This window comes from Rhodococcus sp. Q, from assembly GCF_005503035.1.
Classification (GTDB): domain Bacteria; phylum Actinomycetota; class Actinomycetes; order Mycobacteriales; family Mycobacteriaceae; genus Rhodococcus_G.
This window is the reverse complement of record NZ_SCOY01000007.1, coordinates 1-55,630: the sequence shown is the minus strand read 5'-3', so window position 1 is coordinate 55,630 and position 55,630 is coordinate 1. Positions and strand designations below refer to the sequence as shown.

General features: G+C 67.6%; 64 protein-coding genes and 2 tRNA genes. 26 read left to right on the top strand and 40 right to left on the bottom strand.

Annotated elements, in window-relative coordinates:
* Positions 1-56: 56 nt before the first annotated feature.
* Both FFS72_RS26775 and FFS72_RS09915 read right to left on the bottom strand, forming a co-directional pair.
* On the bottom strand, positions 57-977 hold the full coding sequence (locus FFS72_RS26775; RefSeq protein WP_249353224.1) for a hypothetical protein: 921 nt from the start codon (positions 975-977) through the stop codon (positions 57-59).
* A 270-nt stretch (positions 978-1,247) separates the two neighbouring features.
* Positions 1,248-1,595 (bottom strand): hypothetical protein, encoded by a 348-nt coding sequence (locus tag FFS72_RS09915; RefSeq protein ID WP_137873784.1) that lies wholly within the window; start codon positions 1,593-1,595, stop codon positions 1,248-1,250.
* Positions 1,596-1,804: 209 nt separating this feature from the next.
* Between FFS72_RS09915 and FFS72_RS26405 the strand changes: the two genes are divergently transcribed.
* Positions 1,805-1,981 carry a hypothetical protein gene (locus tag FFS72_RS26405; RefSeq protein ID WP_171018621.1) on the top strand — a complete coding sequence of 59 codons (177 nt, stop codon included), beginning with the start codon at positions 1,805-1,807 and terminating at the stop codon, positions 1,979-1,981.
* 6 nt (positions 1,982-1,987) lie between these two features.
* Positions 1,988-3,478, top strand: a complete 1,491-nt coding sequence (locus tag FFS72_RS09910; RefSeq protein ID WP_137873783.1) for a hypothetical protein — start codon at positions 1,988-1,990, stop codon at positions 3,476-3,478.
* A gap of 68 nt (positions 3,479-3,546) precedes the next feature.
* Here FFS72_RS09910 and FFS72_RS09905 read toward each other — a convergent pair whose 3' ends face one another.
* Positions 3,547-4,038, bottom strand: coding sequence for a DUF7832 domain-containing protein (locus FFS72_RS09905; RefSeq protein WP_137873782.1), 492 nt, complete (start codon positions 4,036-4,038; stop codon positions 3,547-3,549).
* A 957-nt stretch (positions 4,039-4,995) separates the two neighbouring features.
* Between FFS72_RS09905 and FFS72_RS09900 the strand changes: the two genes are divergently transcribed.
* Positions 4,996-5,424 carry a hypothetical protein gene (locus FFS72_RS09900; protein WP_137873781.1) on the top strand — a complete coding sequence of 143 codons (429 nt, stop codon included), beginning with the start codon at positions 4,996-4,998 and terminating at the stop codon, positions 5,422-5,424.
* Positions 5,425-5,550: 126 nt separating this feature from the next.
* Here the strand turns inward: FFS72_RS09900 and FFS72_RS09895 are convergent, their stop codons facing one another.
* From FFS72_RS09895 to FFS72_RS26770, 9 genes are all read right to left on the bottom strand, one after another.
* Entirely contained in the window at positions 5,551-6,234 is a 684-nt protein-coding gene (locus FFS72_RS09895) for a hypothetical protein (RefSeq protein WP_137873780.1), read from the bottom strand.
* 284 nt (positions 6,235-6,518) lie between these two features.
* Complete coding sequence (locus tag FFS72_RS09890; RefSeq protein ID WP_137873779.1) at positions 6,519-6,968, bottom strand: hypothetical protein; 450 nt, start codon at positions 6,966-6,968, stop codon at positions 6,519-6,521.
* Positions 6,969-7,100: 132 nt separating this feature from the next.
* Positions 7,101-8,171, bottom strand: a complete 1,071-nt coding sequence (locus tag FFS72_RS09885) for a hypothetical protein (protein WP_137873778.1) — start codon at positions 8,169-8,171, stop codon at positions 7,101-7,103.
* A gap of 203 nt (positions 8,172-8,374) precedes the next feature.
* Positions 8,375-8,653, bottom strand: coding sequence for a hypothetical protein (locus FFS72_RS09880; protein ID WP_137873777.1), 279 nt, complete (start codon positions 8,651-8,653; stop codon positions 8,375-8,377).
* A 140-nt stretch (positions 8,654-8,793) separates the two neighbouring features.
* Entirely contained in the window at positions 8,794-8,955 is a 162-nt protein-coding gene (locus tag FFS72_RS26400; protein WP_171018620.1) for a hypothetical protein, read from the bottom strand.
* A 123-nt stretch (positions 8,956-9,078) separates the two neighbouring features.
* Complete coding sequence (locus FFS72_RS09875) at positions 9,079-9,504, bottom strand: hypothetical protein (RefSeq protein ID WP_137873776.1); 426 nt, start codon at positions 9,502-9,504, stop codon at positions 9,079-9,081.
* 79 nt (positions 9,505-9,583) lie between these two features.
* A complete protein-coding gene (locus FFS72_RS09870; protein ID WP_137873775.1) occupies positions 9,584-9,961 on the bottom strand; it encodes a DUF4234 domain-containing protein in 378 nt (125 codons plus the stop codon).
* Positions 9,962-10,129: 168 nt separating this feature from the next.
* Positions 10,130-10,684 (bottom strand): MmpS family transport accessory protein, encoded by a 555-nt coding sequence (locus FFS72_RS09865; RefSeq protein ID WP_137873774.1) that lies wholly within the window; start codon positions 10,682-10,684, stop codon positions 10,130-10,132.
* 195 nt (positions 10,685-10,879) lie between these two features.
* On the bottom strand, positions 10,880-11,332 hold the full coding sequence (locus FFS72_RS26770; RefSeq protein WP_137873773.1) for an Rv1352/Rv1906c domain-containing protein: 453 nt from the start codon (positions 11,330-11,332) through the stop codon (positions 10,880-10,882).
* Between the two features lie 263 nt (positions 11,333-11,595).
* Between FFS72_RS26770 and FFS72_RS09855 the strand changes: the two genes are divergently transcribed.
* Positions 11,596-12,732: a sensor histidine kinase gene (locus FFS72_RS09855; protein WP_137873914.1), complete on the top strand. Its 1,137-nt coding sequence runs from the start codon at positions 11,596-11,598 to the stop codon at positions 12,730-12,732.
* Positions 12,733-12,803: 71 nt separating this feature from the next.
* Positions 12,804-13,466: a response regulator gene (locus FFS72_RS09850; protein ID WP_137873772.1), complete on the top strand. Its 663-nt coding sequence runs from the start codon at positions 12,804-12,806 to the stop codon at positions 13,464-13,466.
* A gap of 290 nt (positions 13,467-13,756) precedes the next feature.
* Here FFS72_RS09850 and FFS72_RS27105 read toward each other — a convergent pair whose 3' ends face one another.
* Positions 13,757-13,876 (bottom strand): DUF2510 domain-containing protein, encoded by a 120-nt coding sequence (locus tag FFS72_RS27105; protein WP_137873771.1) that lies wholly within the window; start codon positions 13,874-13,876, stop codon positions 13,757-13,759.
* Between the two features lie 205 nt (positions 13,877-14,081).
* Between FFS72_RS27105 and FFS72_RS09840 the strand changes: the two genes are divergently transcribed.
* Together FFS72_RS09840 and FFS72_RS09835 are read left to right on the top strand one after the other, a co-directional pair.
* Positions 14,082-14,744 (top strand): hypothetical protein, encoded by a 663-nt coding sequence (locus tag FFS72_RS09840; protein ID WP_137873770.1) that lies wholly within the window; start codon positions 14,082-14,084, stop codon positions 14,742-14,744.
* 350 nt (positions 14,745-15,094) lie between these two features.
* Positions 15,095-15,781 (top strand): hypothetical protein, encoded by a 687-nt coding sequence (locus tag FFS72_RS09835; RefSeq protein WP_249353223.1) that lies wholly within the window; start codon positions 15,095-15,097, stop codon positions 15,779-15,781.
* A 108-nt stretch (positions 15,782-15,889) separates the two neighbouring features.
* Here the strand turns inward: FFS72_RS09835 and FFS72_RS09830 are convergent, their stop codons facing one another.
* From FFS72_RS09830 to FFS72_RS09815, 4 genes are all read right to left on the bottom strand, one after another.
* Positions 15,890-16,699 (bottom strand): hypothetical protein, encoded by an 810-nt coding sequence (locus FFS72_RS09830; protein ID WP_137873769.1) that lies wholly within the window; start codon positions 16,697-16,699, stop codon positions 15,890-15,892.
* A gap of 1,049 nt (positions 16,700-17,748) precedes the next feature.
* A complete protein-coding gene (locus FFS72_RS09825; protein WP_137873768.1) occupies positions 17,749-18,303 on the bottom strand; it encodes an Rv1352/Rv1906c domain-containing protein in 555 nt (184 codons plus the stop codon).
* A 483-nt stretch (positions 18,304-18,786) separates the two neighbouring features.
* A complete protein-coding gene (locus FFS72_RS09820; RefSeq protein WP_137873767.1) occupies positions 18,787-18,951 on the bottom strand; it encodes a DUF945 domain-containing protein in 165 nt (54 codons plus the stop codon).
* 222 nt (positions 18,952-19,173) lie between these two features.
* Positions 19,174-19,458 carry a DUF932 domain-containing protein gene (locus FFS72_RS09815; protein ID WP_171018619.1) on the bottom strand — a complete coding sequence of 95 codons (285 nt, stop codon included), beginning with the start codon at positions 19,456-19,458 and terminating at the stop codon, positions 19,174-19,176.
* Between FFS72_RS09815 and FFS72_RS09810 the strand changes: the two genes are divergently transcribed.
* Both FFS72_RS09810 and FFS72_RS26395 read left to right on the top strand, forming a co-directional pair.
* Positions 19,453-20,028: a hypothetical protein gene (locus FFS72_RS09810; RefSeq protein WP_171018618.1), complete on the top strand. Its 576-nt coding sequence runs from the start codon at positions 19,453-19,455 to the stop codon at positions 20,026-20,028. The genes FFS72_RS09815 and FFS72_RS09810 overlap by 6 nt on opposite strands.
* Entirely contained in the window at positions 20,025-20,168 is a 144-nt protein-coding gene (locus tag FFS72_RS26395; protein ID WP_171018617.1) for a hypothetical protein, read from the top strand. The genes FFS72_RS09810 and FFS72_RS26395 overlap by 4 nt, the downstream gene beginning before the upstream one ends.
* Before the next feature lie 66 nt (positions 20,169-20,234).
* On the opposite strand, the gene FFS72_RS09805 is transcribed toward FFS72_RS26395, so the two are convergent.
* On the bottom strand, positions 20,235-20,861 hold the full coding sequence (locus FFS72_RS09805; RefSeq protein WP_137873764.1) for a hypothetical protein: 627 nt from the start codon (positions 20,859-20,861) through the stop codon (positions 20,235-20,237).
* Between the two features lie 135 nt (positions 20,862-20,996).
* The gene (locus FFS72_RS09800) at positions 20,997-21,809 is read right to left on the bottom strand and encodes a GIY-YIG nuclease family protein (protein WP_137873763.1); all 813 of its coding nucleotides are present in this window, start codon (positions 21,807-21,809) and stop codon (positions 20,997-20,999) included.
* 185 nt (positions 21,810-21,994) lie between these two features.
* Between FFS72_RS09800 and FFS72_RS09795 the strand changes: the two genes are divergently transcribed.
* Entirely contained in the window at positions 21,995-22,333 is a 339-nt protein-coding gene (locus FFS72_RS09795; protein ID WP_137873762.1) for a hypothetical protein, read from the top strand.
* Between the two features lie 165 nt (positions 22,334-22,498).
* Here the strand turns inward: FFS72_RS09795 and FFS72_RS09790 are convergent, their stop codons facing one another.
* Positions 22,499-23,068, bottom strand: a complete 570-nt coding sequence (locus FFS72_RS09790) for an Rv1352/Rv1906c domain-containing protein (RefSeq protein ID WP_137873761.1) — start codon at positions 23,066-23,068, stop codon at positions 22,499-22,501.
* Between the two features lie 231 nt (positions 23,069-23,299).
* Here FFS72_RS09790 and FFS72_RS09785 point away from each other — a divergent pair, with 231 nt between their 5' ends.
* The 4 genes from FFS72_RS09785 (at position 23,300) to FFS72_RS09770 (ending at position 26,007) form a co-directional block, all read left to right on the top strand.
* Complete coding sequence (locus tag FFS72_RS09785; RefSeq protein ID WP_137873760.1) at positions 23,300-23,803, top strand: hypothetical protein; 504 nt, start codon at positions 23,300-23,302, stop codon at positions 23,801-23,803.
* Between the two features lie 91 nt (positions 23,804-23,894).
* Positions 23,895-24,786 (top strand): IS5 family transposase gene (locus tag FFS72_RS09780; RefSeq protein ID WP_212744340.1). Its coding sequence is split into 2 segments (ribosomal slippage): positions 23,895-24,284 and positions 24,286-24,786, totalling 891 coding nucleotides; the frame shifts between segments, so codons are not numbered across the junction.
* A 444-nt stretch (positions 24,787-25,230) separates the two neighbouring features.
* Positions 25,231-25,512 carry a hypothetical protein gene (locus FFS72_RS09775; protein WP_137873758.1) on the top strand — a complete coding sequence of 94 codons (282 nt, stop codon included), beginning with the start codon at positions 25,231-25,233 and terminating at the stop codon, positions 25,510-25,512.
* 291 nt (positions 25,513-25,803) lie between these two features.
* Positions 25,804-26,007, top strand: coding sequence for a hypothetical protein (locus FFS72_RS09770; RefSeq protein ID WP_137873757.1), 204 nt, complete (start codon positions 25,804-25,806; stop codon positions 26,005-26,007).
* Positions 26,008-26,158: 151 nt separating this feature from the next.
* Here FFS72_RS09770 and FFS72_RS09765 read toward each other — a convergent pair.
* The 10 genes from FFS72_RS09765 to FFS72_RS09720 all read right to left on the bottom strand — a co-directional run bounded on the left by FFS72_RS09765 (position 26,159) and on the right by FFS72_RS09720 (position 35,973).
* Positions 26,159-26,232: transfer RNA gene (locus FFS72_RS09765), tRNA-Leu, on the bottom strand.
* A gap of 39 nt (positions 26,233-26,271) precedes the next feature.
* On the bottom strand, positions 26,272-27,213 hold the full coding sequence (locus FFS72_RS09760) for a Ppx/GppA phosphatase family protein (RefSeq protein WP_137873756.1): 942 nt from the start codon (positions 27,211-27,213) through the stop codon (positions 26,272-26,274).
* Entirely contained in the window at positions 27,210-27,746 is a 537-nt protein-coding gene (locus tag FFS72_RS09755) for a DUF501 domain-containing protein (protein WP_137873755.1), read from the bottom strand. Before FFS72_RS09755 ends, FFS72_RS09760 begins: the two co-directional genes overlap by 4 nt.
* Complete coding sequence (locus tag FFS72_RS09750) at positions 27,743-28,204, bottom strand: FtsB family cell division protein (protein WP_249353222.1); 462 nt, start codon at positions 28,202-28,204, stop codon at positions 27,743-27,745. The genes FFS72_RS09755 and FFS72_RS09750 overlap by 4 nt, the downstream gene beginning before the upstream one ends.
* Positions 28,205-28,460: 256 nt before the next feature.
* The gene (gene eno / locus FFS72_RS09745) at positions 28,461-29,741 is read right to left on the bottom strand and encodes a phosphopyruvate hydratase (protein WP_137873753.1); all 1,281 of its coding nucleotides are present in this window, start codon (positions 29,739-29,741) and stop codon (positions 28,461-28,463) included.
* Positions 29,742-29,892: 151 nt separating this feature from the next.
* Positions 29,893-30,621: a lytic murein transglycosylase gene (locus FFS72_RS09740; RefSeq protein WP_137873752.1), complete on the bottom strand. Its 729-nt coding sequence runs from the start codon at positions 30,619-30,621 to the stop codon at positions 29,893-29,895.
* A gap of 42 nt (positions 30,622-30,663) precedes the next feature.
* Positions 30,664-31,335, bottom strand: coding sequence for a nucleoside triphosphate pyrophosphohydrolase (locus FFS72_RS09735; protein WP_502704096.1), 672 nt, complete (start codon positions 31,333-31,335; stop codon positions 30,664-30,666).
* Positions 31,332-34,967: a transcription-repair coupling factor gene (gene mfd / locus FFS72_RS09730; RefSeq protein ID WP_502704095.1), complete on the bottom strand. Its 3,636-nt coding sequence runs from the start codon at positions 34,965-34,967 to the stop codon at positions 31,332-31,334. Before mfd ends, FFS72_RS09735 begins: the two co-directional genes overlap by 4 nt.
* Before the next feature lie 141 nt (positions 34,968-35,108).
* Entirely contained in the window at positions 35,109-35,333 is a 225-nt protein-coding gene (locus FFS72_RS09725; protein ID WP_212744339.1) for a hypothetical protein, read from the bottom strand.
* 49 nt (positions 35,334-35,382) lie between these two features.
* The gene (locus tag FFS72_RS09720; protein ID WP_050063413.1) at positions 35,383-35,973 is read right to left on the bottom strand and encodes a TetR/AcrR family transcriptional regulator; all 591 of its coding nucleotides are present in this window, start codon (positions 35,971-35,973) and stop codon (positions 35,383-35,385) included.
* 213 nt (positions 35,974-36,186) lie between these two features.
* Between FFS72_RS09720 and FFS72_RS09715 the strand changes: the two genes are divergently transcribed.
* The 6 genes from FFS72_RS09715 (at position 36,187) to FFS72_RS09690 (ending at position 40,863) form a co-directional block, all read left to right on the top strand.
* Positions 36,187-36,257: transfer RNA gene (locus FFS72_RS09715), tRNA-Gln, on the top strand.
* 37 nt (positions 36,258-36,294) lie between these two features.
* Positions 36,295-37,770 (top strand): bifunctional UDP-N-acetylglucosamine diphosphorylase/glucosamine-1-phosphate N-acetyltransferase GlmU, encoded by a 1,476-nt coding sequence (gene glmU, locus FFS72_RS09710; RefSeq protein ID WP_137873750.1) that lies wholly within the window; start codon positions 36,295-36,297, stop codon positions 37,768-37,770.
* Complete coding sequence (locus tag FFS72_RS09705) at positions 37,767-38,747, top strand: ribose-phosphate diphosphokinase (protein WP_137873749.1); 981 nt, start codon at positions 37,767-37,769, stop codon at positions 38,745-38,747. The genes glmU and FFS72_RS09705 overlap by 4 nt, the downstream gene beginning before the upstream one ends.
* A gap of 71 nt (positions 38,748-38,818) precedes the next feature.
* Positions 38,819-39,445, top strand: a complete 627-nt coding sequence (locus FFS72_RS09700) for a DUF2461 domain-containing protein (protein WP_137873748.1) — start codon at positions 38,819-38,821, stop codon at positions 39,443-39,445.
* Between the two features lie 150 nt (positions 39,446-39,595).
* Positions 39,596-40,276 (top strand): hypothetical protein, encoded by a 681-nt coding sequence (locus FFS72_RS09695; RefSeq protein WP_137873747.1) that lies wholly within the window; start codon positions 39,596-39,598, stop codon positions 40,274-40,276.
* A 98-nt stretch (positions 40,277-40,374) separates the two neighbouring features.
* Positions 40,375-40,863 (top strand): GNAT family N-acetyltransferase, encoded by a 489-nt coding sequence (locus FFS72_RS09690; RefSeq protein WP_050063411.1) that lies wholly within the window; start codon positions 40,375-40,377, stop codon positions 40,861-40,863.
* A gap of 9 nt (positions 40,864-40,872) precedes the next feature.
* Here the strand turns inward: FFS72_RS09690 and FFS72_RS09685 are convergent, their stop codons facing one another.
* Genes FFS72_RS09685 through FFS72_RS26390 form a run of 3 tightly spaced genes read right to left on the bottom strand, consistent with a single transcriptional unit; the run spans position 40,873 to position 41,888 of the window.
* A complete protein-coding gene (locus FFS72_RS09685; RefSeq protein ID WP_050062905.1) occupies positions 40,873-41,103 on the bottom strand; it encodes a WhiB family transcriptional regulator in 231 nt (76 codons plus the stop codon).
* Positions 41,104-41,129: 26 nt separating this feature from the next.
* Positions 41,130-41,666, bottom strand: coding sequence for an HNH endonuclease (locus tag FFS72_RS09680; protein ID WP_137873746.1), 537 nt, complete (start codon positions 41,664-41,666; stop codon positions 41,130-41,132).
* 57 nt (positions 41,667-41,723) lie between these two features.
* A complete protein-coding gene (locus tag FFS72_RS26390; RefSeq protein WP_171018615.1) occupies positions 41,724-41,888 on the bottom strand; it encodes a hypothetical protein in 165 nt (54 codons plus the stop codon).
* A 436-nt stretch (positions 41,889-42,324) separates the two neighbouring features.
* Here FFS72_RS26390 and FFS72_RS26955 point away from each other — a divergent pair, with 436 nt between their 5' ends.
* Positions 42,325-42,459, top strand: a complete 135-nt coding sequence (locus FFS72_RS26955; RefSeq protein WP_283235411.1) for a hypothetical protein — start codon at positions 42,325-42,327, stop codon at positions 42,457-42,459.
* Positions 42,460-42,566: 107 nt separating this feature from the next.
* Here FFS72_RS26955 and FFS72_RS09675 read toward each other — a convergent pair whose 3' ends face one another.
* The 5 genes from FFS72_RS09675 to egtA are packed head-to-tail and all read right to left on the bottom strand — an operon-like array spanning position 42,567 to position 47,457.
* Positions 42,567-43,121, bottom strand: coding sequence for a dihydrofolate reductase family protein (locus FFS72_RS09675; protein WP_137873745.1), 555 nt, complete (start codon positions 43,119-43,121; stop codon positions 42,567-42,569).
* 22 nt (positions 43,122-43,143) lie between these two features.
* A complete protein-coding gene (gene egtD, locus FFS72_RS09670) occupies positions 43,144-44,124 on the bottom strand; it encodes an L-histidine N(alpha)-methyltransferase (RefSeq protein WP_137873744.1) in 981 nt (326 codons plus the stop codon).
* Complete coding sequence (egtC, locus tag FFS72_RS09665) at positions 44,121-44,891, bottom strand: ergothioneine biosynthesis protein EgtC (RefSeq protein ID WP_137873743.1); 771 nt, start codon at positions 44,889-44,891, stop codon at positions 44,121-44,123. The genes egtD and egtC overlap by 4 nt, the downstream gene beginning before the upstream one ends.
* Complete coding sequence (egtB, locus tag FFS72_RS09660; protein ID WP_137873742.1) at positions 44,884-46,194, bottom strand: ergothioneine biosynthesis protein EgtB; 1,311 nt, start codon at positions 46,192-46,194, stop codon at positions 44,884-44,886. The genes egtC and egtB overlap by 8 nt, the downstream gene beginning before the upstream one ends.
* A 36-nt stretch (positions 46,195-46,230) precedes the next feature.
* Positions 46,231-47,457, bottom strand: coding sequence for an ergothioneine biosynthesis glutamate--cysteine ligase EgtA (gene egtA, locus FFS72_RS09655; protein WP_502704097.1), 1,227 nt, complete (start codon positions 47,455-47,457; stop codon positions 46,231-46,233).
* Between the two features lie 149 nt (positions 47,458-47,606).
* Between egtA and FFS72_RS09650 the strand changes: the two genes are divergently transcribed.
* A complete protein-coding gene (locus FFS72_RS09650; protein WP_137873740.1) occupies positions 47,607-48,776 on the top strand; it encodes an aminotransferase class V-fold PLP-dependent enzyme in 1,170 nt (389 codons plus the stop codon).
* 96 nt (positions 48,777-48,872) lie between these two features.
* On the opposite strand, the gene FFS72_RS09645 is transcribed toward FFS72_RS09650, so the two are convergent.
* A complete protein-coding gene (locus tag FFS72_RS09645) occupies positions 48,873-50,711 on the bottom strand; it encodes an NAD(P)/FAD-dependent oxidoreductase (protein ID WP_137873739.1) in 1,839 nt (612 codons plus the stop codon).
* 162 nt (positions 50,712-50,873) lie between these two features.
* On the opposite strand from FFS72_RS09645, the gene FFS72_RS09640 reads away from it, so the two are divergent.
* The 3 genes from FFS72_RS09640 (at position 50,874) to pth (ending at position 53,655) form a co-directional block, all read left to right on the top strand.
* Positions 50,874-52,151: a helix-turn-helix domain-containing protein gene (locus FFS72_RS09640; RefSeq protein ID WP_249353221.1), complete on the top strand. Its 1,278-nt coding sequence runs from the start codon at positions 50,874-50,876 to the stop codon at positions 52,149-52,151.
* A 210-nt stretch (positions 52,152-52,361) separates the two neighbouring features.
* Entirely contained in the window at positions 52,362-52,982 is a 621-nt protein-coding gene (locus FFS72_RS09635; protein ID WP_137873738.1) for a 50S ribosomal protein L25/general stress protein Ctc, read from the top strand.
* A 94-nt stretch (positions 52,983-53,076) separates the two neighbouring features.
* Positions 53,077-53,655, top strand: a complete 579-nt coding sequence (gene pth / locus FFS72_RS09630) for an aminoacyl-tRNA hydrolase (RefSeq protein WP_137873737.1) — start codon at positions 53,077-53,079, stop codon at positions 53,653-53,655.
* 27 nt (positions 53,656-53,682) lie between these two features.
* Here the strand turns inward: pth and FFS72_RS09625 are convergent, their stop codons facing one another.
* Positions 53,683-55,281 (bottom strand): class I adenylate-forming enzyme family protein, encoded by a 1,599-nt coding sequence (locus FFS72_RS09625; protein WP_502704094.1) that lies wholly within the window; start codon positions 55,279-55,281, stop codon positions 53,683-53,685.
* Between the two features lie 146 nt (positions 55,282-55,427).
* On the opposite strand from FFS72_RS09625, the gene FFS72_RS09620 reads away from it, so the two are divergent.
* Positions 55,428-55,630, top strand: a 203-nt coding sequence (locus FFS72_RS09620) for a helix-turn-helix domain-containing protein (RefSeq protein WP_137873735.1), incomplete at its 3' end; no start/stop codon positions are given.

Below are 55,630 nucleotides of genomic sequence, written 5' to 3'. Positions count from 1 at the left end.
TGGTTCCTCGCTGGATTCCGCTGCGCGCGATGACTGCCCGCCACTCGCCAGGGGTGTTACGGTCCGTACATCCACTCCCCCTGTACGCACATGATGGCCTTGCCGTCTGGGGTCCTCGACACGTTGTCACCGTCATTGCAGGGGTCGCCTACGTTGTTGACGCCGACGATCGGCGCGGTCTGCACCCACACGTTTCCACCGCCCGCGCCCATGAACACGCACACGATGTTGTCGCCGGTGTTGACGTCGACGCCGATCGAACTCGGTGACGAGCAGGGTTGCCCGACGGCGGTGACTCCGCCGGAGGCCGGGGCTGGTTGCTCGACCGGCGCTTCGGCAGTGTCCTCCACGACTGAGGTCGGTTCGGGTTCGACCGGGGTTGTGGGCGGGATGTAGGTGGGCGGAGGCGCATCGGCGACGTTCCATGTCGCGGTCACCGAGTTGTTCGGGGCGTACCGGACTCGGTTGATCACGGCGCCATCGGTGACCGGGAATACCACCCATCCGCGCACGCAATCGCCGACGTTCACCGGTTCGGATCCGATCGGGTACTCGGGAAGTGGGAACTGGTTGTAGGTGACGTCTGAGGTCGGGTATCGGCCGTCCGTGGTGTCGACGGCAGACCAGGGCGACCAGTTGACGGTCACCTGTTTTGGCGCCGTATCCACGCACGTGCGGACCTCGGCAGCGGTCCAGTGCCCGCCGCCGGGCGGGGCCGGTGCGTCGGGCGCTGCTGCCGGATCGAAGCTGAGGACAGCGACTCGCAACGCGAACCCGTCGGTGTTGATCGGCGCCTCCGCTCCGAGTGGCAGTAGCTCCGGGCGCGCTGTCGTGGTGGACGCCGTCGCGGTGCTCGTCGGGGTTTCCGTCTGTTCGGCGGTGGTGGAGTCGTTGCTGTTCCCGCAGGCGGCAATGCTCACGGTGAGCGCAGCTGCCGCCGCGGCAGCCCCGACCCGGCCAGCTACTGTCCAGTTCATTCTGGGATCGTCGCACGTCTGAGCCCTCGGTGCTCTGCCGATCGCTGCGAGTCGGTGCTGTCCCGACGCCTCGTTCACCCTGTTCCGGGGGTCGCCGCGGGCAGTCGGAGGGCCGACGGAGGCGGTCACCTAACCCGGGGTCAGGACCTTGCCTTGGGCCGGAGTGGCACCCGTCTTGGCACGGGGCGATGGACTCGATGACCGCGCGGCTGTCGTCGCCGACACCGACGATGGTGACCTCCGGATGCCTTTCGGCACGAGGACCCACCGTCATGCGCCTGGTCTGGGTGAGCGGATGCACTCGGCGTCCAGCGCGGCGCTGAGCAGCGCCGCGCACATGACCTCGAGCTCGTCGTGGTCGGCGCGCTCCTGGACGGCTGTCGCGAGATCCTCGGCGGCGCAGCGGACCGCGAAGAGACGGTCGGCCTGATTCTGTCTGTCCTCGATGGACAGGACGATGGCGTCGGCGGGGATCGCGGACTGGTTGCGCAGCGCGTTCCGCTGCTCGTAGGCGCGTTGGCGGCACGAGGGTTTGCAGTAGCGGCGTCGCCGTCCCGTCCCCTCGTGGGTGATGTCGCGGCCGCACCAGGCGCAGGGGGTCGGCTTCCGGATCGTCATGCGTCGCACCGTAGTAGGGGGCGTTCGGTGGACCCGGCCCCGCACTCCCCAACCTCGGGCCGGCTTCGCAGCGGGCACCGACCCAGAACAGCGGTGAATAGTATCGCGCGACTTGACAATTGCACGCTCCGGCCCAGGTCGGAGCGACCGCGGTCGCACGCGATCAATCACGCCCACGCGACCGCTCGACGAGAGACTGGAGATCTGCCATGGATGTACGCAGCTGGGATGTCCGCACACCGAACGGTCAGCTGGTTGTGACGGTCGCGGACCTCGCGGCCACCCGCGCGGTGACCTCCGCCGAGGCCCGCGACTGGATCCTCGAGAACGTCGACAGGCGCCGGCTGCCGGCCGAGCTCGTCGCCGACGCCCACCGCGCGCACTGACCGCCGGTGTGCAGGTCGAAGGCGGAAGGCGGGCAACGATGCTTCGGGTCCGCCGCCGACGCCTACCAGCAGACACTGGACCGGTACGAGGCTGCGGCCCGCGGGGACCTCGCCGATCTCGCCCATGCTGCGAGCAAGCTCGCCGACGCCGAGGTGACGTTCGCCTCGACCGCCCGCGGCGCCGAGAACCTCGCGGCATTGGCCGCGGCGAGCGACGCCCGGGGTGACCACCGGGCCGCCGACCGGTACCACCGGGCCCTGACCCGGGGTCTGGCCCGGCGCGCGGCGAACGACGCCGCGTACCGGCGTGCGATCGGTGCGCCGCCAACGGATCCGGCTCAGTGGGCCGCGGCGCGGGGTGACCGCTGCCGCGTGTGTGGGCAATTCACTGCGGCCACACACCGATGCCCGACGCTGTTGACCACGCCGGCCCCGGCGCCGTCGACTCCCGACATCGCTGCCGCGCACCACTCTGGCGTCATGGCGGGAAAGTTCCTCGACATCGAGTTGACCGGTGGCGCGGCGGCCGCGTTCGAGGACCGCTACGGGTCGCACGCCGACCCGGACGTCGCACTGGCTGACGCCGTGAATGATCTGATCGCTCCGTTCCACGTTGAGGTCCTCAGCGGCGGACTGGAGCCGTGGGCGCAGGCCGCGAAGGTGAGCGTGGTCGACCAGCTGCTCGAGCACACGCGGGATGTACCCGATGCTGACCTGCTGATGCCGGCGTTGTGCGCAGTACTGGATGACCCGCGGGCGGTGTTCTACGAGACCAAGCGGGGGCAGCTGGCGGTGTGCGATCCGGCTGACCCGGCGTGGCCGCACCCGGTCAACGCGGAGATCGACGCGGACGACGAGCCGCTGACGCGGGGGCAGGCCCGGGAGGTGGCGCGCCGGGAGGCGTTGTCGGCGACCGTCGCTGAGTGGGCGTACGGGTTCAGCGCCGACCCGCAGTCGTCGGCCTGGCATTTTCAGACGGCGGCGCAGGAGCTGATCGGCAATCCCACCCACACCACGCTGAGCGAGGTGAAGGAGCCGCTGCATCGACTGCGGCTGGCGCGGGCTCGGGCCGTCACCAACGCCCAGTACGCGCTCACGCAGAAGTTCTTCGCGGACGCCGGCATCACCGAGGTGTCGGTGCATCGGGGCATGGGGTGGGGTGAGGACGTCGTCGATGGCGGGGACTCGTCGCGGACTCCCCCGAGCTGGTACGACCCGACCAGTTCGGATCCGGACGATCCGGCGGCGACGTACCGGCGGGAGATCCCGATGAATCCGGTGTCGTCGTTCACCTTGGATTATCGGGTCGCGGAGCTGTTTTCGCGGTCCGGTGGGGAGGCTGAGGTGTCGGCGGTGATCTCGGGGACCGTCCCGGTCAGCCGCATCCTGTCAACACCTCGGACCGGGATCGGATGTTTGGCTGAGTCGGAGGTCGTTGTCCTCGCGGGCCCCGGCCAGTGGCAGATCACGAACCAGCCCGGCGCCTACGACGAGTGAGGTTGCCCCGCCGGTGCCGCGGAGATCGCGAACGCGATCAGGTCGTGACTGGCATCGGCGCAGTCATCTCAGGCGCGGTGCCGCAGGACGGCCGGGCGGCCCTCGTCGTCCCACTGGGTGAAGCGGGCGTCGACCAGCGGGCCGACGAGGTCGTACGTCTCCCACGTGTCGGGGACGCGGTAGACGTCTTCGGGTTCGCCGTCGCCGGGGCTCACCGCGTCGATGTAGTCCTCGAAGTACAGCCCACCGTCGTCCTCGGTCGACTGGTCGCCACCCGCGTAGTACGCGGTCGCGAACGCGGCAGCGACTTCGTCGAGGTCCTCGTCGACGAGTTTCCCGTCGCACACGGCGAGCACGAAGGCGGCGGGCGTCGTCGTGCGCTCGCGCAGCGCGGCGAGCTCGTGCGCCGCGTCCTCGGCGAGCTCTTGCGAGACGTGCCCACCGAGCACCGCCCACGCGAGAAACACGCCGATGTGGGTCGCGGCCGCCGCCGGGCCGGCGTCGGGCGGGTAGCCCTCGCCCTCGGAGTGCCAGGACGCATCGTCGTACTTCGTCGTCACGGCCGCGACGCTACCCCTCCCATCGACCGACCTGCTCCGAGTCGAGCACGAGCCGGCCGTCTCATCGCGCGGAAGTTCAGCGAAGCCAGCCGACGGCGCAGACGGATACTGTCGGCTATGCAGTTGCGCTGGCCGCGATCGGACTCGCCGTACCTGATGGGGACGATCCTCGGGTCAGGGCCTGACAGGTGCGGAACTGCTGGGCGGCAACAGGTCAGGATCCAGTCCCCTGCGTCGGCTCTCCTCGTGGGATGGTCGCATGTCGATGTCACCCGGCAGTGGGCATGCTCGCATCCGGGTTGCCGCGCTGATGTCCACGCCGCCATAGGTTTTCGCCATGAAACAGACTCCGATGCGTACCGGCCGAGAGTGGGCGGCGATCGTCACCCGCGAAGTCCCCCACCGCCAGTTGGCGATGCTGCTGCGCACCTCCGACCCGGACGTGCGCACTGCGGTCCTCGCCGAGTTCCGGCGCTGCGAACCGGGCCGGGTGCGTGGAGTTTCGGCCGGACCGGTGCCCGAAGTGCCGGGGCCGACGGATCGACATGCGTCGCGGCGCCGCGTGCCTCGGGTGCGGGGGAACCGGCGCGGCTCGCTGGCAGCGGCTTGCGGCGGGCCACGTGAGCGCGCCGACCTTGGAGGCCGGGGCCGGGGATCATCCGGGGCGGGTCGGGCGCTGAGACGTCGCCGCGGATCGTGGCCGCCAGATCAGGCGGTCGCGCCCCGGCCGGGCCGCTCGGACAGCTCCTGTCGTGCTGGTGGTGCGTACGACGAGAACGCCGCCGCACTACTGCAGGGAGTAACGGGCGAGTCCCCGCCGCCGGTATAGGCGGTATGAAGCGATGGCAGCTGGCAATCACGGTGGCAGCGGCATTGACGCTGTTCGGGTGCAGTTCTGATCCAAACGCATCTACTGAGCAAACATCTTCGGTGCAGCTCTCCAGTGTCTCAACGACGATGGAGACCACACCCACGGCAGCTCAGGACACCCCCGCTCCGGCGACGACGGTTCAGGATCCAATCGCGACGGAAGCGGTCGTCGCCCAGGAAGCGGTCATCGTCGACTGCCAACCCGGGATGGGGCCCGTCACCACCTACTGGTCAGACGGCACAGTCACCGGCTACTCCGACTACTGCCAGTCCGTCCAAGATCAGGCGGTCGCGGCCGAGGCAGCAGCGAACACCCCTGTCTGCGACGGAAACGTCTGCACGTATCCCAACGGAGTGCAGATGGCCGACCCCAGCACCCACGAGGTCGTCGTTCCATACACCTGCGGCTACGACGTGCTGTGCGACGAGAACGGCAACGTCATACCAGGACCAGAATCCGGTGTGATGCTCGGAAACGGCTGGATGTGCGCAGGAAACGGCTGCACCCGCCCCTAAGACGGGCCGTGCGTCCCGGACAGCCACTCCCCCAGCGCATCGCTCTGCGGTCCCCGGTGTGAGGACACCAGGATCGATCGGGTGTCGGCCCACCACCGCCCGACTGGCCGATGGTGGGCCGGTGCGCTACCGCCCGACGCGGGCAGCGACCTCCGCGTGCACCGCCGACCGCACCTCAGCCTCGAGGTCGCTGAGCACCGATTCGATGACGTCGGCGATCACCGATTCCCGGGCGCCGATCTCCAACTCGACGAGTCCCCGCACCTGGGCGGGGTGAGTGGCGATCCACCGCACCAACTCGGTGTCCAGTCCCGAGTCATCGGTGAGGCTGCCGAGAACCCGATCGCTCAGCCACGGCTCCACCGACGCCGTGGACTCCACCCCGAGGCCGGGCAGATACGACAACGCGCATACGGCACCGAACCCGTCGAAGGGCTCGTCTCCCCAGGACATGCCGCCGTAGAGCGCGACCTGGATTCCGCCGATGCAGAGATCGGCGCGCGCATTGCAGTGGCCGACCGCGTACGTCTCGGCGGTCTCGTACAGGTGACTGCGCGCCGCGGCGACGGCCTCCTCGCTGCCAGCGATTTGGGTGATGGCGGCGGGAACCCCGTCGTGGAACTCGTCGTCGTCGACCCCGAAGTCGTCGACACCGAAGTAGTGGTCGAGCGTGATCGCCTCGGCGATCTGCTGGGGGGTCGCCGCGTCGATGATTGCCTTGTAGGCGTCGAGCATTCCGATGACGACATCGGTAGCGGTCGGTGCCGGTGCGGGGACCTTGTGGATGGCGGTGATCAGGTCGGCTCCCATGTCGGGTTCCTTTCGTCGTGGTGAGCGATGACCCCATGACGGTCTTATACGACGAGAATGGCTGCGGCATAGTCGAACACCGACGTCGGCCGGGCGGACAGTCGGAGGCGAGCCCGCGCGGTGAGGAACAGGCGGCGGATAGGTGCCGGTGGGTCGAGCGGGACGTTCGCGGGTCGACGACTCCCGGGTCGGCGCGCACGGATTCCGGGTGCTCCGGCCGTCGGACGGTTCAGCGCGCACCGCGAAACCCACCCCCAGCCGGTGGAGCTGGGGGTGGGTTCAGGTCAGTTGTTCGCCGCGACGCCGGGTTCGAGGACGGTGACGCTGGCCTTCGCCGACACGAGGTCGATGCTCACCTTCTCCACATTGGAGCGCGGGACGGTCCAGTAGTTGTCGTCGTTGCCGCCCAGTTCGGCGATCTTCAACTTCGGTCCGTTGGATAGCACCACGAACAACGTGCTGGGGTCGATGTTCCTCGATACCTTGACCCGTACCAGGGCACCGATACACAATGCCGCGACCGGCGCGATCGGCCTGTCCAGCAGGTGCTGCGGCGCGGGCAGCAATGCACCGGGCTGCGCGTTCACTCCCGGACCAACGCCGTCGACGGGCTTGAGCAGGTAGTTGACCCGGTTCTTCTTCACCACCTCGAAGATCCGGTCCCGGCGATCCTTGCTCGCGAACATCGGGTTGATGATGACCTTGTCGCCTGCCTTGAACTCGTTCTGCGGCATGCCTTGTCCTCGCTTCTGCTGATCCGGTCTGCTTGCTGGATCCAGCTTCGTGAGGGCCTCTCGACGGTGCGGCACCTGTGTTGCGGACCATCGCCCGGGGTGTCAGGCGCTCGAGGGCGTCACGCTCCGCGGCTACCGGTGGAGGGCGCTGCGGACGGTGCGGATCGCGGCCCGGATCCGACCCGGCCGGACCGGCGCGACGGGCACCGGCGCCGGTTGTGGTGCGGGGTCGGTGGAGGTGGCGGCGGGGATCTGTTTGCGCAGGGCAAGCTGTCGGGCAGCACGGTCCTCGCCGAGCAGTGAGCGAAGCTCCGATCGCAGCTGGTCGACCGGCTTCCGCGCGCCGAGCAGCTCGAAGAACGTGTCGGTGGACAGGATGCGCAACACGCCATGGCGGGTCCAGTAGACCCCGACCCGACGAATCTCGTGGACGTCGTCGAAGTCGAGGAGCACGTATCCGGCGAGCTGGTAGACGTCGCGGCGGGCGATCGTCGTTGCTTCGTGGGTCGACTTGAAGTCGAGGAGCAGGTCATCGACGAGGAGATCCGCGTCGGCGCCCCCGATGAGATCGGAGCCGGCGAACGTCGGGCCCGGCAGCGCCTGCATGAACTGTGACCGCACGGGCGCGAGTCCTGTGCCGGACAGGTGGACCTGGTCACGGATTTGGTCGACGACGAACCATGAGATCTGCTCGACGGCGCGGTCGAGCGTGACGATCCGCCGTTCGTCGTCGAGGAGCACCGTCTTCTCGATGAGGAGTGGGTTGCGATACAGCTGGTCGAGTTGGGCGGCGACGGCGCAGAGTCGGATGAGCTCCACCTCAGCGGATTCGGAGTGGATGGCGTCGGCCGCGGCGCCGGGGGGTGGGCCTTGGGCGAGGAGTTTGGTGATCGCGGCGGCGAGGTCCGAAAGGAGCGTCTCGCATCCGCCGGGTCGCGCCATTCGCGCGAGGCCCCGGTAGCCGCGCTGCGCGCATTCCGGTACTGGAGCGGTGTGCGAGAACGCGAGACGCAGCCGAAAGTCGATGCTGGTTCCGATGAGCGGCCAGTCCGGTCGCTTCCCGTCATGGCTCGCGGCAGCGGCGATTTTCCTGCGGTGTATGCCGTCCTTGAGTGCGGTCACCGCCGCGCTGTTCGGGAGCTCCACGGCCGCGAACCGCATGAACGGTGAGGTCGGGGACTTGATCTGGCTGGTGAGCGACATCGGCGAAGAGTATGCCGATTGTCGTGGCACCGCGCGCGCACGGCCACGACCACCGCAGCACCGTTCGACGACGGGGAGACCCCGGTGCCACGACCCTGTCCCAGCGACAGACGTGGTGGATGAGCTTCGCGGGCACGGCCACCCGAAGGTGGCCGGGCCACTTCACGTTCCGCTGACGTCGCCGAGTCCGTCCTCGTTCGAGGTCAGAGCAGCTTGACCAGTTCGTCGAACTGCTCGTCGGTGATCTCGCCGTTGACGAACGCGCTCGAGAGGATGTTTCCGAGACTGTCGGGGACTTCGCCGCCGTCTGGGTCGGCCATCACTTGCTCGTAGGTGTTCCTCGGTCCACGAGGCCTCCCCTGCCGGGATGGCGGACCGCCGCGCTTGTCCATCCGTTGGACCGCGTCGACTGCCGTAGCGAGGTCGATCTCGCCCTGGGATAGGCGATTGAGGATCTTCTCCAGTTCAGCTGCTGCGCTCACTTCGTTCCCTTTCCGGAGCCATGGATGTACAGGACCTCACTGGTCGAGGACGACACCGAAGTCGTCGAACAGTGATCCATACGTCCCCGGCAGCGGGGATCGCCTTCTCGAACATTCGCCGAGTCGCGCAATGAAGCACGTCATGGCCTCGAATCGGGGAGCAGGTGGAGCAACCCCTCACGCTCGAGGTCGCGAAGGAAGTGTTCGGTGGGCTTGTGGGTGCTGAGCCATTCACGGATGCCGGCTTCCTTCTCTGCCCGCGTGGCGCGGGTCAGCCTCAGCCTGGTCAGCAGCGAGAACACCAACTGAGGCTTCGGCCGAGGTTGACCTGGCGGCGTGAAGATTGAGTCATCCCACAGTCGTTCACCGAATGCCGACATCAGAGCCCAATCGAGCGACGGTGGGTTTCGAGAAGCCCCGGCGCGTCACCGCAGCTGCACCATGCAGAAGTTACTGGGGGTGTCGAGGATCCCGTCGATCGATCCGCTCATCGTGTCCCAGTAGTGCTGGTTCTGGTACAGGACCTGACCGTTCGACGCGTTGTAGACCGTGCAGGAGATCGCCGTGTCCGATGCCGCTCGAGGCTCGAGGCCCACCCAATGGCCCTGCCGGGCGACGAAGCTGTGTTGGGCGACGCCGCCACACACCGTGCCGGTCGAGCGTGCACCGTTGTCCTCCCACCAGGAGAACCCCATGCAACTCGAGGGGCCGCCCCAGCCGACGATGGACACGATGGTGTCGCCGGGCCGGTAGGTGCCGGCGGCGTTGGCGGTACCGATACCGACAGTGCTGGTGAGCGCGGCGATACCGGCCGTCGCGGCGGCGATCGGAGCGAGTCTGCGGAGCTTCATGGTCGGGTCCTGTCGTGATGGGATCGGGGCATCAGCGGTGGGTGGTCGGGTGAAAGGACGTTCCGTGCCGGGTGAGCGGTCACGCGATCTTGTTCAGCTCGTTCTGGTAGTAGAAGCTGCCGAGGCCGAACACGAAGCACAGGAGCATCCCGATCACGGGGCTGCAGGTGCCCTCGACTCCGGCTCGCATCTGTGCCTCCCGGATGCGATTACCGGTGCGGTAGAAGCTGATCAGGAACGGGATTCCCATCCAGCCCAGGAAGATCATGACGAGAAGCGGGCCCGCCACGGGGGCGTTCGGGTCGCGGGACTGGTCGGCCATCTCGCGGTGGATCTTGTAGTACCAGACGAAGAAGTAGATGCCGAGGGTGATCAGCGGGAGGCCGATCCACACCGCCCACGGGTTGCGCCGCTTGATGGGTGAGATGTTCTGCGTTGCAGTCGGTGTGGTGGTCATGTTCGTCCTTTGGTCGGTTCGCTGGTCTCGAGGTGGGCTGGGCGGGTAACTGGTCGACGTTCCGTGGACCTCGGTGGCGCCCCGCGCTGTTGGCTGCGCGGGGCCCGGGCCGTCAAGCACCGGTCTATGGGGCGTCGACGCTGTCGGCAGGTCGACGAGGGTGCCGGATCACGGCCCGGCCGTGCAACTGACAAGCGCGTACTGCCCGGTCGCGGTCTGCTCATCCTCGACCTCCCCGTCGATGGACACCCGGCAGGTCACCGACGTGCCATCGGTTTGAGCGGTCACCCCTGCGATCACGAACGTCGAGGTGTTCTTCACGGTTTTCGTCCACGGCGCCGACGGTGAGGACTCCTGCTGGATCGCGCTGTTCTCATCGAAGTACGTCACGCTGTTGAGCGTGCCGCTGTCCGAGATCACCTCGTAGACCACCGTCTTGCCCTTGCCTGACGGCTCGGCGGCCTTGAGCGGCGGCAGTGCCGGCGCCGGTGCGCCCTGGTCGGGGGCCTCTGCGGGCGGGTTCTGCTCGCCGACCTCCGCGGCTCCGGCTCCGGAGCTGGCGGTGGCCTTCTCCTCGTTGTCGACGGTGGAGACCATTGCCACGGTGCAGCCGCCGAAGAGCAGCACCGGGATGCCGACGACGATCCACGGCCAGATCTTGCGCTTCTTCGGCGCGGGCGGCAGATTCTGCCCGTGCGGGTACGGCTGGTTCGGGTCCGTCACTTCGATTCCTCCTCGGGAATGTCGCCTTGCTGGTGTGATGCGCAGGTGGCGTCCGATCGCGACCCCGGGGCGGTCCGAAAATGGATCCGCCCGTGCGTGATCGGTTCACCCAGCGGAGCGATGACGAAACCCCCTCTTCCCCGCATTTCGGGGGACGGGACGGCTTCGTTACCGCATCTGATCAGGGTGGGCAGGTCAGACGCCGGATGAACCGGCCATCACGAGCGGGAGGACAGCGCTGCCGACCATCGCGCTGCCGACAACGGCGGCACCGATGACGGGGCCGGTCAGGTCAGGAAGCGGGGCTACGGGCACGTCGCCGATGCGGGTCCAGGTGCCGCAGTACTCGGACTCGAACGCGTAGTCCGAGGGCAGGACGGTGACGATGACCCGCTCGGCGTGCGTGTAGTCCGAGGCGATGATGTCCTCGAAGCCGCCGGTGGTGCCGGACAGGCGCTTCCAGTAGCAGCCCATGTAGTCGTCGACCTGGCCGGATGCCGCGTACTGGCCGGGGGCGAGCTCGGCGCCGACGAGGTAGGTGCCTTCCCCGGGGGCGGCGGTCTGGGCGGCGTTGGCGGTGCCGGCGCCCGCGAGGACGAGGCCGGCGGCGGCGATGGAGCCGGCGATCGCGGTGGCGGTCTTGTGCATTGGGTCTCCTGGCGAGTCGGTGTGCTCGTGACTGTTCGAGCAGTGCTCATAGCTCACTCGATCCGGCGGGTTCGGCGCCTCGTCTGATCGGGCGGAGTGGGTCGTACTTTCGGTCGGACCTCATCGCGCATCTCCACCTTTCGGGTCCTGCCGACCTGCCGGGGTCGTTGCGTAGCCTCCATGCGGTGACCGCGATTTCCGAGACCATTCGTCGCCGCGCCTGGACAACGGGCGCGGTGGCGTTGAGCGTGTTCGGCACCCTGATGGCGCTCGGGCTTTCCGCGGATTCGGGGAATGTGCACGACGTCAACCTCGCCCTTGGGCTGCTGCTGAACCTCGGTGCGGCAGTCGCGCTGGTGTGGCGGCACGAACACCCCTGGATCGTCCTCGCGGCCGCACTGGCGGGGCCGCTGTTCTTCTCCACCGACGCCACCGCCGCGCTGATCGTGCTCTACGCGATCGCGAAGACCGAGCGCGGGGAGCGCCTGGCCGCCGCGACGATCGCCGTGTACCTGGCGTGCGCCGCGTCTCTGACGTACGACGCCCACCGCACCCGCGACAACTCGGTGCTCACCATGGCTGTGACGCGGCCGGAGAAGGGGGCACCGAAACCGGAATGGGAAATCGCCGTGTGGATTCCGTGGTTCGTCGCCGCGGTCCTGGTGGCGATCGTGGTGGGCGCGGCGATGCTCAAGCACACCCGGTCCGAGTTGGCGCAAGCCGAGCACAGCCGCGATCTCGCGACCGAGCAAAGTCACGTGATGCGCGACGAGGTGATCCGGACAGAGGAACGCACCCGCATCGCCCGGGACATGCACGACACCCTCGCCGCGAGCCTGAGCCGAATCTCGTTGTTCGCCGGCGCCCTCCAGGTCAACGGCGCCGACAACCCGGAGAAGATCGCCAACACTGCCTCGATGATCCGATCCACCGCCCACGACGCGCTCGACGATCTCAAGCACATCGTCGGGGTGCTCCGCGGATCCGCGGCCGCGAACGCCCGACCGAGCGGCCACCAGGGCATCGACAGCGTCGCCGAACTCGTTCAGTCCGCGCGGGCCGCGGGCCTGCACGCCACCCTGTACACCGACCTTCAACCCGGGGACGTCGGAACGGTGTCCGGTCACGTCACCTACCGGGTCGTGCAGGAATCGCTCACCAACGCACAGAAATACGCGAGCGACCAGACCATCCGCATCTCGATCAGCGGCGCCGCCGAGCACGGCATCCGCATCGACATCCGCAACAACCTCAGTGCACTGCCCCCGAACGTGCCGCCCGGGTCAGGCTCCGGTCTGCGCGGACTCGCCGAACAGGCCGGCGAGATCGGCGGCACCTTCAACGCCGGTGTGCTCGGCACCGAGTTCGTCGCCACCTGCTGGCTCCCCTGGTACGCCTGAACGAGAGCCGGACGCTGATCGTCCAGTCCCCTCATCGGCGCGCGCCGCCAGGTAATACCCTGACGGGCACCATGACCACTGCCGACGTCATCACCGTGCTCATCGTCGACGACGACCCCTTCGTCCGGCGAGGCGTGGCCGACATCTTCGCTGCGGCCACCGACATCACCGTCGTCGCCGGTGTCGATGACGGTGACCAGGTGCCCGCCGCCGTCGCCACCCACCGCCCCCGCGTGGTGCTGATGGACCTCAAGATGCGTCGCGTCGGAGGCCTCGAAGCCACCCGCCAGCTCATGACCCTCCCCGACCCGCCGCGCGTGATCGCGATGACCGCGATGGACGTCGACGACCTCGTCATCCAGGCTGTCACCGCCGGCGCCCACAGCTTCCTCTCCAAGGACGAAGCCCCCGAAACCTTCCACCAGTCCGTCCGCGCCGTGGCCGCGGGCAACAGCCTGTTCAGCCAGGACTCGTTGCGGCGCATCGTCGCCGGCGCCTCACCGCCGCCACCGGCTACCGCGGCGGTGCCGGTCAACGTAGGCGCGCTCAGCGAGCGTGAACGCGACGTCCTCCAGGCCCTGGCGTCCGGCGCGTCGAACGCGGACATCGCCACCGCGCTGTTCCTGAGCGAAACGACCGTCAAGACCCACATCTCCTCGGTCTTCACCAAACTCGGCACCCGCAACCGCGTCGAGGCGGCGCTGACCGCGTTCCGGGCAGGGATCGTGAGCTGACGTATCGCCGCCCGGCGGACAGCGCGGCGCACCCTGGCGTGACGGCCGGGCACGCCCGTCAGTCGGGCGCACACGGCCTTCAGGTCACGGCGGCTGGTGGCGGGGCCGCTGGCCCGCACTACTACTGCAGCGCGTGCACCATTCGTTCGCGATAGTGATCAACGTAGACTTTGGCGCACCCTTTCCACTTCTCGCGCGACGATGCGAGGGTTACTTCTTGGCTGCCCCGAGTCCGATCCACCAGCGCCGGTTCGAGCGCTTCAGCTCGGAGTCGGAGTGGGCGTTGACGGTTAGGTTGCCGAGGTGGCCGGACTTTGGCTCGGCTCAGCAACCTGCCGCAATTCCTGTCCATCCCAGTACCTCACGGAGTTCGTGCCCTCTGGATTTGGGTACCACCCCGGAGTTGCCATGGGGATATCACACGCAGCTATCTGTCAGTCGAACGGCGGACATTCCTGAGCCGTAGGCGAACCGGCATCCCAAAAAGGCCGCACTGCCGGCGCGAGCAAACCCGGCCCAATCCGGGGATGCGTCGCAGGCGCCGTCCCCTGCGTTCTCCGGATCGCGGCGGGCTGCCACGCCGTACCTGACAGAGCGACATGGTTCACTGTCGCAGTGCCGTCCCAACCCACACCTCCCGGCGAACCATCCGGCCGCAGGACCAGCCAAAGCCGCAAAGCACGTCCGTGGTGGGTAACCGATCGAGGCGCGCTGGCAGCCATCGCGATCATCGCACTCATTGGATTGGGCTTCCTCACCGGCACCGTCACCGATGCCCTTCGCGATGATGAGTCCGTAAGTGTAGGTGCGGTTGACGCTCCGACGAATCCACAGCAGCTCGCCGCTGGACTCGAGGCGGCCAATGACCCCAGTCTGCGGAGCCCCGACAGCTACTTCGAGGTCTCCTCCGGCGAGTTCGAGAAGATGATGTTCCCATCCGGCGACCTCGACAAGTATCAGTACCCCTTCGTCGGATCCCGTATCGTGTTCTACGGCAAGATCAACGAACTAGCACCCGACTTCGACACGTCGACAGCGGGAACATACTTCGAGGCATCGATCAGCCACGACGACCTCGGTCCACTCGTCGGCCTAAGTAGCGGTTCGGCCCAGGTCGCCATTGTCGGAGAGAAGGCCAACCTCGGCGTGCTCGCCCACGGCGACAACCTCAAGATCTTCGCTGAGATCGGCAACCCCTACCTGACGGGCGATGAGATGTTTGGGTCGAAGCGTCGCGATCCGTTCCTCGTTGCGCACATCGTCGAAGTCCTCCGCTGAACACCCAAACGGCCGGCCGATCCTCCCACGCGTGTGGCCAGCGGTCGGCGCGTTCGTGTGGTGCACTGTCGCCGTTTACGCCTACTACCGATACCAGAGCCTCGCGGGACTGATTGTCGCGCACAGCGCCACAATTTGATCCGGCTCACGAGGCGGAACGATATGTGGTGGCTTGACGGTGGACTGGCGGCAACAATGATCGCGGCGGGCGGATTCTTCGTTGTCGCCGACCGATTCATCACACGCAGCGGGGGCCCGGACCCTGCCCCGAACACCGAACACTGATCCAGATGCCAGCGGCCACGGATCTGCCACACCTGCGCACGCCGTCCAGTGAGACCATTGGCCGCGTGACTGCACAGGAGATCGCGGACCTTATCGACCGACTGAAGGGGCACTTCGTCCTGACCGCGGTCGGCCTCACTATGGCGGTGAACCCCGAGGCCGACCGTCTGCTTGACGAGTCTGGAGTCAATCTCGACCGTGATCAGATTCGGTTGCGGCGCAGCGGAAAGTCGGACTACACGCTGCCGATCCGCGAGGTCGTCGAGGCTTCGCAGCTCGACAAGGACCGACAATGGGCCGTCATTGAGAGTTGGCTCGAACTCTCCATCATCCGCGTCGGAGCTGCGCTCGACGAGCGTAAGTACTTCGACAAAGCGCCTGTCCTAGTCTTCTTCAAGCACGTGCGAAACGGATTGGCACACGGCAATACGTTCGACCGGCCGACTGCGGAAGCCGAGCAGCGCGGGAACGAAGGCGATCAGAAGCGGAAGCGCCGCCGCGCCGGCCAGGACGGATACTGGGCCCTCACCGCCCGCTTCGGGGACCGCACCATCACCAAGAAGACCGAGGGCCGCGTCTACGGGGGACGTGGCCTTCTGAAGCGCGGCGACCTCCTTGCACTGCTCGATGAAGTGGCCGCGCACCTGCGAACGGATCCACCGCAGCTGTCGCACAGAGATGCTCGCGCCGTCTATGGATCCGCACCGGAAATCGAGGAACAGACGATTGGGGAGTCGACGGTCTTAAGCTGATTTGCCGAGCTCCAGCCGCCTCGCGGCGTGCGTTGGTGCGGCGCAAGCCGACTCGACTCCAGCGAAGGAGCCCACGCGGCGACCCACCCTGGACGACAAAGGCCATCACTAATCCCTTCGCTCCTCAACAGGAACGGCGTCAGACTCAACTCGACCCAGCCCCAGAAGCTTCCCTAGCGCGGCCAACAGGTCGCCTCTCAGCACGGACGGGTTCGCCTCCCCAGACTCGTTGATGCCGTTGACCTGTTGTGGCGGATGCGCCGCGAGCGTGCGCTGCAACTCAGCGAGGCTTTCCCCGTCAACGATGTTGGCATTGGACACGAGCTTCATCTGCTCATAAGCGAATGCCCGAGCCGCGAGCGCAGCAAGGTAGCGAGCCTGCGCTTCCGCGCTGCTCATGTCTGTGCGGTCCACCGCTTCGGCCACAGCCAACTCCCGGCCGGAGTCCACAACCGTTGCTTCAACCACGACGGGCTGCTTGGTCGCTGGCTTGGGTGCCTTGCGTGCCGCCTCCTTTGCGCGTCGCGCCTCAATGACGGGTCTGGCCTTCTCATGCCATAACCGCTTGGCGTGGGGCGTTGCCACCTCAACTAGGAACACTATGGCTTTCGCAATCAGCTCGGCATTCACTTCCCGCTCACGGGCTCGCCGTCGCTCATACTCCTCGTCGTACACATGGACCGGCTCGTAACGCGATACTGGGTCTGGCTCTTCGTCCGAGACCGGGATGAATCTGGCACTACCTTTGAGCTTGCCGTCACCGTCGAAGAGGTTCGGATGAAGCCCGCCCTCCTTCTTCTTGCCCGGAGTCAGGTCCGCGTCGAACTCGAGGAAGCCATTGATTCTAGTAACGACGCGACCCTCGGGCGCGAGGGTGGGCGTTGTCGTCCGCGCCGCAATCAGCTCGTCAGGAGTCATACTCACGACCCTACTTTCGGTCACCGACCCAATGGATCGAATGCCAGCGCTTACGGCCAATCGGGCTGTTCGGTACCACATCGCATGTCCACCCCCACTCCGAGACTCCCTGTTCGGCGCTAGTCTCCGCGGTCGGCCGCGACTGATGCACGCATTCTGGCCGCAGGACGCGGGCAGTGCCTGGTCGGCCATGATGCCCAACTTCAGTTTTCGAGTGCGGCATACCGCAGTCGCCCGCGGAGCCGCGGGCGCGGGCCAACCGCACGCGGGGAAGCCGAGGACGCGAAACTCCGTGATCAACAGGCGCAGCGCGAGATCAAACGCGCCGGCACAGACGGCCAGCTCGGCACGGCCGACGACGACAACACCTATTACTCCTTTGATTGAGAACGGCAACATGTACGCCCCCAGCCAGAGCATCAACGCAACGGCGGCGGAGGCGGAGGCTTCATCTGCCGCCGCAGCCGCCTGTGCTGAACCCGCAATTGCGGCTCAGCTGGGCTTGCCCCTAACCACCCGACCGAGCGATCCCACATCCACCACACGGAAATAGTGGCGCCAGATCGACCATTCCGTTCGGATCGCCACGCTTACGACCCTGCAGCAGGCAACTACACTCCCCGGTCCGAGATCGTCTGGCCGGGCACCCGAATAACCGCACCCGAGAAACGACGGCGACCACCTCTGTCCACCCAAATCCGATAGCTCAGCGTTATGACATTACGCCTGGGAGCATCCCGTCCTAGACGCCGGTTGTCGGATCGATGCTCGGCTTTGAACGTGCGGGGGCGACGTGGAGCAACAGCGTGACGGTTGTTTGCGCCACGATGGCAAGGATTGTTGCTCGAACTGTGGTCGGCTGGTGCACCAGAGAGGGCGGCCGAATAGCTGGTCGTCGTGCGGTTCCGATTCACGCACTCCGCTTTGGGGCTGGAGCTTCCACCTCCAGCTTCCGCGGTGTTGTCCGTTGACATCGCACGGGAAGGACCGGTCTCCTAGGTCTCGGATTGGGCTCGATCGCCATCGCGACACGAAAGTTCAGAGTTGGCTTAGCTTTCGGTTGGCGTGAGGACGAGCCCTTCGAGTTCGACGGCCGTGTCTGTGGGTTCGATGACGATGAAGCCTTGGGAGGCGATGATCCCACGGTCGATGACGGTCGAGCGTTTGTCTCCGTCTTCGTTGGTGATAATGCCGCAGTCGATAGTGGAGCAGCGGGTCCAGTAGCCGGTAGGTGCGTTCTGGGCGCGTTGGGCGCGGTAGGTTCCTGGTTCGATTTCTGCGCCGACGAGGTAGGTGCCGTCAGTGGTGAGTGGGTCGACGACGTCGGCGATGGGCTGATTCTGTGCAGGCTGACTGCTGCTTCCTGCTTTATCAGCGGTCCGTGTGGTTCGAGGGTTGTCGTCGTTGTCGGCGCGGACGGTGATGACGAGTCCGGCGACGACGATGGCGGCGACTACCCAGGGCCATTGCCTGCGCTTCTTCGTGGGTCCAGGTTCGGCTGACTGCGGGTCTCGTGGTCTAACGGCGCGCCACTGCTCACCATCCCAGTGCCGATCAGAGTTGGACCCGTCGGGGTTCGGGTACCAGCCAGCGGAAGCGGCCATCAGGTGTCCATTCTTCTTGGGCGGATACGACCGCCATTCCGATTCCTCACATGCGACATGGGTTCGTCAGCTTGTTCTAGCAGGGGTCGAGCGCTGTCGGCCGAATAGAGGACACTCAAACCATCACAGTCACACGAGCTCCGGCAGTTCAGCACTGCTATGCAACTTGTACCCCGTCGTCGCAGATGGCAGCGTCTTCGGCTGGTCCCCGATGCCAGCTGAGGGAGGTCTCGGGCCGATTCTCACCCGATATGCCTCCGACGGACGATTGTCAGCAGCTTCGAGATCGGGCCGATGAACGGGTCAATGGTGAGATCGACAAGGCGGACCATGGTCGCGTACGACGCCAATCGCTGTATGAACGGGCGGCAACAGCGCCGGCGCGGTGAGTCGTCGATCCCCCGCCAGCCAACAGCCCGGTTAGGTGATAGCGGGGAACCCACCCCGGTCGCACGGGGTGGCTTCACCAGGTGATGCTATCGGTCAGGCGGCGATCAATTCGAACGCCGCCTGCTTGACGCCCTTGGGGTCGGGGGTGGCGAACTGGCGCGCCGCGCGACCGGCGCCGCCGTCGCGGCCGGGGCGGAACCAGTCCTCCCACTCGGTGACGGCGTTGTAGGCGGCCCAACGGGTTCCACGGGCATCCACCTACGTTCGGCGATCTGGAACAGGTCGAGGAGCTCACCGCGACGGTTCTCCCAGCGGGGGACCGCGCCTTCTTCGCCTCGCGATCGATCGCGGTACGGGTATGTCGCACAGTCTATTTCGATCCCGCACCGATCCCCTGGACGAGTCCGTTGAAGCACACCAACCCGCAGTCCGCTGACCTCTCCGGTGATCGATCCGGAGCCGAGCAAGGTGCGGATGACATCAGACGACCAGGTCCTTGCCGCCGACGTTCATACGCGCCTCGGGCAGATCCATTGTCAGGAACACCTTCCGGCCGTGGTCGTACTCACCGGCGTGCGCGAACATTCCGTCGAGCTGGCGGGCGTGGTCGGCGAGGTCGAATGCGGCCCGGTTGTCCACGGGCTCGTAGCCGCTGCCCACACGTGCCAGGGTGGTGAAACTGTCGCGAAGGAGCAGCTTCTGCCCGGGAATCGACGTCGAGATCACCCCGGTTGGTGAGACGGTCAACGCCTTCGCCTCGTGCATCTCCAAGCCCCAATCGAGACCGGCCATATGCAGCGCCTTAGCCGTGGACCGGTCCAAATCCCGCTGGTCGTGTTCAGGCCTGGCGAGCCGGCCGTCGATCCCGACGCCTATCGGCAGGAACTGTTGGCTGTCAACGATATTCCGGCCGAGTCGTTCGTCAACTGGGTGGGCGATCCGATCGAGCTGATGCCAGCGTTGTCGACACCCGACCCGTCGGTGACCACCGCGAACCCGGACTGCCTGCCCGGCGGCGACCGCCAACGCGCCGTCCAGAAGATGGTGTTCATCGGAACCCACTGGTCCGGTGAACGATTCGTCAACGTCGGCAGTAGTCAGGTGATCACCGTCCATCTGTCGAACTCGCCGCATGGTGATGTGGAGACGGTGGATGGATGGTTGACCGACTGCGCGGACACCGCGCTGAGCGTCGATGGGGTCGCCACCGCACTGTCGTTGCGGTCGGTGCCGGTGGATCCGGCGTACTACGGGATCGACACTGCCCGCGTGTGGGCGTCCACCGTCCGGAACGACAACGGATCAGTGGCCAGCACGCTAACCGTGTACGGGTGAGCGGCGCGGTGACGATGCAGGTCGATCTGACGTTCCCCACTGAGGTGTCCGATGCGGCCATCACCCAACTCGACGCGGTGTGGCGGGCACAGGCCGCGAAGCTGGTCGGGATGCAGTCGGTCGGCGGCGGCGCGGCCTGACATCGCCGCCCGGACCCCGGCGATGCCTGCCCTATCGATGACCTGCCGACCGCGACGCCGTCGTGGCTACCAATTCCCGGAGGCCAAGAGCGGATCGGCGTGAACAACGATGGCGTCGATCATCGCATCGATCTTGTCGAACGAGTGCTTGACCGCGATCCCCGGGATGATCGGGTCCGAAGCGACGCTGAGCAGTACCGAGTACGTGCCATTCGACCAGCTGGCCGTCGACACACCCAGGTCCGTGTTGATGATCTTCGTGCCGCCACCGTCGGGGCCGAACGCGACCTTCGAGTCGCCCGGTAGCAGGTTCACGTCCGCGTTGCCGTCCGCTTCGGCGCGGGCCGCTTCAACGCTGGTGTGCAAGCTGACATCGAACACCACCTCCCCCTGGTCGTTTCCGCACCCGTAGACGGCGAGGACGTCCTTGTATGCGAGGTCAGCGGGGTTGAGGTCTGCGGTGTGGAGCGCGCCGCTGAACCCCGCTGCAGACAGCAGCGAAGGGTCCAGGAGTGCGCAGGCGTCGTGCGCGGGCACTGTCTGGGCTACCGGGTCGACGGACGGCGCCGGTTCAGTCGGCGGCGTGGTCGTGACTGCCGGGGCGGCCGACTCGGTCGAGCTGCACGCGGACAGCAGTGCGACGCAGGCACAGACAGCAGCGACGGCGGGTCGGCTCCGGGGACGGGGACGCATGTGGCGCACCCTAGCCGGATGCGCGGCCAGGGACTGTGAACTGCACCGATATGTGATCCAGTCCCCACATATGCCATCTCAGCTGCCGCGTGCAACAGTCGAACTGAACCAGGATGCGTCCACCATCCCCGCGAGTCAGTTTCGGTTCAGCCCATGCCGCCGAGTATCGAGTGCGAACTTGAAGTGACTCTCCGCCTCGTCGATCACCCTCGTCGGCGTCGCAGGGTCGAACACCCGCAGGAGCGAGAACCGGAAGCCGGTCGGGTCGATTCTGCGCAGCTCGACGTTGCCCCCGTGGCCATTGGTCGCGTACGCGTTCCAGCGCTGACGGATGCTCTCGGCCCCATCGGCCTTGCCGACGTACTGGCGGCCGTCGGTGGTGTCGGTGATCAGGTAGACGCCCACCACCGATGCCAGCGCGGTGCGCCACGAGACATAGCGGTGCTCGCGCATCACTGCTTGGAGCTGCACATGGTCCAGGACGAGCCGGTCGAAGCCGGGGAACGGGACCGGCTGTGAGTCGGCAATCTCCTTAACCGGATAGCCGGCGGCAGTGGGACCGTTGAGTCGCCAGGTGCGCGGCGACCTCCAGCCGATTACAAGCCGAGACCTGAGGTCCTCCAAGTGATCCGTGACGACCAGGTCGAACGTGCGCCGCAGTCCATCGTTCGAGATTTCGCCGCGGTTCTCCACAACTGCCCAGAGGCGGGCCTGGTCTCCGCCCTCAGGGACGAAGATGATCCAGAACCGGGGCGGGACGGCGGGAAAGATCCGCGGTGCCGTGGACTGCCGGCTCGTGTACTGCAGGATCTCAGCGTCGGTGGAGTCGGCGTGGATGCCCTGCATGCCTGTGTCCTCATGCTCGCGCACGTAGGCGTGCCGGATCACCTGGGCTTCTCCAGGGTCGATGCCAGCGCTGTGCATGATCGGTTCGAGCGTGAGTGTCATCGGCGGCCCTTCTTCAAAGTCTGTGCGGTGCAGCAGGTCGTCGCCGTCATTTTCGCAGGCGAGACTCGGGGGCTCCCCGCGGCTGCTCCTGGCCCACGATCCCGGACATCGTCCCTTTGTCCGGCAACGATGGCCCAACGATCATCAAGCGCTGACACCGCGGAGTTCTCCGGGATTCGCGAACGATGGACATTGAAATCGTCGCGCTACACGCAGCCCTTCTGGGTACCACTCCACTGCTGACCGACAGCAATGGAACGACTTCGCATGGTGCACAACCACTCCCCAGCCCCGGCCGCCGTCGACAGAATGCCCAGGCGACCGGACGCCCCACCGCCATCCGGCTCTGCCAGAAGCCCAGGGAGGCGCGCTTCGCGATCGCCACCACCGCCAGGGATACACCAACCTCGACCAACAGCGGACCGCGCATGCGCAGCTCAGCGAGAACGACCTGGATCCGCGCCGAGCTTCGGGACTGGCTGGCCGAGGCCGCGTGGGCGCTCGACAACCCCGCGCTCGACTAGCCAGGCCCTACGCCCACAGACACAGACACAGACACAGGACGGAAGATCGGGAAGAACCCCCTGAACCGGCTTGTTGGTTCGGGGGGTTCTTCTCTGTCATAGGTGGTGCGCCCGGCGATGCCTGCGAGTTCAGCTGGCGGGCCGAGGTCGCTGCTCCGCGGCTACTTAGGAGCCGAAGAAGGTGCCGCCGGCTGATCCTGTGCCAGGTGTCGGGGTCGTGTCGTCGTCAAGGGTCCACGCGGCGCAACCCTTGGTCTCGAAGGATCCTCCCCTGTCCAAGTCCGTGATCTGGATCGTGGACTTCCGGGTGGTGGTGGCCCACTGCCCGGTGTTCGTCGTCCCGGGCACAACCTTGCGGTAGGTGCACGGCGCTTCGTTGCTGGCGGCGCCGATGGTGGCGTAGGTGCCGGTCTTGATGGCGGCGCCGATCACGTACTCACCATCGGTGGTGATCGTGGCGGCCGCCGGCGTGTATGTCCAGGTGCCACAGGCAGGGTTGGTTTGGAACGAGGTGTAGATCTGCCCGGAGGGGTCCCTCATGGTCTCGGCCGTCCGGTAGACGGGCACGGTGAATGGCCCGATGAGGGGTTCAGAACCGCCGACGAGCGGGCGACCGCTTCGGACGACCTGGGGCATCGTGTTCGGGCGGTTCTCGAAGAGAAGCCAGTTGCAGTTGTACGTCGGGTCGGTCGAGCCCGAGGCCTCGTAGACCCCTTCTCCGAGGTAGTGCCTCAACGAGTCGGGCTCGGCGGCGATCCGGGAACTGAGGGGGTCAGTCCCGTTGCCGACCCCCCGCCCTGGCCGACAACCTGATCAGGAGCTGATCGGCGAACTGCAGCCCTCCCTGTATCGCGCTCGGAGCGAGGCCGATACCTGATATGTAGATGGTGCTGCGGAGCATCAGCTTCGCCACCTGCCGGTGTGGACTCGGGTGGGCACCGGAAGTTGCAACTAGGAGGAGTTGGGTTGAACGGCATTTGGTCGCGCCTGCGGTCACTGAGCGGGGCGGAGGTGGTGGCGATCGTTCTGGTGCCGCTCGTCCTGATCATTCTGGTCGTGGCTCTTGTGAACAGGTTCAAGCCGGAATCGACTCCACCCGAGTCAGAGGCGTACAGCACCTATCTGGCGCTGTCTCGCGAGGCAGGCCTCAGCGAGGCCGTTGCGCGGGAGAAGTTCGACCAAGAGTGGATCGATCGTTGGGGCCTAAACCCGCAGTGTGGACTCAGGACCGACAATGACCTCGTCAACCTTGCGGAAGGGCGTGGACCGGTCTGGTCCCCGGATGAGGTGAACATCGTGATCGCCACGCTCGTCACGTACGCGACGTTCTGCGATGTGAGTCGCGACCTGGAGTTTGTTGCGTCCTACCGCGCGGACGACGGTTCAACCTTCGGCCGCGATTTCGTGAGCCGGGTCTGCCAGCAGCCGACATGGCGGCAGCATTGCTCGGAAGCGCTTGCTGGCAGATGACACAGGCGGCGCCATGCATGCCGCGGCAAACGGGACCCGACTAGAGCGTGTCTCCTAAATAGGAGCGCCGCGATCAACGACACTGGGCGTCGTGTCACGTACCGAGTACCTGTCCGACGCCCAGTGGGCGTTGATCGAACCGATGCTGCCCTCGTCCGACGGACACAAGGGGCGTCCGTTCCGGAACAACCGCAAGGTCGTCGAAGGAATCGTGTACCGGTATCGAGCAGGTGTGCCGTGGCGTGACCTGCCTACCGAATTCGGTCCGTGGCAGACGATCTGGAAACGCCACCGCCGGTACGCCGGCGACGGCACCTGGGACGAAATCCTCGCGACACTGCTGGCACATGCCGACTCTGCCGGTGACATCAACTGGACCGTGTCCGTGGACTCGACGATCTGCCGCGCCCACCAGCACGGCACGAACCTGAGTCGGAACACAGGGGGATCTGTCGAATTACAAGAACCTGCTCACCGAACCCGATGACCACGCACTCGGCCGCTCCCGCGGCGGCCTGGGGACGAAGATTCACCAGCTGTCCGACGGGAACGGTCGACCACTGGTTGTGCTCGTAGGGCCAGGTCAGGCGGCCGACTCGCCCATGTTCACGTACCTGATAGACGCCTTGTCGGTCCCTCGGCTCGGCCCGGGTCGGCCACGAACACGTCCCGATGCGGTGCTCGGCGACAAGGCTTACTCGTCGAAATCCAACCGGGCACTGCTGCGATCACGCGGGATCGAGGCGGTGATCGCGGAACCGGACGACCAGAAACGCAATCGTCTCCGGAGAGGCAGTCGTGGTGGTCGTCCGGTCCGCTTCGATGCCGAGAAATACAAGGGCCGCAATGTCGTCGAGCGGTCTTTCGCTGCAGTCAAGCAGTGGCGAGGGTTGGCCACTCGTTACGACAAACTCGCTCTCACCTATCGGGCCGGGGTGCTCTTATCAGCGGTCTGCGCCTGGCTCAAGCGTCTCGCCGATTAGGAGACACGCTCTAGCCGCGGCCGTCACCGACACCCACCGCGAAGCATGCGCCGAAGCCGCACACGAGGCACAAGCCCTTCGCGACGAACTCACGTCAGATCCGTTGGTGTCCAAGGTTATCGGAGAACTCGGCACCGAAGCCACGACCGCGCCCCGGCCACCGGTCGAACCCGCACACGAGGACGAGGACTACTACCGAGGCGGGTTTCTGCACAGGGCCTGACCGACACACCCAGGCCTGGCCCGCGCCCCGACCTGCGTCAACCTGGGTGCCCCCGCTCGGATTCATTCCCTGCTGGCATCAACGATGTCGTCCAGCAGTACCTCGCGAACGGGGACCGCAGAGTCGCGTCCGCCACTCGAATGACAATCGGTGAATGCGACCGGAAGGTCTGGTTGAATGTCCCTTCTATGTTTTTTGCCCCAACTGGAAGGAAGCTCCACATGAAGCGGATCGGCACCCTCCTCGCCGCCGGCGCGATCGCCTCCGCCGGCCTCCTGCTCCCCGCCACCGCATCCGCCGAGACGTACTGGTGCAAGGCAGACAGCTGCTACACCGACGGCACGCCGAAGGCGGACGGGCTGAATTACTGGCAGGCCAAGGAGAAGGCCGAGGCCGAGGAAGCCGCCGACCCGACCCCGACGGCCTTCGACAACCTGGCGACCATCGCAGGCTGGTTCACCGGTTCCGCCGGCGGCGATGAGGAGACCACTCCCGCTCCCTGATGAGAGGCCCCGGCTTCGAGGTGGCGGCCTCCGCAGCTGTGGGTAGAGCCGATCAGAAGTCCACGAAAGCCCCCAGTCTCGTTGAGGCTGGGGGCTTTCGCATGTCTGGCTTGAAGATGCCCCCCTGTGGCGTCACCCTCCGCTACACCAAGCGCCTGGTTGGTTTGGTACTCGCGAGTCACATGGGGCGGAAGTTATGTTCGCTGGCGCGTCGCTCTCACTCCCGGGAGGCGACGCAGGCCCGTCGGCCTCCTCTGCCGGCGGGCCACCCCTTCAACTTGGGAGGCTCGAATGCGACTTCCGCTGTGGATCGGCGGCCCGATCGTGATCGGGCTCGCCGCTGCCGACGCCGCCATCGAACTGCAGGCCCGCACCATCGGGGTACTCACCCGAGCCACGATCAGGGCAATGGATGACGACGTCACTGTTGGTGGCGCTCTGATGCCCACCGGTCCCGCTGCGGCTGAGCTCCGGAGCACGGTGGCCGGTAGGTAACGGCGCCGCACTCGCGGCAGTCGTGCGTCCCGATGCCCGTCGATCCCTCGAGAGGCGATGCTGATGAAGCGAGAATCGAACCCACCCACACCGTTCTCGGGGCATTGGCTATCTACTTGTCGGTGCCGGCGCCCTCAACGCCTTGACCCAGTGCCCCCGGTCGGACTCGAACCGACACTTGGCGGATTTTAAGTCCGCTGCCTCTGCCAATTGGGCTACGGGGGCTTTCCTCCCGACGGTCGTCGGAAACGACTCTAGTGGCCGTCAGAGGATCGACAGGGCGATCCCGTCGAGGATGTCGTGTTCGCTGACGATCAGCTCGGTGATGCCTGCGCGCCGGGCCAGCTCCACTCCGAGGACGTCGGCCACGATGGCGCCGCCACCGATGACGTCGACCCGACCCGGGTGGATGACGGTGATCTCGGCGCGCTGGTCATGCGTCATGTTCAGCAGTGAGTCGTTGACCTCGTGCAGCCGCTCCAACGACATCCGCGACAGGTGCACCTGCTCGGCGTCGTACTCGGGTAGTTCGAGGGACACCGCGGCGAGGGTGGTCATGGTGCCCGCCACCCCGACCCAGGTGTGCGCCTGTTCGACGGGCACGCGGTCGAACGCCTCACCGAGCTTCTCCGCGGCGACGGCGCGCGCGGCCTCGACCTGGTCGGCGGTCGGCGGGTCGTCGTGCAGGCAGCGTTCGGTGAGCCGGACACAGCCGATGTTCGTCGAGTACGCCGCGCGGACGCCTGCCGCGTCGCCGAGGACGAGTTCCGTGGATCCGCCACCGAGATCGACGACCACGAAAGGCCCTGCCGTGGAATCGAGTTCGCCGACGGCGCCGGCGAAGGACAGCCGGGCCTCCTCGTCGCCGGTGATGACCTCGGCTTCGGCACCGGGGATCACCGCACCGAGGATCTCGCGGGTCATCGCGAAGAAGTCCTCACGGTTGGCGGCGTCGCGGGTGGCGGACGTCGCGACCATGCGGAGCTTCGTTGCGCCGGTCTCGCGGATCATCCCCGCGTACTCCTCGAGCGCGACCCGGGTGCGTTCGATGGCTTCGGGCGCGAACCGCCCGTTGGCGTCGACTCCCTGCCCGAGGCGGTTGACCCGCATCTCCCGCACGACGTCGGTGAGCGCACCGTTCTCGGCGTCGGCGACGAGCAGTCGGATCGAGTTGGTGCCGCAGTCGATGGCAGCGACGCGCGTCATTCGGTGTCCCCGGCCGCCTCGGGCGCGACGTACGCGGGCCAGTCGGCGGGGATCGCCGTGCCGCGCAGGCCGTGGTCGGCCGCGAGGGCGATGGACTCGTCGCCGAGCAGGTTGACACCCGGACCCTTCGCCAGTGAGTGGGCCATCAGGACGTGCAGGCACTTGACACGGTCCGGCATCCCTCCGCCGGTGAAATCCGTTCCGAGGGACTCGATCTCGTTGCGTTCGGCGAGGTACGACTCGTGCGCGCTGCGGTAGTTCGCGGCGAGTTCCGGGTCGCGGGTGAGACGTTCGGTCATCTCCCGCATCACACCCGCCGACTCCTGCCTGCTGGCCTCGGCGGTCAGCCGCGGGTCCGTCAGGTAGTACAGCGTCGGGAACGGGGTGCCGTCGGGCAGTCGCGGTGCCGTCTTGACGACGCCGGGGGTGCCGTCCGGTGCGCGGTACGCGATCGCGAGGACACCGCGCGGTTCGCGACCCAACTGAGCTGCCACCGCGTCCAGGTCGGCCTGTGGAATCTCGTGCTCGCTCACCGGGGGGTTCCTCCTTGATCGTCCGGAATGGTCATCGTCCCCGCGTCGTCCGGTGCGGGCGGAACCGTCGGTGCGAGCGCAGGCGCCTCGGTGGGCGTCGGCTGCGGCTCGGCGATCGGTCGCCACAGGTCGGTGTACCAGGGGTCGTTGTCGTGCTTGGGTTTGGTCAGGTCCTCGACCGGCGGCGCAGTCGCCCCCGGGAGCTGGACCTGGTACGGGGTCTCCCCCGGCATCACGTACTGCAGGCGTTCACGCGCCTGCGCCCGCACATGGGCCGGATCGTCCGCCTGCTCGTTCTCGCGGGTCAGCCGCGCGACGTCCTCTTCGAGTTGTGCGCGCTGCTCGGCCACCTGCTCTGCTTCGTTGCGCTGGCTGAGATAGGTGCGCAGCGGCATCGCCAGAGTGAGGACCACCGCGCACAGCACCATCGCGAGTACGACGGCACGAGCGGTGGACAACCCGAGGATGGTGCGTTCGGGTCCCGCCTGGGCTCCGCCGCGGCGATTCGCCCGGGCACCGACGGGCTTTTCCGTCGGCGACGGTGCCGTGTCGGAGGCGCCCTCGGCCTTGTTGCCGGGCGAGGCAGGTCCCGCCGGTCGGGTCCGCGTCGATCGACGCGGACCCGACCCGTCACGGGCGCGACGGGGGTCGCGGCCGACCGGGCTCCCGCTCGGTCGGGACCTGCCGCGCTGGCTCATGATCTGCTACGACCGGTCAGGCGCCGAACCGCGGGAAGGCGATCTCGCCTGCGTAGCGGGCGGCGTCACCGAGCGACTCCTCGATGCGCAGCAGCTGGTTGTACTTCGCGACACGCTCGGACCGGGCCGGGGCGCCGGTCTTGATCTGGCCGCTGCCGACGGCGACGGCGAGGTCGGCGATGGTGGTGTCCTCGGTCTCGCCCGAGCGGTGGCTCATCATCGTCTTGTAGCCGTTGCGGTGCGCCAGGTCGACGGCGTCGAGGGTCTCGGTCAGCGTGCCGATCTGGTTCACCTTCACCAGCAGCGCGTTCGCGGCACCCTTGACGATGCCGTCCTCGAGACGCTCCGGGTTGGTGACGAACAGGTCGTCACCGACGAGCTGGACCTTGTCGCCGATCGCCTCGGTCAGCGCGACCCAGCCGTCCCAGTCGTTCTCGTCGAGCGGGTCCTCGATGGACACGAGCGGGTACGCGCCGACGAGCTCGGCGTAGAACGCCGACATCTGCTCGGCGGACCGGGTCTCACGCTCGAACGCGTAGCCGGTGCCTGCCGTGTAGAACTCGGTGGCCGCGACGTCGAGAGCCAGCGCGACGTCCTGGCCCGGCTTGAGGCCCACCTTCTCGATGGCCTCGAGGATGAGGTCGAGCGCGACCTTCGTGCCCGCGAGGTCGGGAGCGAAGCCACCCTCGTCGCCGAGACCGGTCGACAGGCCCTTGGCCTTGAGGACCGACTTGAGGGAGTGGTAGACCTCGGCGCCCCAGCGCAGGGACTCCTTGAACGTCGGCGCACCGAGCGGCGCGATCATGAACTCCTGGACGTCGACGCCGCTGTCCGCGTGCGCTCCGCCGTTGATGATGTTCATCATCGGGACCGGCAGGATGTGCGCGTTCGGGCCGCCGACGTAGCGGAACAGGTCGAGTCCGGACGACTCGGCTGCCGCCTTCGCGACCGCGAGGGACGCACCGAGCAGGGCGTTCGCGCCGAGACGGGACTTGTCGGGGGTGCCGTCCTCGTCGAGGAGAGCCTGGTCGACGGTGCGCTGCTCGGCGGCGTCGAGCCCGATGATCGCGGGGGCGATGTCTCCGAGAACGGCCTCGACGGCCTTCTGGACACCCTTGCCCAGGTAACGCTCGTCGCCGTCACGCAGCTCCACGGCCTCGTGCTCGCCGGTCGACGCGCCCGACGGCACCGCGGCCCGTGCGAAGGTGCCGTCGTCCAGCAGCACCTCGACCTCGACCGTCGGATTTCCTCGGGAGTCGAGGATCTCGCGGGCTCCGACCTGCTCAATGATGGCCACGGATGGTTCTCCTTATCGGCGGCTGTACTGGTTCTGGGCGACGCCACCCGACGCGGTCACGTCGAGCGTTGGCATTTCGCAACATAGTGCCAGGTCCGAGGGTAACCAACCCAACCGGCTGTGACGCCGCCGCACACGCCGGGCAGGGAAGTCAGGGCACGCTCCGCACGGCATAGGTGTTGGCCCGGTCGCGGACGTCGACGAGGTACTCCCCGGACAGGTTGTAGGCCATCAGCGCCTGCCGCCACCCGGCCTCGGCGGTGAGGTCGCCGCCGCGGGCGCACAGGTAGCGCGCCGCGGTCAGGGCGGCGTCGTCGATGCTGTCGGCGTCGACGACACCGTCACCGTTGGCGTCGACGCCCCACCTGCGCCAGGTTTCGGGAATGAACTGCAGCGGCCCCATCGCTCGGTCGTGGACGGCGTCACCGTCGAGGACGCCGCCGTCGGTGTCCGGGATCTCGGCGACTCCGGGTCCGCCGTCGAGTGGGATGCCCCGGATCGGCGGGGAGACGGTGCCGTCGGCGGCGAGGGACGACCCGCGGTGGGTGCCGTGCCTGCTCTCGACGCCTGCGATGCCCGCGATGGTCGTCCAGGTGATTCCGCAGTCGGGCCGGGACTGCGCCATCACCGCGGCCGCATAGCCGTACGCCTCGAGCGCGGTGGTCGAGACGCGGGTCTGGTCGGACACCGTGGCCGCCCACCCGGAGAGCTGGTCCGCGGTGCGGCCCGGTGCGTCGACGTCGATCGGCGGCACGGCGATCCCCGGGAGCGGTGGCACCGCCTGCGGTATCGGCGTCTCGGGCTCCCCTGCGCAGGCGCCGACGGTTGTCACGAGCGCCGCGGCGGCTGCCGCGGCGCACAGTGCTCGTCGTCTTGTCACGTATCGATCATGCCTGCGGTCGCCGACTGCCCGGCGCAAGCGCTACTGCCAGTGGGTCCGCCAGTCGTCCGCGGAGAGCCGGACCGCACCGTCCGCGGCGGCGGATTTCTCCGCGGAGCGCACCCGCTCGGCGAACGCGAGTACTGCCGATCGGAGTCGCACCTCTGCGTTGTCCCCGACCTGGACGACGGTCAGGTCGGTCGGGATCAGGTCGTCCGGCAGACCCGCCTTGCGGGCGCGACCGATCACCTTCTCCGCGAATGCCAGCGACGGGAGTGACGTCGCGATCCCGTCGAGGCACGACGCGCGCTGCTTCTCGGTCTCCTTGCGCGCCTCCCACGCCCGCTCCTGCTCGGCGATGTCGATCGGCCCACGGACGTCGTCGGCGAGGTGCGGACTGCGATGCGCGAGCTTCGCGACCAGCTCCGCTGCGACGTCGTCGACGGTGAACTCGCCCGACGACTCGGCGATGCGGGAGTGGAACAGGACCTGCAGCAACAGGTCTCCGAGTTCCTCGCGGATCTCGGCAGGGTCGCCGACTGCGACGGCGTCGAGCAGTTCGTAGGTCTCCTCGACGAGGTACGAGGTCAGGGACTCGTGCGTCTGAGTGACCTCCCACCCGCCATAGGACCACAGCCGGTCCATGACCTCGGCAGCTTCGACGAGCCCGTCCCCGAGTGTCCGATCCCGCGACGATGGATCGCCGGCGGTCACGCGGGCGCTCCGACAGGCACCGACACGTCGACTGCCCCCGCCGCCTTACCGTCCATCGCGAGCAGGAAGTCGGCGATGTACTGCAACAGTTGCACGTCGCGCACCCGGTCCGAGCCGACGCCGCCCGTCCGGGGCAGCGGCATCTGAATCATCCCCGTGGTGGCCCGGTACTGCGCTGCCGAGTACATCCGCTTGAGCCGCAACTGTTTCGAGTCGGGGAGCTGCATCGGCGCGATCTTGAGCTGGGTGCCGGTGACGGCAACCTCCTCGAGTCCGTACTCACGGCAGAGGAGACGCAGCTTCGCGACGGACACCAGCCTGCCGACCTCCTCGGGCAGCGGACCGTAGCGGTCGACGAGTTCGTCGACGACCGCGGTGATCTCGTCGTCGCCCCCTGCGGCGGCGAGCTTGCGGTATGCCTCGAGCCGGAGCCGATCGCTGGTGACGTAGTCGGGCGGGATGTGCGCGTCGACGGGAAGGTCGATGCGCACCTCCTTCGGTGCCTCGTCTGTGGTGATCGGTCTACCGTCCGCAACGGCGCGGTACGCCTCGACGGCCTCGCCGACGAGGCGCACGTACAGGTCGAATCCGACGCCCGCGACGTGCCCCGACTGTTCTGCTCCCAACACGTTGCCGGCGCCGCGGATCTCGAGATCCTTCATCGCGACAGCCATGCCCGCACCGAGATCGGAGTTCTGCGAGATGGTCGCGAGCCGGTCGTAGGCCGTTTCGGTGAGCGGCTTCTCGGGCGGGTACAGGAAGTACGCGTACCCGCGTTCGCGGCTGCGTCCGACGCGGCCGCGGAGCTGGTGCAACTGCGAGAGGCCGAGAGAGTCGGCCCGCTCCACGAGGAGGGTGTTCGCGTTGGAGATGTCGAGTCCGGTCTCGATGATCGTGGTGCACACGAGCACGTCGAATTCACGTTCCCAGAACCCTTGGACCGTCTTCTCGAGGGTTTCCTCGTTCATCTGGCCGTGTGCGACGACGACGCGTGCCTCGGGCACGAGTTCGCGAATTCTTTTGGCGGCCTTGTCGATCGAACTGACCCGATTGTGGACGTAGAAGACCTGACCGTCGCGCAGCAGTTCACGGCGGATGGCGGCGGCAACCTGCTTGTCTGCGTACGCACCGACGTAGGTCAGCACCGGGTGCCGCTCCTCGGGAGGGGTGAGGATCGTCGACATCTCCCGGATTCCCGCCATGCTCATCTCCAGGGTGCGGGGAATCGGCGTGGCGGACATCGTGAGCACGTCGACGTGGGTGCGCAGCGCCTTGATGTGCTCCTTGTGTTCGACGCCGAAACGCTGCTCCTCGTCGACGATCACCAGTCCGAGGTCCTTCCAGCGAACCCCGGTCTGCAGCAGTCGGTGAGTACCGACGACGACGTCGACCTCACCGTCCGCGAGCTGCGCGATGATCTCCTTCGACTCGCCGGGGTCCGTGAATCGAGACAGGCCGCGGACCTTGACCGGGAAGCTCGCCATACGTTCGGAGAAGGTCTGCAGATGCTGTTGCGCCAGCAGGGTGGTCGGGACGAGGACCGCGACCTGCTTGCCGTCCTGGACGGCCTTGAACGCAGCGCGCACCGCGACCTCGGTCTTGCCGTATCCGACGTCACCGATGACGACACGATCCATCGGCACCGCCTTCTCCATGTCGGCCTTGACCTCGTCGATCACGGTGAGCTGGTCCTGGGTCTCGGTGAACGCGAAGGCGTCCTCCATCTCCTTCTGCCACGGGGTGTCGGGGCCGAAGGCGTGCCCGGGCGCGGCCTGCCGCGCCGCGTACAGCTGGACGAGCTCGCCCGCGATCTCACGAACAGCTTTGCGCGCCTTGCGTTTCGTGTTCTGCCAGTCCGAGCCGCCGAGCTTGCTCAGCGCAGGGAGCTCACCACCCACGTAGCGGGACAGTTGGTCGAGCGATTCCATCGGCACGAACAGCCGGTCCCCGGGGTGTCCACGCTTGCTCGCCGCGTACTCGATGACGAGGTACTCGCGCCGGGCCCCGCCCACGGTGCGTTCGACCATCTCCACGAACCGCCCGATGCCGTGCTGGTCGTGCACCACCATGTCGCCCGCGGTCAGCGCCAGCGGATCGACCTGGTTGCGGCGCTTCGGCGGCAACCGCCTGCCGTCGCCCGCGGCTGCGACACGGTTGCCCGTCAGGTCCGCTTCGGACACCAGCACCAATCCGGCATCGGGGCGCTCGGCCGGCAGGACCAGACCGTTCTGCAGCGAACCGCAGAGCACCGACACCTGACCGCGGGCGGGTTCGGCACCCGGCGCGAGGAGCACGGTCGGCACCTCGGCGTCCCGCAGCCGCTCGAGTGCGCGCTGCGCGGTGCCCGATCCCGCGACCACGATCGCGGCGCGTCCACCTGTGGTGACGTGCGCGCGCAACATGACGAACAGTTCGGCGAGCAGTTCGTCGGATCCGCGCACCTCGGGCGCGGGATGGACGTCGAGGACCAGTTCGTCGTCGCTGCCCGACGCGAGCGGGCTGACGGTCCACCACGATCGGCCGTTGGCCTCGGCGCTTTCACGGACCTGCCGCAGTGACCGGTACGCGGACGCGGCCAGGTCGATCCCGGTCATCCCGGAGGTGTCGAGGGTGGAGGTGTCGAGCGGCGCCTCCGCACCGATCGACGCCGCCGTCCACGACGCCTCGAGGAACTCCTGGCCGGTGCGGACGAGATCGGTTGCGCGGGTGCGGATCTTCTCCGGATCACACAGCAGGACGTGCGCGCCTTCGGGTAGCACGTCGCTGAGCAGCACCAGCTCGCCGTGCTGCAGGACTGGGAGCAGCGCCTCCATACCGTCGACGGGGATACCCGCGGACAGCTTGTCGAGCATCTCGACGAGTGCCGCATCGGCCTGGTTGTCGCGAGCGAGGACGGCCGCACGGTCGCGCACCGTCTCGGTGAGCAGCACTTCACGACACGGCGGTGCGACGAGGGTCGCCACCGTCAGCTCGGGGATGGACCTCTGGTCGGCGACCGAGAACGGACGCAGTTCCGTCACTTCGTCGCCCCAGAATTCCACGCGCACAGGATGATCGGCGGTGGGCGAGAAGATGTCGAGGATGCCGCCGCGGACCGCGAACTCGCCACGTTTGCCGACCATGTCGACGCGGGTGTACGCCATCTCGACGAGGCGGGTGATCAGGGCCTCGAAGGGAACCTCGCTGCCCTCCCGCAGTGTCACCGGCTCGATGTCACCGAGGCCGGGCGCCATCGGCTGCACGAGCGACCGCACGGTGGTGACCACGATCTGGAGTGGCGGACCGTAGTCGGCGTCGTCGGGGTGCGCGAGACGGCGCAGCACTTCGAGGCGGCGTCCGACCGTGTCGGCGCCGGGCGAGAGCCGCTCGTGCGGAAGCGTCTCCCATGACGGGAACTGCGCGACCCGCTCACCCAGGATCTCCTGGAGTTCCGCTGTCAGGTCGTCCGCTTCCCGACCGGTCGCGGTGACGAGCAGCAGTTGACTGTGCTGCGCGATCGCCGTCGCGAGGAACGGGCGGGCAGGGTTGGGCGCGACGATCGACAACGACGCGGCGCCGATCGCCTGGCGCACCGGTTCGAAGGCTGGATGCGCGAGCGCGACGCCCGCCACCCCCGCCAGCGGGAGTGTCACCGTCCCTGCTTCGGGGTTTGCTGAGGGCACCGTCGATGGCATGTGGATGGACCGTCCCTGGATCGCCGAACGCGTACGGCCGCCCTGTTCGACGACCACCGACAAGTCTAGGACGGGGCCGCGACAGTGCCGTGCGTCACCTCATTGGTAGTGCGCTTGCAGCGCCCGTCCCATCGACGTCGACATCTGCGGCAGCCGCATCAGCGCCCGCCGTTCGAGAATCTGCCGATCCGTCGGCTTGGCGAGCGCGTCGCGCCAGAACTGTGGCTGGGTGTCCTTCGGTTCGCGGTAGCTCGGCAGCATCTGCTCGGGATGTGGGCCCAGCGGGAGGATCGATGCCGCGCCGGTCCCAGGTGTCGTGGTCACAATGTGTCGACAAAGCACAGCAAGCCGTCGCGGGTGCGACATCTGGTGTTCACTCCCCCAGCTGCGGGTCGGCCTCGAGGTTCGTCAGTCCGTTCCAGCACAGGTTCACCAGGTGAGCGGCCACGACCTCCTTGGACGGGGTGCGCTCGTCCAGCCACCAGGTGGCCGTGGTGGCGACCATTCCGACAAGAGCCTGCGCGTAGAGCGTCGCCAGGCCGGCGTCGAACCCTCGCCGGGAGAAGTCGCCCGCGAGGATGTGTCCGACCTGGGAGACCGCCTCGTTGAGCAGACTCGAGTAGGTTCCCTCCTCCGCCGTCACCGGCGAGTCGCGGACCAGGATGCGGAAGCCCTCGGTGCGTTCCTCGACATAGGTGAGCAGTGCCAGTGCGGCGCGCTCGACGCGGACCCGCGACCTGTTCTGCCGGAGGGAGTTGGTCACCATCTCGAGGAGTACCGACATCTCACGGTCCACGACGACCGCGTAGAGGCCCTCCTTGCCGCCGAAGTGCTCGTAGACGACTGGCTTGGAGACGTTCGCCCGCGCCGAGATCTCCTCGACCGACGCCGCGTCGTAGCCGCGCTCGGCGAACACGCTGCGACCGATCTCGATGAGCTGCTCGCGGCGCTGCGTTCCGGTCATCCGGGTCCGGACCGGTTTGTCGGGCGAAGCCTGCGGAGGGCGGGACATGCCGACCAGCGTATCGGCCCACCTCTCCGGCAGGCGCGAGGCGTCGACCCCGTTTCCGGCGAGGCGGTTGGCACCCGAGCGGGTAGTCGTGAGAGGATCGCGGGCGCACAGCGGACCACCGGAGCCGGGTTTCGATCCCTGGATGTCCTGCAAATCCGCAGGCAATCCGCCGTAGTGTAATGGCAGCACCTCTGATTTTGGTTCAGATAGTTCAGGTTCGAGTCCTGGCGGCGGAGCAAGCGGCAGATCACCATGTTCGATTCGAGGAGCTCCATGCCAACCGAGACCGCCGTGATCGTCCTCGCCGCCGGAGCGGGGACCCGGATGCGGTCCAAGACCCCCAAGGTGCTGCACACCCTCGCCGGCCGGTCGATGCTCGCCCATGCCCTGCATGCGGCCGCGGAACTCGACCCCACCCACCTCGTGGTCGTCGTCGGTCACGAACGGGAGGCCGTCGGTGCAGCCGCCTTGGAAGCTGCGTCCGGGCTGGATCGCGAGATCACCATCGCTGTCCAGGAGGAACAGAACGGGACCGGGCACGCCGTCGACTGCGGTCTGGGCGCGCTACCCACGGATTTCTCCGGGACCGTCGTCGTCACCTCCGCCGATGTCCCCCTACTCGACGGCCACACCCTGCACGGACTGCTCGACGAACACCGTGCCGAGCCCACGCAGGCAGGTGCGACCGTCCTGACGTTCGTGCCTGCGGACCCCAACGGGTACGGCCGCATCGTGCGCGACGCCGACGGCGAGGTGGCGGAGATCGTCGAACATGCCGACGCCACCCCCGACCAGGTCGCGATCACGGAGGTCAACTCCGGCGTGTACGCGTTCGATGCGCAGGTTCTTCGGAACGCCTTGTCGCAGCTCGATTCGAGCAACGCCCAGCGTGAGTTCTATCTCACCGACGTGGTCAAGCTGGCCCGGCAGTCGGGCCGGGACGTCTACGCCGCCCAGCTGTCCGACCCGGGCAAGGTTGCAGGCGCCAACGACCGCGTGCAGTTGTCCGCACTGGCGCGGGACCTGAACCGGCGGATCGTCGAGGCCCACATGCGTGCAGGCGTCACCGTCGTCGATCCGTCCTCGACATGGATCGACGTGGACGTGACGATCGGGCGCGACGCGACCATCCGGCCGGGCGTGCAGCTGCACGGCGCGACGTCGATCGGTGAGGACGCGGTCATCGGACCCGACACCACGCTCACCGACGTCACGGTCGGGGCGGGCGCTTCGGTGATCCGCACGCACGGCGACGACTCGGTGATCGGCGCAGGGGCCACGGTCGGTCCGTTCACGTACTTGCGGCCCGGAACGGTGCTCGGCGAATCCGGGAAGCTCGGCGCGTTCGTCGAGGTGAAGAATTCCGACATCGGAGATCACACGAAGGTGCCGCATCTCACGTACGTCGGGGACGCGAGCATCGGTTCGCACAGCAACATCGGGGCATCGAGCGTCTTCGTCAACTACGACGGCGTGAACAAGACCCGTACCGTGGTGGGGTCGCATGTGCGGACAGGGTCGGACACGATGTTCGTCGCCCCGGTCCACGTGGGCGACGGCGCGTACACGGGCGCAGGCACCGTCCTGCGTGAGGACGTTCCGCCGGGGGCGCTGGCCGTCTCCGGAGGGAAGCAGCGGAACATCGAAGGTTGGGTCGAGCGCAACAGGCCCGGAACGGCAGCCGCCGACGCGGCGGCATCAGCACAGCAGCACTACGAGAACTCAAGCAAGGACGGCGAAAAGCAGTGACCGCGAATTGGACCGACAACCAGAAGAACCTCATGCTCTTCTCCGGTCGCGCGCACCCGGAGCTGGCGGAGCAGGTCGCCAAGGAACTCGACATCCGGGTCACGCCGCAGACGGCGACCGACTTCGCGAACGGCGAGATCTTCGTCCGGTTCGAGGAGTCGGTGCGCGGCTCCGACGCGTTCGTCCTGCAGAGCCATCCGGCCCCGCTGAACACGTGGGTGATGGAGCAGTTGATCATGATCGACGCGCTCAAGCGGGGCTCCGCCAAGCGCATCACCGCGGTCCTGCCGTTCTACCCGTACGCCCGCCAGGACAAGAAGCACCGCGGGCGTGAGCCCATCTCCGCGCGTCTCATCGCGGACCTCCTCAAGACCGCAGGCGCGGACCGCATCATCACCGTCGACCTGCACACCGATCAGATCCAGGGCTTCTTCGACGGGCCGGTCGACCACATGCACGCCCTCGGTCAGCTCGCCGGTTACGTGCGGGAGAACTACGGCACCGAGAACATCTGCGTCGTCTCCCCCGACGCCGGCCGCGTCAAGGTCGCCGAGAAGTGGGCCGACGAACTCGACGGCGCACCGCTGGCGTTCGTGCACAAGACTCGCGACCCGCTGGTCCCGAACCAGGTGAAGTCGAACCGCGTCGTCGGTGACGTCAGCGGCAGGACCTGTGTCCTGATCGACGACATGATCGACACCGGCGGCACCATCGCGGGCGCCGTGAAGGTCCTCAAGGACTCCGGTGCGGGCGACGTCATCATCGCGACCACGCACGGCGTGTTCTCCGACCCGGCCGCCGAGCGCCTCGCGAACTGCGGCGCGAAGGAGGTCATCGCGACCAACACACTGCCGATCCCCGAGGAGAAGCGTTTCCCGACGCTGACCGTCTTGTCGATCGCGCCGCTGCTCGCGCGCACGATCAAGGAGGTCTTCGAGAACGGCTCGGTGACCTCTCTCTTCAACGGCAGCGCGTAGGCGCTTCGCGCCTGTGCGTGAGTTCGGTGACTCCAGCTGCCGAACTCACGCACAGGCGTAGAATTTCTGGGGTGTTCACCGGATTCCCCGTCACCGCGCTCGACTTCTACGAGGATCTCGAGTCGGACAACAGCAAGTCCTTCTGGACCGCCCACAAGCCTGTCTACGACGAGTCCGTGCGTGCACCGATGATCGCGCTCCTGGACGAACTGGAGCCGGAATTCGGTCCCGGTAAGGTCTTTCGCCCCCACCGCGACGTCCGCTTCTCGAAAGACAAGGCGCCCTACAAGACTCATCAGGGCGGATTCGTGGAAACGACCCCCGGCGCCGGTTTCTACGTCCAGGTGGACGCGCGTGGACTCTTCGTCGCGGGTGGCCACTACGCGCACTCCCCCGACCGCCTGGCGCGCTACCGCGCCGCCGTCGATGCCGAACTGCGCGGCAGCCAACTGGTGACCGTCGTCGCCGGCCTCGAGGCGGCCGGGTTCGACATCGGCGGCGAGCAACTCAAGACCGCTCCCCGCGGGTTCGGCACCGACCATCCGCGGATCGAACTTCTGCGCCACAAGTCGCTGACCGCTGGCCGGTTGTTCACTTCTCCCGACTGGATCGACAGTCCTCGCACACTGACCGAGGTGCGCGATGCGTGGGTGGCGATGCGCCCGCTCGTCGACTGGTTTTCCGACGTCCTCGGGTGATCGGAACCTCTTGCGCGGCAAGAGGTTGCTGCTCACACACCCAACCCAAAGGAAATCGAGCATGAGATTCGTCACGACCGAACCTGGAACTCCAGGAAAGTACGGAGCCGGTGTGTCGTGCCGGGAACGTCTGCCCTATTGTCATGCGTCGTGATTGACGCGCAGACTCTCGATGCTCCGGCCGACACCACGAACACGCAGACGGACCGGCCGACATCGCGACGAGCCTGGGTTCCCGGGGCGTGCGTCTGGTGCGGTGACGACAATGCAGTCGACATGTACCGCAACGAACCGCGGTGCGGCACCTGCCGCGAGAACGAAGAGGTCATCGAGGGCGCCCGCCGGTTCCTCGGCATGTACGGTCTCCGTCCGCTCGGCGGCACCCTCCAGTCCGATGACGAGGAAGAGCGCGAGTGGCGTGTCAATGCCCGCGACGCCCGGCAGACGCTGAACCAGATCAAGCTGGCGACCCCGCCCGATCCGGCTCTCGTGCGCAAGGCACTGCGGCCGCGCGCCGCGGCCGTTGTCGCCGAGTCCGCTTCCGCCGCTCCGCGTCCCGCTGCGACCACTGCCACCCGCACCAGCCGCAGCACCGCATCCGCGCCCGCCGCATCGCCGGTGCGCTCCGAGGCCGTCGATCTCGACGAGATCCAGTCGCGGGCACTGGCGTTGCTCGACCAGATGACTCAGGTCGACGCCCAGCTCGCGCAGGTGGCCGACCAGGCCGGCCTCGCAGCCCGCGCCCGCCGCAGTGACCTGGAGAAGCAGAAGGCGACGATCATGCGCACCCTGGGGGCGCTCGAGAAGGCCCGCCTCAGCGCCCAGCGGTAGCACCAGGTCGGCACAGCGGTAGCGCCGGATCGACGCAGCGGCGGCACCGGATCAACACAGCGGCGGCACCGGGTCTGGGGCACCATGGAGTGGTGACCATCGAGATCCGTGACGCCCGCGACGAGGACCTGCCCGGCATCCTCGAGATCCACAACGAGGCGGTCCGGAACACGACCGCCATCTGGGACGAGGAGACCGTCGACGTAGACGATCGCCGCGCCTGGCTCCACGACCGCCGCACCCAGGGTTTCCCGGTCCTCGTCGCGGTGGCCGGGGGCAGGGTCGCCGGGCATGCCTCGTACGGGGTGTGGCGGGCCAAGAGCGGCTACCGCCACACCGTCGAGAACTCCGTGTACGTGCACCCCGACCACCACGGTCGGGGTATCGCGACGGCGTTGATGACCGAGTTGATCTCCCGGGCCCGTGCGGGCCGCGTCCACGTCATGGTCGCGAGCATCGAGTCCGGCAACACTGTCTCCATTGCCCTGCACGAGCGCTTCGGCTTCCGAGTGGTCGGCGTCATGTCGGAGGTCGGCACCAAGTTCGGGCAGTGGCTGGACATGACGTACATGCAACTGACCCTCTGACCCGAACGGTCACCGACGGACGCGGCCGCGATCGAACTCCATCCCGCCCCACACGCCGGACTGCCCGGTCGAGACTGCGAAGTGGGTGCACTGCAGTCGGATCGGGCAACCGTTGCACACGTCGCGGGCGTGGGTGAAGTCGTCCGACGGGAACGGGAACCACCTTTCCGGGTTCGGATCGTCGCGGCACGCCGCGTCCCGCCAGCGGGTCGGGTCGTCCACGAAGGTCGACGTCGTCATGTCCGGTCTCCTCTCCGGGCCTGTGCTCAGATCGCGGCGAGCCGCCGCCAGATCCGATGCTGGGCCTTCTCGATGTGGTTGGGCACCTTCGGTTCCCACAGCAGGGCCATCCCCGCTTCCTGAGGTGTCCGGTCGGCCTTGCGCTGGTTGCACGGCCGGCAGCACGCGACGAGGTTGGCCCAGCTGTTCGTGCCGCCACGACTGCGGGGCACCACGTGGTCGATGGTGGTCGCGGCCTGGTCGGCGCAGTACGCACAACTGTGCCGGTCCCGCCGGGACACTCCCGCGTACGTGGCCCGACTGGTGTCGGTGACCGTCGCGGTGTGCGGCACGTAGACGTACTCGAACAGCCGGATCGTGACCGGCAGCGGGATCTCGAGGTGTTGCGCCCGAATCGGAACCCGCGGTTCGTGGTCCGCGACGGATTCGGCGGCGCCGATCGCCACGAGGGTGACGGCACGTTCCGCCGGGACCTCGCACAGCGCCTGGAAGGTCGCGTTGAGGACCAGCACGCGACTGCGCTGCCAGTTCCTGCTGTGGACGGTGACGGGTGGGGTGCGCATCGGATGCCTCGTTCTCGGGTGCGTGGTGGCGCCGAGAACCGTGCGGAACGAGGCGCGTCAGGTGGTGAGTGGGTGAATCGACCGGGAGCCGGCGTAGCGGTGCCGCCGAGTCGAGCTCGGCAGCAGCGTCATGTGCGCGAGCTGGAATCGCGCAGGTTCCTGGAGGGAAGCGGGCCGGCGCTTCGACCACGAGATGACGGTTGTCGGTTCCGGTGCTCGCATCGGAAGACTCCTCTCCTGGTTCGGGTGTGCGATCGGGACGCTCATGGTGACACCGACAGCCGGGGCGGTGCACCCGAATTACCGCGGGACTCGTGCCCGCCCCCGCTGCCGAGGGTGATGCCACTCGACGCACACGAGGCGAGCACGGCACCGGCGCGACGACGAACGTCACCGAAATCAACCGGTTCTGATCCGAAGGGGACAACACAAGCGCTACTAGCGAGTACGGTCCCACTGACCGAGATCAGCGACAATCGCGGCTCAAAAGTCCGGTACCGCACCGTAATTCAAGTAACCGTAACTTTCGTTCAACCCTTCCACGCTGGCCTTTCTCATATATTGATACGCATAGTTGTGAAGTCTTTCGCTTGTGGTACGAATATTCCTGTCGCTGAGACATGCGTCACCATCCCCCACGAAAACAGGAGACCTCACAATGGGTTCGACCGCAGATGATCTGAAGACCGCCGCAGACCTCCAGAAGGTCATCACGGCCGCGGGTGGCGTCATCGTCGGCGTCGGCGCCGCAGTCGGCCTCGGCCTCGCGCTGATGCCGTTCCTCGCTGCCTGATTCGGCGCGGTCTCGGACCGGCCCCGTCACCGACCCTCAGTCGGCGACGGGGCCGGTCCGGATTCCGGCGGTCTCGAGATCACGGCGACCTCACTCGCCGTGATCTCTCACCGCACCACGGCGTACCGGAAGTACAGGACCTTCCCGACGGTGCGGTTCTCGAGGAGATCGAGATCCACTCTGCGCTCGTCGCGCGCGAAGAACGGGATACCGCCGCCGACGAGCACCGGGAAGACCCGGATCTTGTACTCGTCGATCAGGCTCGCCGCGCCCGCGGCGAGGCCCGCGCCACCGATGGCGATCTCGCCGTCCCCCGGCTCGGCTCGCAGCCGCTCGATCTCCTCGACGAGGCCTCCGGGCAGCAGGCGGGCATTGCCCTGCACCTCCGTCAAGGTCGTGGAGAAGACCACTTTGGGAAGGGCGTTCCACAGCACGGTCCATTCCCGCTCGGCGGTGCTCAGTGTCGGATCCTGGTCGGCGGTCTCCCAGTACAGCATCGTCTCGTACAGGCGTCGCCCCATCAGGTGCACATCGACGTCGTGGATCTCGTCCATGGAGAGCTGGAAGACGTCGTCGTCGAAGCCCGGCCAGTCGAATCCGCCGTCCGGTCCGACGATGAAGCCGTCCAGCGACATGCTCATCGAATAGGTCACCTTGCGCATCGGATGCCCTCCCCTTTCGTGGTCACTCGCGTCCCGTCCGGTCGGCGAGGATGAGTGCGAACCGGTCCAGCGGATCCGTCCACACCCGGTCGCTGCCGAAACCCGCTGCGGCAAGCTCCTTGCAGATTCCTTCGACCCGGAACTTCGCGGAGATCTCCGTCCGCATCTGCTCCCCCTCGTCGAACACGACGTCCAGGTCGATCGCAGGCACATGCACCGTCATCGGCCGCAGCGCCTGCACTCGCATCTCGATCCACTCGTTGCGCGAATCCCACAGTGCCACATGGCGAAATCCCGACGGGTCGAAGTTCGCCCCCAGCCGCGTGTTCAGCACGTTGAGCACGTTGAGGTTGAACTGCGCCGTCACGCCCGCGGCGTCGTCGTAGGCGGGAACCATCACCTCCGGGTCGGTCACCAGCCCGACTCCGAGCAGCAACTGCTCCCCGTCCTCGAGCACCTCCGCGACCGACGACAGGAACTCCGCACGTTCGTCCGGGACGAGATTCCCCAACGTTCCGCCGAGAAACGCGATCATCCTCCGACCCCCACGAGGCAGGTTGTGCAGGGTGTCGGTGAAGTCACTGATGATGCCGTGCACCACCAACCCCGGATACCGGCGGGCCAGGTCGTGCACCGACGAATCCACCGCCGCCACCGACACGTCCTGCGGGACGTATTTTTCGAGCGATCCGTGCGCCGTCATGGCGTCCAGCAGGAGCTTCGTCTTCTCGGACGACCCCGAACCGAGTTCGACGAGGATCTGCGCCGATGTCGCCTCCGCCACGCGCTCGGCGCTCGCCCGCAGTAGTTCCCGTTCGGTGCGCGTCGGGTAGTACTCGGGGAGCCTGGTGATCTCCTCGAACAGCTCGCTGCCGCGCGCATCGTAGAACCACTTGGGGGGAAGCGATTTCGGTACCGCCGTCAGGCCGAGCCGAGCGTCCACCCGCAGACTCTCGTCCAGATCCTCCGGTGCCAAGTGAATCTCGATCGTCGGCTCGGTCATGACCGTCCCTCCCGGTACGCGTTCCGTGTCGGCAATTCGGTGATGGCCAGGTGGCCGGGTCGCGCCTCGACCGCGTGCCCGTCCGGCACCGGAACCCAGCCGTCCCGGTCGTCGACGGGCTCGGACGCGACCAGCGCGCTCGCCTCGTCGACCCGAACCGACAGCGCATGATCGACCGCGGTCGCCCACACGGTGGCCCCGTCGCCGAGCATCAGGTTCAGTCGCGACCGCGGCGCCGCGTCGAGCACGTCCGTGACCACGTCGCGCAGTACCTCGCCGGGCGGCGAGACCTCCAACCTGCGCCGCACCAGGGTCCACAGCAGCGCCGAATCGGTCAGGGCAGGCATCGTCAGCAGTTCCACCGCGGGCAGCCACTCGGCCAGTGCCGCAACCGAACCGGGCCACCCGTCGATCCGCCCGTTGTGACTGAACGCCCATCGCCCATCCGTGAACGGCGCACAGGCCTCGGCCGTGATCGGCATCCCCTCCGTCGCGGACCGAACCGCCCCCATGACGCCCGTCGACCGGACCTGGGTGAGAACACCGACAACCGTCGGGTCGGCCCAGATCGGGCGGGCGTTCCGGTACGCGGTGGCACCCTCGCCACCTTCCGGCCACCACGCGACCCCGAAGCCGTCGGCGTTGATCGTGCCGCCACCGCGCATGTCGGTCGGCGCCCACGACTGCGTGACCAGGTTGTGCGAGCCGTCGGTCACCACACTCGCCACGGACCGCGGCGGACCCACGTACGCGAGGTGTCTACACATCCGACTCCACGTCCCGCGCGCAGCGGAATCCCGCGAAGATCTGCCTGCGGATCGGGTGATCCCAGTTCCGGAACGTCCCGCGGCACGCCACCGGGTCCGTCCCGAACGACCCGCCGCGGAGGACCTTGTAGTCGCCGCCGTGGAACACCTCCGAGTACTCCCGGTAGGGGAATGCCGAAAAGCCCGGGTAGGGAAGGAAATCGGAGGAGGTCCACTCCCACACGTCCCCGATGAGCTGGTGGACACCGAGCGGCGACGCCCCGACGGGATATGCCCCGACCTCGGCCGGCTCCAGGTGACGCTGGCCCAGGTTCGCACGTTCGGGAGTCGGTTCCTCGTCCCCCCACGGGAATCGCCGCGACCGGCCCGACACCGGATCCCATCGTGCGGCACGTTCCCACTCCGTCTCCGTCGGCAGGCGGCGTCCGGCCCACCGCGCGTACGCCTGCGCCTCGAACCAGCAGACGTGCACCACCGGCTGGTGTTCACGCACCGGCTCCATCGTCCCGAACGCCCGCCGCCACCACGCGCCCGCGCCGTCGTCCACCCAGAACTGCGGCGCGTCGAGTTCGGCGGCGACGCGGTGCGCCCAACCGCGTTCGCTCCACAACTCGGGCCTGCGGTACCCGCCGTCGGCCATGAACTCCAGGTATCGCCCGTTCGTCACCGGCGCCGCGTCGATCGCGAACGCCCGCACGGTGACGCGGTGTGCGGGGCGTTCGTTGTCGAGAGCCCACGGATCGGTGGAGGTGCCCATCTCGAAATCGCCGCCGGGCACGACGACCTCACCACGAGGAACCGCCGTCGTCCGCGGGGCGGCCGGGGCCGCGAGAACCGCCGAGCCGCGCCGGAGCTGATGGGTGGCGAGCATCGTCTCGTCGTGCTGCTGCTCGTGCTGGGCGATCATCGCGAACGCGAACCCGTCCTCCTCGAGCCTGCGGCCCCGCAGCGGCGAACGGTCGAGTACGTCCCACGACTTGTCGCGGACCTGATCGACGTACTGCCGCGCCTCGGACGGATTCAGCAGTGGCAGTGACGGTCTCGTCGCACGAGGGTGAGCGAAGGCATCGTACAGTTCGTCGAGGTCGCGGCGTACCGGTTCTCGTCCCCCGATGTCGCGAACCAGCCACAGTTCTTCCTGGTTCCCGATATGCGCGAGATCCCACACGAGTGGGCTCATCAACGGCGAATGCTGGGTCGTGAGGTCGACGTCGTCCACGCAGTCGGTCAGTGCACGGCTGCGGTCGCGCGCCCGGGTCAGTTCTTCGACCAGTCGGGTGCGGACGTCCTCGGGTGTGGTCATCGGTCGGCCACCTTCGTCACGATGCGGTCTCCTCGGTCACGGTGCCGGCTCCCCTGTCACGGTGCGTCCACGGCGACATCGCTCCGCCGCGGCGGCCAGGTCGGGCGCGAACGTCGCCGAGCGGGACGCAGCCAGTTCCAGGAGATCGACGGCAGCGGTTCGTAATTCGGGTTCGATCAGCCCCAGCTCGGCGGCGCAGCGCCACCGGTCCGCGGTCGGTGCTGCGATCGCGATTGCCTCCTCGACGGTCACGGGGTCGCCGAACAGCGCGGAAAGCGCGGCCACCGGGATCCGCCACCCGTCACCCGGCTGCGCGTCGAGGTAGCGCACCTCGAAATGCCCGGCCGCCCGCACGGGAGGGAACAACGTCGTGAGGTGGTAGTCCAGATCCGACACGTTCGGACTCCGACCGATCACCGAATCCAGCTCTCCGGCAACCCAGTCCGAGAATGTGGCGTCACCGGGAACCGACCAGTCGTCGGCGCTGTCCCCACAGCCGCCGCGCACACACAGCAGCGGAGCGTCGACCGCCCAGCTCGCGTAGTCGCGGATCGGGTCGGACAGTCGCGGCGGGTCGGTGCGTCCGGGGTCGAGTTCGAACCACGTGCGCATCCGCTGCGAGGCCCACCGACCACCGGTAATCCCGCGGAGCCGCGGTGAGCACGCGAACGCCGCCAGCAGGGCTGGGCCGATCGCGTACAGCGCACGCCAACGGGACGCGACCTCGGCTGCGTCGCCACCTGCGTCGACACTGATCTGGGTGGCGGTCGTGTTGCACATCATGAGCCGCCCGAACGGACCGATCCGGTCGAAGCGGTGCTGCATCGCGCGGTATCGGGGTGCGGGGAGGATGCGTTCCGCGATCCGATCGGTGTCCGCCGCTCCCGATCGCATCGCGATGCCCGCGCCGGCGAGCAGGTGCTCCAGCCGGGTGGAGTCGGAGGTGAGCGCCGCGCACAATTCCTCCGCAGAGGACATCGGGGCGCTGGAGAGTTCGATCTGACCGCCCGGTTCGAGGGTGACGACACTGCCACCGGGAAGTGCCCGCGCGGGGGAATCGGCAACGATCGAGGTCGGAGCATGCGGTCCGAGAGCAGCTGCAAAATCGGCGGGCCGGGGACGCGCACCGTCACGAGCAGCCGTCAACCATTCCAGTTCGGCACCGATCAGCATCGGTGGGCCGAGTTTGAAGCAGACCCCACCGACGTACGCCTCCGCCGCGGCCCTGGTGGTGAGCCGCGCGGACCCCGTTCGCGTTGCCATGGTCATCGCCGTGCTCCGATCCTCGGACGGCATGTACGGATCACAGAACGTGACCGAGGGTAGACCGAATTCGCGGTCGCTGTCATCACCCGCGCAGCGAGCCGCGCGGGTAGCGTCGACCGCAGACGTCGACCGATTCTGGAGGCCCGATGCTCGATCTAGGCCGCGTCCGCGCCGACACGCCCGGGTGCGCGGGACGCGCGTTCCTGGACAGCGCCGGATCGTCCCTCCCACCGAGTCCCGTTCTCGACGAGATGATCGGTCACCTGCGACGCGAGGCGGAGATCGGCGGCTACCGGGCGGCAGCGGAACGGGCCGACGACCTCGCCGACGTCAAGGTTTCGCTCGCACAGTTGCTCGGCGCCCAGCCTGCCGACCTGGCACTCGTGGAGAGCGCCTCGCGGGCATGGGCCGACTTCTTCTACGCCGTTCCGCTCGCGTCCGGCGACCGCATCCTGATCACCGAGGTGGAGTACGCCAGCAACGCGATAGCGGCGTTCCAGCGCGCCCGATCGAGCGGTGCGAGCGTCGAGGTGGTGCCGTCGACCCCGACCGGCGAGATCGACCTCGACGCCCTGCACCGGATGCTCGACGAGCGGGTCCGCCTGGTCTCTCTGGTCCACGCCCCGACCAACGGCGGCCTCATCAATCCGGTCCGAGAGGTCGTCGACCTCGCCCACGGTGTCGGCGCACTGGTGCTGCTCGACGCCTGCCAGTCCGTCGGTCAGGTGCCGGTCGACGTCCGTGAACTCGGCGTGGACGCCCTGTCGGCGACGGGACGAAAGTGGCTTCGGGGACCTCGCGGCACCGGCTTCCTGTACCTGCGCCCCGAACTCGCACAGAGCATGGAACCCGCGGCCCTCGACCTCCACGGAGCGCAGTGGGCGGAGGAGACCGGCTACCGGCTCGCACCCGACGCCTCCCGGTTCGAGTTCTGGGAGTGTTCGGTCGCAGGCAGGCTCGGTCTCGGTGCCGCGATCCGGTACCTGCTCGACCTCGGCATCGACGAGGTGGCGTCGGCGGTCTCGGCGCGAGCGGAGTTCGCCCGCACCGAGCTCGCCGCGCTCCCCGGTGTCACCGTCCGCGACCTCGGCGGCCACCGCAGTGGCATCGTCTCGTTCACCGTCGAGGGCGTCGACCCCAATTCCGCCCGAGAGGTGCTGGCGGACAGCGACGTCACCGTCACCGTGAGCGGTCGCGGGTCAACCTGGGTCGACATGACGCGTCGCGGACTCGACGGTGTCCTACGCGCGTCACCGCACTACTTCAACACCTTCGAGGATCTGGACCGCCTGGTCGCCGCCGTCGCGGAACTGTGAACGGGTCTCGCCGGACCCGCTCGCGCCGCATCGGCACCCGGGCCCACTCCGCGAGCCCCTCCCATCTCGATGGGAGGGGCTCGCGGAGTGAACGACTCAGCTCAGGTGGTGCACCTCCTGCATCCCGTACACCGGAGTCGGGATGCCCTCGTACCGAGCCTTGAGCTGCAGAGCCAGGTACAGCGAGTAGTGCCGCGACTGATGCAGGTTGCCGCCGTGGAACCACAGCGCCTCCTGCTGGGTCGGCTTCCACATGTTGCGCTGCTCGCCCTCCCACGGCCCGGGATCCTTCGTGGTGTCCGAGCCCAGACCCCAGCACTTGCCGACCCGATCGGCGATCTCCTGCCCCATCAGGTCCGCGGCCCACCCGTTCATCGACCCGTACCCGGTTGCGTAGACCACGACGTCGGCCTCGAGTTCGGTGCCGTCGTCGAGGATCACCGAGTTCTCGGTGAGCTCACGAATGTTCCCGTGGGCCAGAGCGATGTCACCGTTCGCGACGAGTTCGGCGGCGCCGACATCGATGTAGTAGCCCGATCCGCGGCGCAGGTACTTCATGAACAGCCCCGAGCCGTCGTCACCGAAGTCGTGCTGGAACCCGACCCTTTCCAGCCGGTCGTAGAAGTCGGCGTCGCGGGCGCGAATCTTCTCGTAGATCGGGATCTGGAACTCGTGCATGATCCGGTACGGCAGCGATGCGAACGTGAGATCCGCCTTGTGCGTTGTCATCCCGGCTTCGAGAGCCCGCTCCGAGTACAGGTCACCGAGACCGAGGTCCATGAGCGAATCCGACTTCACGATGTGCGTCGAGGAGCGCTGCACCATCGTCACGTCAGCGCCGTGCTCCCACAGCGCGCCGCAGATGTCGTGGGCGGAATTGTTCGCGCCGATCACCACGGCCTTCTTGCCCGCGTACGCGTCGGGACCGGGATGCGCACTGGAGTGGTGCTGATCGCCGCGGAACTTCTCCATGCCGGGGAACGACGGGACGTTCGCCTTGCCCGACATGCCGGTGGCAAGCACCAACTGCCTGGGGCGCAACGTGATCGGCTCACCGTCACGCACCACCTCGACGGTCCACGTGCCGAGCTTCTCGTCGTACGACGCGGAGGTGCAGGTCGTCTTCGACCAGTACGGCACCTCCATCACCGTTGTGTACATCTCCAGCCAGTCGCCGATCTTGTCCTTCGGCGCGAACACCGGCCAGTTGTCGGGGAACGGCATGTACGGCAGGTGGTCGTACCAGACCGGGTCGTGCAGGCACAGCGACTTGTAGCGGCCCCGCCACTGGTCACCGGGGCGGTCGTGCTTGTCGAGCACCAGTGCCGGCACCCCGAGCTGACGCATCCGCGCACCCAGCGCGATGCCACCCTGCCCGCCGCCGACGATCACCACGTACGGCTGCGCCGAGTACCCCAGTTCCCGTTCCTCGATCTCGCGCTGCTCCGACCAGGTGACGCGGTTCGGATCGGCGCCGTGCTCGGCACCCATGGGGCGGCGCGTGCCCTTCCCCTCCTCGTGTCCCTTGAGTTCCTGCAGCGTGGTCAGCAGGGTCCACGCGCGGTCACGGCCGTCCTCGTCTCCGCGCAGCCGCAGGTGACCCTCGCCGCGCCCGGTTGCCGTCTCGAACGCGACCCAGGCGGAGACCACACCGTCCGCCTCGGTGGGTTCCTCGGTGGCGCGGAAGCCGGAGGGATCGGTGTCGTCGAGACGCTCGCGGAGCATGTCCGCGACGCCGTCACGACCCTCGACCGTCTTGAGGTTCCAGGTGAACGAGACGAGGTCGCGCCAGAAGCCGTCGACGGCGAACATGCCTGCCGCAACGTCGACGTCCCGGGTCGCGAGCGCGGCCTCGAATTCCGTCAGCCAGGCGTCGACCCGTTCCCTCGGCGATCCGGTGGCGGAGCGAGCCTCGGGGTCGAGTGTCTGTGTCATGGCGCCAATCCCTTCGTTGTCGTGTGACACAGAGCACACTCTCGGCAGATACGCGCGACAAGCGTTGCAGCGCGTTGCACGACACCCGCGCCACCCATCGCGTGTGACACCCGACACATCGCGGACATATGCTCGCGGGACCAGCGAGCAGAGGCGGAGACCGTGGGCGATGTCCGTGCCACCGGATACGGGGCCATCGAGCCGGGCACCGACCTGTCCCGGCACGCCCGCGACCTCGTCCGGATGCACGACGCCCTGATCGGGGGCGGACGCTCGCCGATCCGGCCTCGCGCCGTCGTGCAGCGGTCGTGGGCTCGGGTCCTGCAGTCCGGACTCGCCCCCGACGGCACCAATGCGCGGGCGTTGCTCGCCGTCGACGAGATCGAACGACGCCGCAGGCGGTCTGCGCTGGCCGACGTGATCGTCGATCTCGACCTGGTGATCTCCGCCGTCGCCGACGCCTCGCACCTGCTGATGGTGGTGACCGACGCGGACGGCGTCATCCTGTGGCGCTCGGGCTCCGCACGGGTGCGCGCCCGGGCGGACTCGCTCGGATTCCGCGAAGGTGCCACCTGGACCGAGGACGCCGTCGGAACCAACGCCATCGGCACCGCGATAGCGGAAGCCTCCCCGGTGCAACTCTTTTCGGGTGAGCACTTCGAGCAGACGCAGCATCCCTGGTACTGCACGGCCGCCCCCGTCCACGACCCCCGGACCGGCGAGCTTCTCGGCGTCGTCGACGTCAGCGGACCGGCGCTCACCCTGCACCCCACCGTCACCGCACTCGTCGAGACCGCCGTCCGGCTCGCGCAGGCCCAACTGTGGCGGCACCACGAGTCGCGGCTCGAACGCCTTCGCCTGACCGCCGCACCGATGCTGGCGTCCAGCACCGGTCCGATCCTCCTCGTCGACGACAACGGCTGGGTCGCGCACGCCTCCGGCGTCGCGGCCACCAAGCGCGTCGCGGCACCGCGGGGCGACCGGACGCTGACGGTGCCGGGACTCGGCCCGTGCTCGCCGGAACGGGTCGCAGGAGGCTGGGTGATCCGCCCCCAGGACCAGGGCGCTCGGATCGAGATGCGACTGGACCTGTCGGGGTCGCCGGTCGTCGTGGTGTCCGGCGCCGACAACTCCTGGCGCGCCCCCCTGTCGGGTCGGCACGCAGAGATCCTGCTCCTGCTGCACCGCGCGGGTCCGCGCGGCCTGTCCGTCGCCGAGCTGAGTTCCGGCATCTACGGCGACCCCGATCACGCCGTCGCGATTCGGGCCGAGATCTCCCGTCTGCGGCGCATCCTCGGTTCCGTGATCGACGGCAGGCCGTACCGGCTCGCCGGGTCCGTCCACCTGGACGTGGACCTCGGTGACACCGACCTGCTCACCGAATGCGCGTTCGTCCGACGGTCCACCAGCCCGGCCGTTCGCGCCCTCGCCAGCGATTAGCCGTGGACGCCGCGGTCCGGTAGGCTGTCCTGCGTTGTCTCGGCGAGGGCGAACCCACTGATACGGGTTCACCGTGATCGACGCGGCCACGGTTACTCCAGCGAGCATTGCTCCGGGGCCGTGCGCGTCCGTCGCCCCCCGTAGAGCCGACACCAAAGCAATCACCGCGTACCCGTAAACACTGATGTGAGCCGTAGGAGCTGTTTCCCCATGTCGACCGACGTCAACAACCTCAACGCCGCCGTCCGCACCGAGTTCGGCAAGGGTGCCGCCCGCCGCGCCCGCCGTGACGGCAACGTGCCCGCCGTTCTGTACGGCCACGGAACCGACCCGCAGCACCTGAGCGTCAACGCCCGTGAGTTCGCCGCGATCCTCCGCGCCCACGGCACCAACGTCGTCATCAACCTCAACATCGACGGCACCGAGCAGCTCGCGCTGACCAAGTCCATCGTCGTGCACCCGATCCGTCGCCACATCGAGCACGCCGATCTGCTCGTCGTGAAGAAGGGCGAGAAGGTCACCATCGAGGTGCCCGTCGTCCTCACCGGTGAGGCCGCTTCCGGCGCCCTCGTCACCCAGGACGTCACCACCGTCAAGGTCGAGGCCGACGCCCTGAACATCCCCGAGCAGGTCGAGATCTCCATCGAGGGCGCCGAGGCCGGCACCCAGATCCTCGCCGGCAGCGTCACCCTGCCCTCCGGCGTCACGCTGCAGGACGACGCCGAGCTGCTGCTCGTCAACATCGTCGAGTCGCCGTCCGCCGAGTCGCTCGAGGGCGCGGGCGAAGAGGCTGCCGAGGCCACCGAGGCAGCCGAGGGCGAAGAGGCCTGATCCGCTTCCGCGGACCACATCAGTTGACGTCGACGACGCGTCGCCCCACCGCGGGCGGCGCGTCGTCGCGTTTCGTCAGGACAGGACAACCACGTTGAGCGACTCGAACGACACCGCACTCGTCGTCGGCCTCGGCAATCCCGGACCGCAGTACGAGAAGACCCGGCACAACGTCGGATTCATGGTCGTCGACGCCCTCGCCGCCCGCGAACGGGCACGATTCAGCGTGCACAAGAAGTCCGGCGCCGACGCCGTCACCATCCGACTCGCCGGACGTCAGGTGATTCTCGCGAAGCCCCGGACGTACATGAACCTGTCCGGCAAACCCGTTGCCGCACTTGCTCGATTCTTCTCCGTCGACCCCGGCAACCTCGTCGTTGTGCACGACGAACTCGACCTCGACTACGGCACCCTCCGTCTGAAGATGGGCGGCGGCGAAGGCGGCCACAACGGTCTGCGTTCCATCTCGCAGGCCCTCGGCACGAAGGACTACCTGCGCACCAGGGTCGGCATCGGCCGCCCGCCGGGCCGCATGGATCCCGCCGACTATGTGCTCAAGCCGTTCTCGACGGTGGAGCGCAAGGAACTCGACCTCGTGTGCGAGGAGGCGGTGGATGCGGTCGAACTGTTGCTGCGCGTCGGCCTGGAAGCAGCTCAGAACCAGCTGCACTGAGTCACCGGGAACGGGCTCCCGGCACTCTCAGCCACGCAGCTTGCGTCGCAACAACTTCCCGGTCGCGGACCTGGGAAGGGCTCCGACCAATTCGACCTCTCGCGGATACTTGTAGGCCGCCAAACGCTCACGGCAGTGGTCGACCAGTTCGGCTTCGGTGGCCGTACTCCCAGGTCGCGTCACCACGAATGCCTTGGCCGACTCGCCCCGGTAGTCGTCGGGGATACCGACGACCGCGGCCTCCACGACGTCGGGATGGTCGGCGAGCACGAGTTCTACCTCGTGCGGCCAGATCTTGTAGCCGGCCGCGTTGATGACGTCGTTGCTTCGGTCGACGACGTAGAACCAGCCGTCGGCGTCCATGAATCCGATGTCACCGGTACGCAGCTCACCACCGGTCAATGCCGCAGCGGTCGCCTCCGGGTCGTCCCAGTAGGAGCCGATGACCTGTGGGCCGCTCGTCACCAGCTCGCCGATCTCGCCGACGGGGAGGTCGCGGCCGACATCGTCGACAACCCGGACCATGGTGTTCGACACCGGCACGCCAACCGACAGCACTCCGGTCTCCGCGTCGACCGGTGCACGCACCTCCGGCGGCACGATGTGCGTCGGCGAAGTCGTCTCGGTCTGGCCGTAGACGTTGCGAATGTAGCCACCGAGCGCAACCTCGAGCCGATCCGCGACCCCGGGATCGACCGGCGCACCGCCGGAGTAGCGCAACCGGAGCGGCGCCATCTCGGCGGGGGTGATGTCGGATTCGTCAGCGAGCGCAATATAGGCGGTGACGGCTGCCACGGCGAACGCGGGGCGATGCTCGCGGATCGCGTCGGCGATCACCCCCGGATGGATGCGATGGGTCAACACAACAGGCGATTTCGACAGCATTGCCAGCGTGACCGCGCCCACGAGACCGGTCACGTGGAACACCGGCGCCAGTGCCAGGATCGGCTCGCCGGGGAGGACTCCCGACCAGTCGCGGTACAGCTGAGTGCTGAAGGTCAGGTTCGCGTGACTGATCCGCGCACCCTTCGGGAACCCCGTCGTTCCCGACGTGCCCAGCAGAACGGCTGCATCGCCGGGACCGACCGGACGCCGTCGAACCACCGGGCCGTCATACCCTGCGATCAGCGCGGCGAGATCTATCGTGTCGGGCGGCCGGAGCCGCTCGACCCCCGCGAACACCCGCACGTCGGTGCGGGACTGGCCGTCCAACCCGGACACGGTCACCACCACCGGCACGGCGAGACCCGGATCCGCTGCCAGGACGGGACGGGCCACCTCGACATACAGGTCGTCGAGCGCCAACAGTGCCGCCGGACGATATCGGCGCAGGAACCACTCGAACTCGTCGGCCTTGCTCATCGGGCTGATCGCGGCCGGAACACCGCCGACCTTCCAGGCAGCGACCAACCCGATCACGAACGCCGGATCGTTCTGCACGTACAGCGCGCACCGGTCCCCCGGCACGAATCCACGCGACGCGAGCAACGCGGCGAGCGCATCCGATGCCCGATCCAGTTCGGCCCACGAGAGCACGCCGTCGAAGTACCGCACCGCGGGGTCGTCCGGGGCAGCCACGACCGCGGCGTCGAACATGTCCATCGCGGTACCGAATTCCACACGCATGTGTGCCGGCCGATCGCCGTAATGCGCTAGCCACGGCCGCTCGTCGTACGCGCTCACCCGACCTCCATTCCGCTGCTCGCCCGACCGGGCGGGCATCACCGGTCGCCGGTCCACAGCGCGGGCAAACCCACGCTACCGTGTTCAGTATGGCTGAACAGAACTCGACCGGGCCCGCCGTCCGTCAGGCCCGGCAGCAGTCCGGGATGTCCCTGCGCGCCCTCGCCTCGGCGATCGGCGTCAGCGTCGGGACAATGAGTGCGATCGAGAACGGGAAGGTGGCGCTGACAATCGACCGGCTGCATGCGATCGCCCGACACCTCGACGTCCCACCCGCCCGCCTGCTCAGCCC

Coding starts and splice junctions, on each gene's coding strand:
- FFS72_RS09775 (WP_137873758.1), top strand. CDS start 25,231: ATGAAGCGGATCGGCACCCTCCTCGCCGCCGGCGCGATCGCCTCCGCC.
- FFS72_RS09805 (WP_137873764.1), bottom strand. CDS start 20,861: ATGCGTCCCCGTCCCCGGAGCCGACCCGCCGTCGCTGCTGTCTGTGCC.
- FFS72_RS09720 (WP_050063413.1), bottom strand. CDS start 35,973: ATGACCGGAACGCAGCGCCGCGAGCAGCTCATCGAGATCGGTCGCAGC.
- FFS72_RS09650 (WP_137873740.1), top strand. CDS start 47,607: ATGCTCGATCTAGGCCGCGTCCGCGCCGACACGCCCGGGTGCGCGGGA.
- FFS72_RS09830 (WP_137873769.1), bottom strand. CDS start 16,699: ATGACTCCTGACGAGCTGATTGCGGCGCGGACGACAACGCCCACCCTC.
- glmU (WP_137873750.1), top strand. CDS start 36,295: ATGCCAACCGAGACCGCCGTGATCGTCCTCGCCGCCGGAGCGGGGACC.
- FFS72_RS09815 (WP_171018619.1), bottom strand. CDS start 19,458: ATGCACGAGGCGAAGGCGTTGACCGTCTCACCAACCGGGGTGATCTCG.
- egtB (WP_137873742.1), bottom strand. CDS start 46,194: ATGACCACACCCGAGGACGTCCGCACCCGACTGGTCGAAGAACTGACC.
- FFS72_RS26405 (WP_171018621.1), top strand. CDS start 1,805: ATGGATGTACGCAGCTGGGATGTCCGCACACCGAACGGTCAGCTGGTT.
- FFS72_RS09635 (WP_137873738.1), top strand. CDS start 52,362: ATGTCGACCGACGTCAACAACCTCAACGCCGCCGTCCGCACCGAGTTC.
- FFS72_RS09900 (WP_137873781.1), top strand. CDS start 4,996: ATGGAGACCACACCCACGGCAGCTCAGGACACCCCCGCTCCGGCGACG.
- egtA (WP_502704097.1), bottom strand. CDS start 47,457: ATGGCAACGCGAACGGGGTCCGCGCGGCTCACCACCAGGGCCGCGGCG.
- FFS72_RS26775 (WP_249353224.1), bottom strand. CDS start 977: ATGAACTGGACAGTAGCTGGCCGGGTCGGGGCTGCCGCGGCGGCAGCT.
- FFS72_RS09685 (WP_050062905.1), bottom strand. CDS start 41,103: ATGACGACGTCGACCTTCGTGGACGACCCGACCCGCTGGCGGGACGCG.
- FFS72_RS09800 (WP_137873763.1), bottom strand. CDS start 21,809: ATGACACTCACGCTCGAACCGATCATGCACAGCGCTGGCATCGACCCT.
- FFS72_RS09850 (WP_137873772.1), top strand. CDS start 12,804: ATGACCACTGCCGACGTCATCACCGTGCTCATCGTCGACGACGACCCC.
- FFS72_RS09680 (WP_137873746.1), bottom strand. CDS start 41,666: ATGCGCACCCCACCCGTCACCGTCCACAGCAGGAACTGGCAGCGCAGT.
- FFS72_RS09915 (WP_137873784.1), bottom strand. CDS start 1,595: ATGACGATCCGGAAGCCGACCCCCTGCGCCTGGTGCGGCCGCGACATC.
- FFS72_RS09825 (WP_137873768.1), bottom strand. CDS start 18,303: ATGGCCGCTTCCGCTGGCTGGTACCCGAACCCCGACGGGTCCAACTCT.
- FFS72_RS26390 (WP_171018615.1), bottom strand. CDS start 41,888: ATGCGAGCACCGGAACCGACAACCGTCATCTCGTGGTCGAAGCGCCGG.
- FFS72_RS09645 (WP_137873739.1), bottom strand. CDS start 50,711: ATGACACAGACACTCGACCCCGAGGCTCGCTCCGCCACCGGATCGCCG.
- FFS72_RS09770 (WP_137873757.1), top strand. CDS start 25,804: ATGCGACTTCCGCTGTGGATCGGCGGCCCGATCGTGATCGGGCTCGCC.
- FFS72_RS09855 (WP_137873914.1), top strand. CDS start 11,596: ATGGCGCTCGGGCTTTCCGCGGATTCGGGGAATGTGCACGACGTCAAC.
- FFS72_RS09760 (WP_137873756.1), bottom strand. CDS start 27,213: ATGACGCGCGTCGCTGCCATCGACTGCGGCACCAACTCGATCCGACTG.
- FFS72_RS09795 (WP_137873762.1), top strand. CDS start 21,995: ATGGACATTGAAATCGTCGCGCTACACGCAGCCCTTCTGGGTACCACT.
- FFS72_RS09625 (WP_502704094.1), bottom strand. CDS start 55,281: ATGCGTGTGGAATTCGGTACCGCGATGGACATGTTCGACGCCGCGGTC.
- FFS72_RS09875 (WP_137873776.1), bottom strand. CDS start 9,504: ATGAAGCTCCGCAGACTCGCTCCGATCGCCGCCGCGACGGCCGGTATC.
- egtD (WP_137873744.1), bottom strand. CDS start 44,124: ATGACCGAGCCGACGATCGAGATTCACTTGGCACCGGAGGATCTGGAC.
- FFS72_RS26770 (WP_137873773.1), bottom strand. CDS start 11,332: ATGCACAAGACCGCCACCGCGATCGCCGGCTCCATCGCCGCCGCCGGC.
- FFS72_RS26955 (WP_283235411.1), top strand. CDS start 42,325: ATGGGTTCGACCGCAGATGATCTGAAGACCGCCGCAGACCTCCAGAAG.
- FFS72_RS09885 (WP_137873778.1), bottom strand. CDS start 8,171: ATGTCGCTCACCAGCCAGATCAAGTCCCCGACCTCACCGTTCATGCGG.
- FFS72_RS09870 (WP_137873775.1), bottom strand. CDS start 9,961: ATGACCACCACACCGACTGCAACGCAGAACATCTCACCCATCAAGCGG.
- FFS72_RS09890 (WP_137873779.1), bottom strand. CDS start 6,968: ATGCCGCAGAACGAGTTCAAGGCAGGCGACAAGGTCATCATCAACCCG.
- FFS72_RS09675 (WP_137873745.1), bottom strand. CDS start 43,121: ATGCGCAAGGTGACCTATTCGATGAGCATGTCGCTGGACGGCTTCATC.
- egtC (WP_137873743.1), bottom strand. CDS start 44,891: ATGTGTAGACACCTCGCGTACGTGGGTCCGCCGCGGTCCGTGGCGAGT.
- FFS72_RS09895 (WP_137873780.1), bottom strand. CDS start 6,234: ATGGGAGCCGACCTGATCACCGCCATCCACAAGGTCCCCGCACCGGCA.
- FFS72_RS27105 (WP_137873771.1), bottom strand. CDS start 13,876: ATGGCAACTCCGGGGTGGTACCCAAATCCAGAGGGCACGAACTCCGTG.